The sequence below is a fragment of the Streptomyces mirabilis genome (assembly GCF_018310535.1).
Lineage (GTDB): Bacteria > Actinomycetota > Actinomycetes > Streptomycetales > Streptomycetaceae > Streptomyces.
In genome coordinates this window covers 1,662,226-1,719,896 of record NZ_CP074102.1, presented here as the reverse complement: position 1 = coordinate 1,719,896, position 57,671 = coordinate 1,662,226, and the positions used below count along the sequence as shown (strand labels likewise).

At 69.7% G+C, this 57,671-nt stretch carries 42 protein-coding genes and 1 pseudogene (2 of these 43 only partly in view); 24 read left to right on the top strand and 19 right to left on the bottom strand.

Going from position 1 to position 57,671, the window contains the following annotated elements; all coding sequences use genetic code 11:
• Nucleotides 1-1,504, bottom strand: the 5' portion of a protein-coding gene (locus SMIR_RS07640) for an AMP-binding protein (RefSeq protein WP_168496579.1). The gene continues 179 nt to the left of window position 1, outside the view; 1,504 of the gene's 1,683 nt are visible here — the first part of the coding sequence; it begins with the start codon at nt 1,502-1,504; the stop codon falls past the left edge of the window.
• A 176-nt stretch (nt 1,505-1,680) separates the two neighbouring features.
• Between SMIR_RS07640 and SMIR_RS07635 the strand changes: the two genes are divergently transcribed.
• The gene (locus tag SMIR_RS07635) at nt 1,681-2,934 is read left to right on the top strand and encodes an acyl-CoA dehydrogenase family protein (protein WP_168496581.1); all 1,254 of its coding nucleotides are present in this window, start codon (nt 1,681-1,683) and stop codon (nt 2,932-2,934) included.
• A 22-nt stretch (nt 2,935-2,956) separates the two neighbouring features.
• A complete protein-coding gene (locus SMIR_RS07630; protein ID WP_168496584.1) occupies nt 2,957-3,355 on the top strand; it encodes a RidA family protein in 399 nt (132 codons plus the stop codon).
• Between the two features lie 10 nt (nt 3,356-3,365).
• On the opposite strand, the gene SMIR_RS07625 is transcribed toward SMIR_RS07630, so the two are convergent.
• On the bottom strand, nt 3,366-3,560 hold the full coding sequence (locus SMIR_RS07625) for a DUF5999 family protein (RefSeq protein ID WP_095852133.1): 195 nt from the start codon (nt 3,558-3,560) through the stop codon (nt 3,366-3,368).
• Between the two features lie 305 nt (nt 3,561-3,865).
• Between SMIR_RS07625 and SMIR_RS07620 the strand changes: the two genes are divergently transcribed.
• Nucleotides 3,866-4,312: a DUF6299 family protein gene (locus tag SMIR_RS07620; protein ID WP_168496585.1), complete on the top strand. Its 447-nt coding sequence runs from the start codon at nt 3,866-3,868 to the stop codon at nt 4,310-4,312.
• 95 nt (nt 4,313-4,407) lie between these two features.
• Here the strand turns inward: SMIR_RS07620 and relB are convergent, their stop codons facing one another.
• The 3 genes from relB to SMIR_RS07605 form a co-directional block, all read right to left on the bottom strand.
• Nucleotides 4,408-5,937, bottom strand: coding sequence for a type II toxin-antitoxin system RelB family anti-toxin (relB, locus tag SMIR_RS07615; protein WP_101401238.1), 1,530 nt, complete (start codon nt 5,935-5,937; stop codon nt 4,408-4,410).
• 91 nt (nt 5,938-6,028) lie between these two features.
• On the bottom strand, nt 6,029-6,226 hold the full coding sequence (locus SMIR_RS07610; protein WP_168496587.1) for a DUF4236 domain-containing protein: 198 nt from the start codon (nt 6,224-6,226) through the stop codon (nt 6,029-6,031).
• Nucleotides 6,227-6,345: 119 nt separating this feature from the next.
• Nucleotides 6,346-7,206: a helix-turn-helix transcriptional regulator gene (locus SMIR_RS07605; protein WP_168496589.1), complete on the bottom strand. Its 861-nt coding sequence runs from the start codon at nt 7,204-7,206 to the stop codon at nt 6,346-6,348.
• Between the two features lie 310 nt (nt 7,207-7,516).
• Between SMIR_RS07605 and acnA the strand changes: the two genes are divergently transcribed.
• Nucleotides 7,517-10,231: an aconitate hydratase AcnA gene (acnA, locus tag SMIR_RS07600; protein ID WP_168496591.1), complete on the top strand. Its 2,715-nt coding sequence runs from the start codon at nt 7,517-7,519 to the stop codon at nt 10,229-10,231.
• Nucleotides 10,232-10,309: 78 nt separating this feature from the next.
• Here the strand turns inward: acnA and SMIR_RS07595 are convergent, their stop codons facing one another.
• Both SMIR_RS07595 and SMIR_RS07590 read right to left on the bottom strand, forming a co-directional pair.
• Nucleotides 10,310-11,314: a helix-turn-helix transcriptional regulator gene (locus SMIR_RS07595; protein WP_168496593.1), complete on the bottom strand. Its 1,005-nt coding sequence runs from the start codon at nt 11,312-11,314 to the stop codon at nt 10,310-10,312.
• Nucleotides 11,315-11,382: 68 nt separating this feature from the next.
• Nucleotides 11,383-15,051, bottom strand: a complete 3,669-nt coding sequence (locus SMIR_RS07590; protein ID WP_212726795.1) for a S8 family serine peptidase — start codon at nt 15,049-15,051, stop codon at nt 11,383-11,385.
• Between the two features lie 427 nt (nt 15,052-15,478).
• Here SMIR_RS07590 and SMIR_RS43400 point away from each other — a divergent pair.
• The 4 genes and pseudogenes from SMIR_RS43400 to SMIR_RS07565 form a co-directional block, all read left to right on the top strand.
• Nucleotides 15,479-15,559, top strand: a pseudogene (locus SMIR_RS43400) (DNA-binding response regulator); the annotation flags it as partial.
• A gap of 876 nt (nt 15,560-16,435) precedes the next feature.
• On the top strand, nt 16,436-17,977 hold the full coding sequence (locus SMIR_RS07575; RefSeq protein WP_168496599.1) for a sensor histidine kinase: 1,542 nt from the start codon (nt 16,436-16,438) through the stop codon (nt 17,975-17,977).
• A gap of 327 nt (nt 17,978-18,304) precedes the next feature.
• Nucleotides 18,305-18,496, top strand: a complete 192-nt coding sequence (locus SMIR_RS07570; protein WP_211119130.1) for a hypothetical protein — start codon at nt 18,305-18,307, stop codon at nt 18,494-18,496.
• Nucleotides 18,497-19,167: 671 nt separating this feature from the next.
• Nucleotides 19,168-22,452 carry a glycoside hydrolase family 92 protein gene (locus SMIR_RS07565; RefSeq protein WP_212726793.1) on the top strand — a complete coding sequence of 1,095 codons (3,285 nt, stop codon included), beginning with the start codon at nt 19,168-19,170 and terminating at the stop codon, nt 22,450-22,452.
• Nucleotides 22,453-22,484: 32 nt separating this feature from the next.
• Here the strand turns inward: SMIR_RS07565 and SMIR_RS07560 are convergent, their stop codons facing one another.
• Complete coding sequence (locus SMIR_RS07560; RefSeq protein ID WP_168496602.1) at nt 22,485-22,853, bottom strand: MerR family transcriptional regulator; 369 nt, start codon at nt 22,851-22,853, stop codon at nt 22,485-22,487.
• 133 nt (nt 22,854-22,986) lie between these two features.
• On the opposite strand from SMIR_RS07560, the gene SMIR_RS07555 reads away from it, so the two are divergent.
• Nucleotides 22,987-23,694: an SDR family oxidoreductase gene (locus tag SMIR_RS07555; RefSeq protein ID WP_212726792.1), complete on the top strand. Its 708-nt coding sequence runs from the start codon at nt 22,987-22,989 to the stop codon at nt 23,692-23,694.
• A 67-nt stretch (nt 23,695-23,761) separates the two neighbouring features.
• Here SMIR_RS07555 and SMIR_RS07550 read toward each other — a convergent pair whose 3' ends face one another.
• Complete coding sequence (locus SMIR_RS07550; RefSeq protein WP_248003170.1) at nt 23,762-27,523, bottom strand: GH92 family glycosyl hydrolase; 3,762 nt, start codon at nt 27,521-27,523, stop codon at nt 23,762-23,764.
• Between the two features lie 549 nt (nt 27,524-28,072).
• On the opposite strand from SMIR_RS07550, the gene ngcE reads away from it, so the two are divergent.
• From ngcE to SMIR_RS07500, 10 genes are all read left to right on the top strand, one after another.
• Nucleotides 28,073-29,524 carry an N-acetylglucosamine/diacetylchitobiose ABC transporter substrate-binding protein gene (gene ngcE / locus SMIR_RS07545; protein WP_212726791.1) on the top strand — a complete coding sequence of 484 codons (1,452 nt, stop codon included), beginning with the start codon at nt 28,073-28,075 and terminating at the stop codon, nt 29,522-29,524.
• Between the two features lie 59 nt (nt 29,525-29,583).
• Entirely contained in the window at nt 29,584-30,507 is a 924-nt protein-coding gene (locus SMIR_RS07540) for a carbohydrate ABC transporter permease (RefSeq protein WP_168496608.1), read from the top strand.
• 1 nt (nt 30,508) lies between these two features.
• A complete protein-coding gene (locus SMIR_RS07535; protein ID WP_168496610.1) occupies nt 30,509-31,429 on the top strand; it encodes a carbohydrate ABC transporter permease in 921 nt (306 codons plus the stop codon).
• Between the two features lie 564 nt (nt 31,430-31,993).
• Nucleotides 31,994-33,193 carry an ROK family transcriptional regulator gene (gene rok7B7 / locus SMIR_RS07530; protein ID WP_101401501.1) on the top strand — a complete coding sequence of 400 codons (1,200 nt, stop codon included), beginning with the start codon at nt 31,994-31,996 and terminating at the stop codon, nt 33,191-33,193.
• Between the two features lie 133 nt (nt 33,194-33,326).
• The gene (locus SMIR_RS07525) at nt 33,327-34,424 is read left to right on the top strand and encodes a sugar ABC transporter substrate-binding protein (RefSeq protein ID WP_168501348.1); all 1,098 of its coding nucleotides are present in this window, start codon (nt 33,327-33,329) and stop codon (nt 34,422-34,424) included.
• A 201-nt stretch (nt 34,425-34,625) separates the two neighbouring features.
• Nucleotides 34,626-35,417, top strand: a complete 792-nt coding sequence (locus SMIR_RS07520; RefSeq protein WP_168496612.1) for an ATP-binding cassette domain-containing protein — start codon at nt 34,626-34,628, stop codon at nt 35,415-35,417.
• Complete coding sequence (locus SMIR_RS07515; protein WP_168496614.1) at nt 35,414-36,706, top strand: sugar ABC transporter permease; 1,293 nt, start codon at nt 35,414-35,416, stop codon at nt 36,704-36,706. Before SMIR_RS07520 ends, SMIR_RS07515 begins: the two co-directional genes overlap by 4 nt.
• 195 nt (nt 36,707-36,901) lie before the next feature.
• Complete coding sequence (dxs, locus tag SMIR_RS07510; RefSeq protein WP_168496616.1) at nt 36,902-38,833, top strand: 1-deoxy-D-xylulose-5-phosphate synthase; 1,932 nt, start codon at nt 36,902-36,904, stop codon at nt 38,831-38,833.
• 153 nt (nt 38,834-38,986) lie between these two features.
• On the top strand, nt 38,987-40,507 hold the full coding sequence (locus tag SMIR_RS07505; protein ID WP_168496618.1) for an amino acid permease: 1,521 nt from the start codon (nt 38,987-38,989) through the stop codon (nt 40,505-40,507).
• Between the two features lie 74 nt (nt 40,508-40,581).
• Nucleotides 40,582-42,048 (top strand): ArnT family glycosyltransferase, encoded by a 1,467-nt coding sequence (locus SMIR_RS07500; protein WP_168496620.1) that lies wholly within the window; start codon nt 40,582-40,584, stop codon nt 42,046-42,048.
• Nucleotides 42,049-42,120: 72 nt separating this feature from the next.
• Here the strand turns inward: SMIR_RS07500 and SMIR_RS07495 are convergent, their stop codons facing one another.
• Nucleotides 42,121-42,495, bottom strand: coding sequence for a PIN domain-containing protein (locus SMIR_RS07495; RefSeq protein ID WP_168496622.1), 375 nt, complete (start codon nt 42,493-42,495; stop codon nt 42,121-42,123).
• A gap of 412 nt (nt 42,496-42,907) precedes the next feature.
• Entirely contained in the window at nt 42,908-43,366 is a 459-nt protein-coding gene (locus tag SMIR_RS07490) for a hypothetical protein (protein ID WP_212726790.1), read from the bottom strand.
• 1 nt (nt 43,367) lies between these two features.
• Between SMIR_RS07490 and SMIR_RS43390 the strand changes: the two genes are divergently transcribed.
• Nucleotides 43,368-44,189, top strand: a complete 822-nt coding sequence (locus SMIR_RS43390) for a hypothetical protein (protein ID WP_248003171.1) — start codon at nt 43,368-43,370, stop codon at nt 44,187-44,189.
• 9 nt (nt 44,190-44,198) lie between these two features.
• Entirely contained in the window at nt 44,199-45,215 is a 1,017-nt protein-coding gene (locus tag SMIR_RS07480) for a PLL family lectin (protein WP_168496626.1), read from the top strand.
• Between the two features lie 142 nt (nt 45,216-45,357).
• Here SMIR_RS07480 and SMIR_RS07475 read toward each other — a convergent pair whose 3' ends face one another.
• The 5 genes from SMIR_RS07475 to SMIR_RS07455 form a co-directional block, all read right to left on the bottom strand.
• The gene (locus tag SMIR_RS07475; RefSeq protein ID WP_101401509.1) at nt 45,358-47,484 is read right to left on the bottom strand and encodes a 3-hydroxyacyl-CoA dehydrogenase NAD-binding domain-containing protein; all 2,127 of its coding nucleotides are present in this window, start codon (nt 47,482-47,484) and stop codon (nt 45,358-45,360) included.
• Nucleotides 47,481-48,707, bottom strand: coding sequence for a thiolase family protein (locus tag SMIR_RS07470; protein ID WP_075030528.1), 1,227 nt, complete (start codon nt 48,705-48,707; stop codon nt 47,481-47,483). The genes SMIR_RS07475 and SMIR_RS07470 overlap by 4 nt, the downstream gene beginning before the upstream one ends.
• 342 nt (nt 48,708-49,049) lie before the next feature.
• Complete coding sequence (locus SMIR_RS07465; protein ID WP_168496628.1) at nt 49,050-50,327, bottom strand: ribonuclease D; 1,278 nt, start codon at nt 50,325-50,327, stop codon at nt 49,050-49,052.
• A gap of 123 nt (nt 50,328-50,450) precedes the next feature.
• Nucleotides 50,451-51,113: a response regulator transcription factor gene (locus tag SMIR_RS07460; protein WP_054234007.1), complete on the bottom strand. Its 663-nt coding sequence runs from the start codon at nt 51,111-51,113 to the stop codon at nt 50,451-50,453.
• 336 nt (nt 51,114-51,449) lie between these two features.
• Nucleotides 51,450-52,076 (bottom strand): DUF3000 domain-containing protein, encoded by a 627-nt coding sequence (locus SMIR_RS07455; RefSeq protein WP_212728324.1) that lies wholly within the window; start codon nt 52,074-52,076, stop codon nt 51,450-51,452.
• 205 nt (nt 52,077-52,281) lie between these two features.
• On the opposite strand from SMIR_RS07455, the gene hemE reads away from it, so the two are divergent.
• Entirely contained in the window at nt 52,282-53,352 is a 1,071-nt protein-coding gene (gene hemE, locus SMIR_RS07450) for a uroporphyrinogen decarboxylase (protein ID WP_168496633.1), read from the top strand.
• 40 nt (nt 53,353-53,392) lie between these two features.
• Here hemE and SMIR_RS07445 read toward each other — a convergent pair whose 3' ends face one another.
• On the bottom strand, nt 53,393-54,211 hold the full coding sequence (locus SMIR_RS07445; RefSeq protein ID WP_101401514.1) for a rhomboid family intramembrane serine protease: 819 nt from the start codon (nt 54,209-54,211) through the stop codon (nt 53,393-53,395).
• Between the two features lie 124 nt (nt 54,212-54,335).
• Between SMIR_RS07445 and SMIR_RS07440 the strand changes: the two genes are divergently transcribed.
• Nucleotides 54,336-54,671, top strand: a complete 336-nt coding sequence (locus tag SMIR_RS07440) for a hypothetical protein (RefSeq protein ID WP_101401515.1) — start codon at nt 54,336-54,338, stop codon at nt 54,669-54,671.
• 63 nt (nt 54,672-54,734) lie between these two features.
• Here the strand turns inward: SMIR_RS07440 and SMIR_RS07435 are convergent, their stop codons facing one another.
• Both SMIR_RS07435 and SMIR_RS07430 read right to left on the bottom strand, forming a co-directional pair.
• Nucleotides 54,735-56,123, bottom strand: a complete 1,389-nt coding sequence (locus SMIR_RS07435; RefSeq protein WP_212726789.1) for an FAD-dependent oxidoreductase — start codon at nt 56,121-56,123, stop codon at nt 54,735-54,737.
• Between the two features lie 27 nt (nt 56,124-56,150).
• Nucleotides 56,151-57,137 (bottom strand): DUF4349 domain-containing protein, encoded by a 987-nt coding sequence (locus SMIR_RS07430; protein ID WP_212726788.1) that lies wholly within the window; start codon nt 57,135-57,137, stop codon nt 56,151-56,153.
• A 179-nt stretch (nt 57,138-57,316) separates the two neighbouring features.
• Here SMIR_RS07430 and hemG point away from each other — a divergent pair, with 179 nt between their 5' ends.
• Nucleotides 57,317-57,671, top strand: partial view of a protoporphyrinogen oxidase gene (gene hemG / locus SMIR_RS07425; protein ID WP_168496639.1) — the start only. It continues 1,106 nt past the right edge of the window; the window shows 355 of its 1,461 coding nt (coding positions 1-355); it begins with the start codon at nt 57,317-57,319; its stop codon lies beyond the right edge, outside the window.

The window sequence follows — 57,671 nt, the reverse complement described above, 5'->3', positions numbered from 1 at the left end:
ACTTGAGGAAGGCGCGCAGCGCCTCGGCGTCCTTGCGCGCCCCCTCCCTGAGGACCGTGTACGCCACCACGACCTGCCCGCGTGCCTCGTCCGACCGCCCCACGACGGCCGTCTCGACCACGTCCGGATGGCGCAGCAGGGCGTCCTCGACCTCGGGCCCGGCGATGTTGTACCCCGCCGAGACGATCATGTCGTCGGCGCGGGCGACGTAGCGGAAGTAGCCGTCGGGGTCGCGCACATAGGTGTCGCCGGTGATGTTCCAGCCGCCGCGCACGTACTCCCGCTGCCGGGGGTCGGCGAGATAGCGGCAGCCGACCGGGCCGCGCACCGCGAGTAGTCCGGGCTCGCCGTCCGGCACCGGCGCACCCTCGGCGTCGACCACCCGCGCCTGCCACCCCGGTACGGGGACGCCCGTCGTCCCGGGGCGGATGTGCTCGTCGGCCGCGGAGATGAAGATGTGCAGCAGCTCGGTGGCGCCGATGCCGTTGATGATGCGCAGCCCGGTGCGGCTGTGCCAGTCCCGCCAGGTCGCGGCGGGCAGGTTCTCGCCCGCGGACACACAGCGCCGCAGCGAGGTCGTGTCGTGCTCGTCCAGGTCCGCCAGCATCGCCCGGTAGGCGGTCGGCGCGGTGAACAGCACCGAGACGCGGTGCTCGGTGATCGCGGGCAACAGCTGCTTGGGGCCCGCCTGTTCGAGCAGCAGGGAGCAGGCGCCGGCGCGCATCGGGAAGACCACGAGGCCGCCGAGCCCGAACGTGAAGCCCAGCGGGGGACTGCCGGTGAAGACGTCGTCCTCGCGCGGCCGCAGCACATGCTTCGAGAAGGTGTCCGCTATGGCCAGCACATCGCGGTGGAAGTGCACACAGCCCTTGGGGCGTCCGGTGGTGCCGGAGGTGAACGCGATCAGCGCGACGTCGTCGGCGGCCGTGTCGACCGCGGTGAACGGCTCGTCCGGGGCGCCCGTGATGCGCAGCAGCAGGTCGTCGGGCGCGTCCCCGCCGTACGTCGTGATCCGCAGCCCCGGGATCTCCGCCTTCGCCAGGTCGTCGACCGACCGTACGTCGCACAGCGCGTGTGTGACGTGGGCGATTGCGCACATGGTGGTCAGCTCGTGCGGGCGCTGCTGGGCGAGCACCGTGACGGCGACCGCGCCCGCCTTCAGGACCGCCAGCCAGCATGCGGCGAGCCAGGGTGTGGTGGGCCCGCGCAGCAGCACCCGGTTGCCGGGCACGACGCCCAGTTCGGTGGTCAGGACGTGGGCGATCCGGTCCACCCGGGCGAGGAGGTGCCCGTACGTCCACAGGTCGCCGGACGGCGTGCGGAAGGCGGGGCGCTGCGGTGGCTTGCCGCCGAGGAGTTCGGCGGCGCAGTTCAGCCGTCCGGGGTAGTGCAGCTCGGGCAGGTCGAAGCGGAGTTCGGGCCACTGCTCGGGGGGCGGGAGGTGGTCGCGGGCGAAGGTGTCGACGTGGGCCGAGGTCGTCGGCTCCAGGGTGTCGCCGTCCATGGAGGTTCGCCCCCTTGTCGTGGTGGGCTCGCAGCGCTCAGCTCGCAGCTCGTGGCTCTCAGTGCTCAGCTCTCAGTGCTCTCGGCTCGCACAAGGAGCGTATCGTGTTGGTGACGACAGTCAACGTCCCGCGATAACGTTGGGTCCGCAGTCCGACGGCGGAGAGGGAACCGGCAATGACCGCATTCTCGCTCGATCCGGCACAGACCGCCTGGTGTGCCGAGCTGCGCGCGCTGGCCGAGGAGCGGTTGCGTCCGCTGGCGGAGAAGGGCGAGCCCGGTCACGTCAACCGTGCCCTCGTCGCCGAGTTGGGCCGGCTCGGGCTGATCGACCGGCTGTTCACCTCGGGTGCGCTCGATCTGTGCCTGATGCGGGAGTCTTTGGCGCACGGCTGCACCGAGGCCGAGACGGCGCTCGCCCTGCAGGGCCTCGGTGCGCATCCGGTGCACGCGTACGGCACCCGGGCGCAGCGCGAGCGCTGGCTGCCCCGGGTCGCGGACGGCAGCGCGGTGGCCGCGTTCGCGCTCAGCGAGCTGGGCGCGGGCTCGGACGCGGCGGCGCTGGCGCTCCGCGCGGATCGGGAAGCCCCACGGGCGTCCGGTTCCTCCTCGGCGCCCCGGGGAGCCTCGCCCGCGGCCCGTGAAGCCTCATCCGCAGCCTCTGGAGCCGCGCCCGCGGACCCCGGTTCCCCGCCCGTGGCCGAGCGCGACGGCCGGGGGCGCTGGCGGCTCAGCGGGGAGAAGTGCTGGATCTCCAACGCGCCCGAGGCCGATTTCTACACCGTCTTCGCGCGGACCACCCCGGGCGCCGGAGCCCGTGGCGTCACCGCCTTCCTGGTGCCCGCCGACCGGCCGGGCCTCACCGGTACCCCGCTCGACATGCTCTCCCCGCACCCCATCGGCGCCCTCGCCTTCGACGCCGTACCGGTGACGGCGGACGACGTGCTCGGTGAGCCCGACCGCGGTTTCCGGGTCGCGATGCACACCCTCAACCTCTTCCGCCCGAGCGTGGGCGCCTTCGCGGTCGGCATGGCGGGGGCGGCCCTCGCGGCGACGCTCACGCACACGGCCGGGCGGGAGGCGTTCGGCGGCAGGCTGAAGGATCTGCAGACGGTGGCCCACCAGGTCGCCGAGATGGCGCTGCGTACGGAGGCGGCCCGCCTGATGGTCTACGCGGCGGCGGCGGCGTACGACGAAGGGGCCCCGGACGTGCCCCGGCGCGCGGCGATGGCGAAGCTGCTGGCGACCGAGACGGCCCAGTACGTGGTCGACGCGGCGGTCCAGCTGCACGGCGCCCGTGCCCTGTGCCGCGGCCATCTCCTCGAACACCTCTACCGGGAGGTCCGCGCGCCCCGTATCTACGAAGGCGCCAGCGAGGTCCAGCGGGCGGTCATCGCCAAGGAGCTGTACGCGTCGGTGGAGGCCCCGTGAGCGTCGAGAGCCTGGAGGTTCCGTGAGCACCGAGCGCGTCAACCCGTCCGAGCTCTCCCCGCCCACCGGCTTCTCGCACGCCGTCGTCGCCACCGGTACCCGCGTGGTCTTCCTGGCGGGCCAGACCGCGCTGGACACGGACGGGAAGGTGGTCGGCGAGACCCTCCCGGAGCAGTTCGAGAAGGCGCTGACCAATCTGCTGACCGCGCTGCGGGCCGCGGGGGGAACCCCGGCCGACCTCGCGCGGGTCACAGTCTACGCCACCGATGTCGCGGACTACCGTGTGCGAGCCCCCGAACTCGGCCGCGTCTGGCGGCGGTTGGCGGGGCGCGACTATCCCGCGATGGCCGTGGTCGGGGCCGCCCGTCTCTGGGACGAACGGGCCCTGGTCGAACTGGACGGCTTCGCGGTGCTGCCGTAGGGAACGACGGTCAGGCGGCGACGGCCAGCCGCTCGGCGAACACCCGGTGCGGAGCGACCACGCTGCCGTCGGGGAGCAGTTCACCGCTGTCGTCGAAGACGATCGCGCCGTTGCACAGCAGGCTCCAGCCCTGCTCGGGGTGGGCCGACACGATGTGCGGAGCGTTGGAGTCCGCGGACGGGCACAGAGTTTGGTGGGAACACATGACGCACCTCCACGTCGGATGCGATGAGTGTCGACGGCGCTGTCGCCGCCTCGCATACGTAAGACCATGCTCCCGTGGCGAACTCATCGGAACCGCCGGTCGAGAAGCGTGACAACACGCGGACAACTCTCGAACGTTCCCATGACGCACGGACTCGACCCACGACGGACTCGACCCACGACGGACTCGACCCACGACGGACCGGACCCGCCGGGTACCGGACTCGCCACCAAAGGGGTGAGGATCACTGCTTCGGGCCCGTGCGCCCGGTACCTGTGGAGCCCCCACGTTCCAGGAGGTACCTCATGCCCTTGCGCCAGGTCATCGGCGCGGCCACCGGCGCCGCGTTCCTGCTGCTGGCCACCCCGTCCGCCGTCGCCGTGTCCGTCGGCGCCCTGTCGGCGCCGTCCGAGACGGTGACCGTCAACTCGACCGGTCATCTCGCGGCCGACGGAACCGTCACTCTCTCCGGCACCTACCGCTGTCTGAGCGGTACGGGGCCGGTGCTCGTCTCCTCGTCGGTCTCGCAGGGCGACTCCCGGATCCGTTACGGCATCGGCGGCACCGCGGCGGTCTGCGACGGCGCGGAGCACCGCTGGACCAACTCGGAGAAGCGCACATCCGGCACCCTCGCGCCGGGCGCCGCCCATGTGGAGGCCACCCTGGTGGAACTGAGCCCGGCCCTGGGCGGTCTGCCGCTGCCGCTGTTCCATGCGTCGCAGCAGCAGGACATCACCCTCATGGAGGGCTGAAGCCGGCACACGGGCGGGAGGGGACGGCACACGGCGGGCTCGCCGGAGGGCGACGCGAAGTCGTCCCCCGGCGAAACCTTCACGCTCCAGTTGTATTAGATGTCACGGAACGTCTCGATCTGCGCCCCGATCGAGTTGAGCCGCTCGGCCAGGTCCTCGTAGCCGCGGTTGATGACGTACACATTGCGCAGCACGGACGTGCCGTCGGCCGCCATCATCGCCAGCAGTACGACCACGGCGGGCCGCAGCGCGGGCGGGCACATCATCTCGGCGGCGCGCCAGCGGGTCGGGCCCTCGACCAGCACGCGGTGCGGGTCGAGGAGTTGCAGCCGGCCGCCGAGCCGGTTCAGGTCGGTCAGGTAGATGGCCCGGTTGTCGTAGACCCAGTCGTGGATGAGGGTCTTGCCCTGTGCGGAGGCCGCGATGGCCGCGAAGAACGGCACGTTGTCGATGTTCAGGCCCGGGAACGGCATCGGGTGGATCTTGTCGATCGGCGCCTCCAGCTTGGAGGGCCGTACGGTCAGGTCCACCAGCCGGGTACGGCCGTTGTCGGCGAAGTACTCCGGTGTGCGGTCGTGGTCGAGGCCCATCTCCTCCAGTACCGCGAGCTCGATCTCCAGGAACTCGATCGGTACCCGGCGCACCGTCAGCTCCGACTCGGTGACCACCGCGGCGGCGAGCAGGCTCATCGCCTCGACCGGGTCCTCGGAGGGCGAGTAGTCCACGTCCACGTCGATGTTCGGCACGCCGTGGACGGTGAGTGTGGTCGTGCCGATGCCCTCCACCCGTACGCCGAGCGCCTCCAGGAAGAAGCACAGGTCCTGGACCATGTAGTTGGAGGAGGCGTTGCGGATGACGGTCACGCCGTCGTGGCGGGCGGCGGCGAGCAGCGCGTTCTCGGTGACGGTGTCCCCGCGCTCGGTCAGCACGATGGGCCGGCCGGGGGAGACGGCCCGGTCGACCTGGGCGTGGTAGAGCCCCTCGGTGGCGGCGATGTCGAGCCCGAACCGCCGCAGCGCGATCATGTGCGGCTCGATGGTCCTGGTGCCGAGGTCACAACCGCCCGCGTACGGCAGCCTGAAGGTGTCCATACGGTGCAGCAGCGGGCCGAGGAACATGATGATGGACCGCGTCCGGCGGGCGGCCTCGGCGTCGATCGCCTCCATGTCCAGCTCGCTCGGGGGCACGATCTCGAGGTCGACCCCGTCGTTGATCCAGCGGGTGCGGACGCCGATCGAACCGAGTACCTCCAGAAGGCGGTAGACCTCTTCGATCCGGGCCACCCGGCGCAGCACCGTGCGCCCCTTGTTCAGGAGTGTCGCGCACAGCAGCGCGACGCACGCGTTCTTACTGGTCTTGACATCGATCGAGCCGGACAGACGACGTCCGCCGACCACGCGCAGATGCATCGGACCCGCGTAGCCCAGGGACACGATTTCGCTGTCCAGGGCTTCACCGATTCGAGCGATCATCTCAAGGCTGATGTTTTGGTTGCCGCGCTCGATGCGATTGACGGCGCTCTGACTTGTGCCGAGCGCCTCGGCGAGCTGCGACTGTGTCCAGCCCCGGTGTTGCCGGGCGTCACGGATGAGCTTGCCGATGCGTACGAGGTAGTCGTCTGCCATGGCGCGACCGTATATCTGATGTGAGATAAAGAGAAACGGAGCGCACCCGTCCGGGTGGTGGGCTGGCACACCACATGCACAGGGGGGTCGGTCAGCGCTCCCGCCGACGCGTCGTGCGCCGCCAGCCGAAGGGGCCCGGCAGATCCATCGAGGTGGTGCGGCGTCCGGTGCTGCTGCGGGTGTGATGCGGCCCGTGCCGGCCGCCCGTGGTGATCGACCACGAGCGCCGGTTGATGTTCAGCCGCACCCCGGGAAAGATGCGGAAGCTCTTGCGGAACGTGAGGGGCATGAATGGTCCGCCTTACTGCAGTTCACGGCTGTTTGTCTGGGTTTGCTACGCCGACTGTGGCGCGTCCCGTTCCCAGTACCCCGAAGCGGGCGATGGTTGCCTGTGAACTCCCGGCGTGTTCAGCCTCGTTCGGCCGCTCCGCGCTCCACGAGCGTCTGGGTGCCGATGACTCCGAGGAGGGCGACCTGTTCGGCGTCCTGAGTTCCGGGCTCGGCCGTGTAGACCATGATGCGCAGGTCGCTGCCCGCGACGCTGAGCACGTCGCAGTCGAGCGTCAGGGGACCCAGCTGCGGATGGTCGACGGTCTTGCGCGAGGACTCGTGGTGGCCGACGGCCGTGGAGTCCCACAGCTCGGCGAACCGGTCGCTGTTCGCGCGCAACTCCTCGATCAGGCGCCGCAGCCGCTGGTCCGCCGGATACCGGTGCGCGGTCGCGCGCAGGTCGGCGACCATGGTGGTCTCGAACTCGCGCCGGGCCTCGGGGGTGTGGCGGACGCGGGTGCCCGGGCCCACGAGGTTGCGCCACACCGCGTTGCGCTCGTTGCCGTGCCACCCGGACGGGTCACCCATCAGGGCCGCGTACAGCGGGTTGGCCAGCAGCAGGTTCCACGCCGCGTCGAAGACCGCGACGGGCGTTCCGGTCAGCCGGTCCAGCATCCGGTGCACCCCGGGGGTGATGTGGGCGGGCACCGTGCCGCGTCCCGGCGGGACCAGCCCGGCGAGATGGAAGAGGTGTTCGCGCTCGGCGCCGGACAGCCGCAGCGCCCGGCCGAGCGCCTCGACGATCTGCTCCGAGGGGTTGCTCGCCCGGCCCTGTTCGAGCCGGGTGACATAGTCGACCGAGATCCCGGCCAGCAGCGCCAGCTCCTCGCGGCGCAGTCCGGCCGCGCGCCGGTGTCCACCGACGGGGAGCCCGGCCGCCTCGGGGGAGACCCGGTCCCGCCAGCGCCGGACCGTCCGCCCGAACTCCGTACTCGCCATCCCCCCACTGTGCACCGGTCCGTCCACCCGTGCCTGGTACTGGCAGTGCCAGGAAGACGGGCTCGGGACCGCCCGCACCGTCGTTCCGTGTCCTCGCGAAGCTCGGCCGAGGGCGCGTCGACAGCATGCCGGGCATGACCAGTGGGCGCCCATGTACTAGAGTTATCTCGACATCGAGATATCTGCCGAGGTGCACCGCAGCCGCCACCCCGGTAAGGCTTACCTAACTTAGCCTTACCTTAGCGGATCGGCCAAGACGTCGTGGCGGCAGGATGCGGTGGGAACGCGCACATCAATGAAGGAGACTGTCGTGTCGGCGAACAGCTTCGACGCCCGCAGCACGCTGCAGGTGGGCGACGAGTCGTACGAGATCTTCCGGCTGGACAAGGTGGAAGGCTCGGCTCGCCTTCCGTACAGCCTGAAGGTGCTGCTGGAGAACCTGCTCCGCACCGAGGACGGCGCGAACATCACCGCCGACCACATCCGGTCCATCGGCAACTGGGACTCCCAGGCGCAGCCCAGCCAGGAGATCCAGTTCACGCCCGCCCGCGTGATCATGCAGGACTTCACCGGCGTGCCCTGTGTGGTCGACCTCGCCACCATGCGTGAGGCCGTCAAGGAACTCGGCGGCGACCCGGCGAAGATCAACCCGCTGGCCCCGGCCGAGCTGGTCATCGACCACTCCGTCATCGCCGACAAGTTCGGCACGAACGACGCGTTCGCGCAGAACGTCGAGCTGGAGTACGGCCGCAACAAGGAGCGCTACCAGTTCCTGCGCTGGGGCCAGACCGCCTTCGACGAGTTCAAGGTCGTCCCGCCGGGCACCGGCATCGTCCACCAGGTGAACATCGAGCACCTGGCGCGCACGGTCATGGTCCGTAACGGCCAGGCGTACCCCGACACGCTCGTCGGCACCGACTCGCACACCACCATGGTCAACGGCCTCGGTGTGCTCGGCTGGGGCGTCGGCGGCATCGAGGCCGAGGCCGCGATGCTCGGCCAGCCGGTCTCCATGCTCATCCCGCGCGTCGTCGGCTTCAAGCTGACCGGTGAACTCACCCCGGGCACCACCGCCACCGACCTCGTGCTCACGATCACCGAGATGCTGCGCAAGCACGGCGTCGTCGGCAAGTTCGTCGAGTTCTACGGCGAGGGCGTCGCCGCCACCTCGCTGGCCAACCGCGCCACCATCGGCAACATGTCGCCGGAGTTCGGCTCGACGGCCGCGATCTTCCCGATCGACGCGGAAACGATCAAGTACCTCAAGCTGACCGGCCGCAGCGAGCAGCAGCTCGCGCTCGTCGAGGCGTACGCCAAGGAGCAGGGCCTCTGGCTCGACCCGGCCGCCGAGCCCGACTTCTCCGAGAAGCTGGAGCTCGACCTCTCCACGGTCGTCCCCTCGATCGCCGGCCCGAAGCGCCCGCAGGACCGGATCATCCTGGCAGGCGCCGCGCAGCAGTTCGCGCAGGACGTGCGCAACTACGTCGACGAGGACGACGAGGCGGGCAAGGAGTCCTTCCCGGCCTCCGACTCCCCGGCCACCGCCAACGGCGTACCGACCCGTCCGACCACGGTCACCGCCCCCGACGGCTCGACCTACGAGATCGACCACGGCGCGGTGACGGTCGCGGCCATCACCTCCTGCACCAACACCTCGAACCCGTACGTCATGGTCGCCGCCGCGCTGGTGGCCAAGAAGGCGGTCGAGAAGGGCCTGACCCGCAAGCCGTGGGTCAAGACCACCCTCGCCCCGGGCTCCAAGGTCGTCACCGACTACTTCGACAAGGCGGGGCTCACCCCCTACCTCGACAAGGTCGGCTTCAACCTCGTCGGCTACGGCTGCACCACCTGCATCGGCAACTCCGGCCCGCTGCCGGAGGAGGTCTCCAAGGCCGTCAACGACCACGACCTCGCCGTCACCTCGGTCCTCTCCGGCAACCGGAACTTCGAGGGCCGTATCAACCCCGACGTCAAGATGAACTACCTGGCCTCCCCGCCGCTGGTCGTCGCGTACGCCCTCGCGGGCTCCATGAAGGTGGACATCACCAAGGACGCGCTGGGCATCGACCAGGACGGCAAGCCGGTCTACCTGGCCGACATCTGGCCCTCCGAGGCCGAGGTCAACGACGTCGTGGCGAACGCCATCGGCGAGGACATGTTCAACAAGTCCTACCAGGACGTCTTCGCGGGCGACGCCCAGTGGCAGGCGCTGCCGATCCCGACCGGCAACACCTTCGAGTGGGACCCGCAGTCCACCTACGTCCGCAAGCCCCCGTACTTCGAGGGCATGGCGCACGAGCCGTCCCCGGTCACCGACATCGTCGGTGCCCGTGTGCTGGCCAAGCTGGGCGACTCGGTGACGACGGACCACATCTCGCCCGCCGGCGCCATCAAGGCCGACACCCCGGCCGGCAAGTACCTCACCGAGCACGGTGTGGAGCGTCGTGACTTCAACTCCTACGGCTCGCGCCGAGGCAACCACGAGGTCATGATCCGCGGCACGTTCGCCAACATCCGCCTGCGCAACCAGATCGCGCCGGGCACCGAGGGCGGCTACACCCGCGACTTCACCGTCGAGGGCGCGCCCGTCGCGTTCATCTACGACGCCTCGCGCAACTACATCGAGCAGGGCACCCCGCTGGTCATCCTGGCCGGCAAGGAGTACGGCTCCGGTTCGTCCCGCGACTGGGCCGCCAAGGGCACCGCGCTCCTCGGTGTCAAGGCCGTCATCGCCGAGTCGTACGAGCGCATCCACCGCTCGAACCTCATCGGCATGGGCGTCCTGCCGCTCCAGTTCCCGGAGGGCACCAACGCCGAGACCCTCGGCCTCACCGGCGAGGAGACCTTCTCCTTCACCGGCGTCGAGGAGCTCAACAACGGCACCACCCCGCGCACGGTGAAGGTCACCACCGACACCGGCGTCGAGTTCGACGCGGTCGTCCGCATCGACACCCCCGGCGAGGCGGACTACTACCGCAACGGCGGCATCATGCAGTACGTGCTGCGCAACCTGATCCGCAAGTAGGCGATCCGGTACGGCGGCCGGGCCGCACTCCTCTTCGGAGGGGTGCGGCCCTTCGCATGCCACGGCATGTCCGCGCACCTACACCCAGCCGCGCTGCGCCGCCCGCATCCCCAGCTGGAAACGGCTGGCCGCGCCCAGCCGCTCCTGCAGATCACTCACCCGGCGGCGCAGTGTCCGCAGGCTCACCCCCAGGTGACGGGCGACCGCCTCGTCCTTCATCCCGGCGGCCAGCAGCCGGGTCAACGTCCGCTCCCCCTCGGTGAGTTCACCGTCGGCGGTCGGCCGGCCGAGCGGCGTCGCCTGCTGCCAGGCCAGCTCGAACAGCTTCTGCAGGGCCTCGGTGACCGCCGAGTGCCGTATGAGGACCGCGCAGTAGCCGCCCGCGTCCGCGGCGGTGAGCGGCAGCATCGCGGTATGCCCATCGACCACCAGCAGCTTCACCGGCACGGTGGGCAACACCCGTGCCTGTTCGCCGAGTTCGACCATCCGTAACGCGTGCCACAGGACGTCCGGATCCTCCAGTGCGGTGGCCGCGTAGACCGCGCGGTAGGACACGCCGCGGCTCAGCAGATCGGCCTGCAGGTCCAACTGCGGGGTGCGCGGGGCGAGATAGGGCGGGGAATCGAAGAGACACACCTCGTGTTCGGCGCGGGCGTACAGCTCCTCCAGGCGCGCGGCGTTGGCGCCCTCGCCGTCCACCACCTCGACCAGCCGGGCGGGCCGTTCGCGCAGCTGCCCCGCGTCGTACGCCGTGGACATCTCCTGCGCGGTGGCGGCCAGCAGCTCGGACTCGGTCTCGCGGCGCCGGATCAGGGCACGGATCGCCACCCGTGGGTCGACGGCCCGCAGTCCGCCGACCGAGTCCGGCGGCTGCAGCAGACCCAGGGCCAGCAGTCGTTCGCAGGCGTCCCGGACCTGGGACCGGGAGCCGCCGGTCAGCAGAGCCCAGCCCGCCGTACCCGCGTCGGGCTGGTGCAGGACCGCCCGATAGAGGCGTTCGTCGAAGGCGGAAACCCCCACCGCGGCCCAGGGGCTCGCGACAGGGGTCCGTCCGAGTGCCGGTTCATAAGCCGTGTTCGCCATGGCCCGGCACGGTAGAGGATCTTTGTTAAGCCTGTTGCACCGCTGTGAGCAGTGGTCCTGTTACAGGCCTACTTCAGGCCATACGCCCGCAGCACGGTCTGGTCGACCTGGTTTCCGGCGGCGTCGGAGGCCACTACCCGCAGCGACACGAACTCCGCTCCCTTCGGATGCTTGATCTTCGCCCGGCCTTGGCGGACCTTCACCTCCTCCCAGGACGTGCCGTCGTCGTACGACACCCAGGCCTTCAGTGAACTGGCCTTGACGCTCCCCGCCTGGTCCCGGACGGAGAGTCCGAGCTTCATCTTCTTCTTGGCCTCGGCGCGGTTGAGCAGATCGAGCCCGTGCAGGTCGTAGTCGACGGAGAGCAGGGGCAGCGCCGTCGCCGCGTCGGTGTGCGCCGAGGCGAAGGACCACTCCGTGTGTGTGCTGGTCGAGTACCGAGCCCAGTCGGCCCTGCGCTGGGCGTCGAGCACGAAGCGGTACGAGGTCTTCGCCGCCGGGACGTCGAAGGCGCCGTAGCCACCGAGCGCCGAGTCGCCGACCAACTGCCCGTCCGCGTACAGCTTGCCCTTCGCCGTGTCCTGCGTACCGTCCACGTGCCCGTAGTGGCCGGTCATGGAGTCACTCAACTCCGGTACGGACAAGGCGAGTTTGTCGCCGGTGCGGACGGAGGGGCCGTACTCCTCGCTGCTCGCCGGGCGGACGACCTGGCGCAGCCAGTCCTCGGCGGGTTCCGTGCCCGCCTTGCTGAAGGTCCGCAGGGGACTCCACTGGCCCTGGTTCGCCCGCCAGTCGGGGTAGACGACGTGCCAGGTGCGGGTGTCGGGGTCGACGTTGTAGTACTCGGTGCGCGCCGTGCCGAGCCGCATGTACTCGCCGGTTTCGAAGCCGTAGATCTGCCAGGGGCGGAACGAGTACGCGGTGTCGTAGCCCATCGCGCCGGCCTGGGACCCGTAGTAACGGGCCGTGTGCTTGACCGTGTTGGAGCTGTCGAGGTGGTACGTCTGGTTCGCGGAGATGGCGTCCTTCTGCGCGAACAGCGTGTTGTAGACGTACGGACTGACCGGCGTACCGCCCAGCTTCAGCGTCACCTTCTTGCCGGTCTGCAGCAGGCTGGTGAGCTTGGCGCCCTCCTCGCCGGTGGCGATCATCAGCGGGACGGTGGTCGCGTGGTCCACGGCTTCGAGCCAGAAACCGGGGGTCTTGCGGTACGTGATGAGGTAACTCGCCCCGGCTGCAGTCGCGTTGGCCAGGGCGCTGTCCGACCGCTCGGTGGCGCCGAGCGCGACCACCGCGACCTTGCCCTTGACGTCGAGCCCTGCGAAGTCGGCCTCCGTGCCGCCGCCCGCGTCCACCGCCCGTACCGTGTGCTCTCCGCTGATCTTCGTCGGGAAGCCGTTGTACGTCTGCGAGTAGTACATCGACAGCGGCAGTTTCTCCGGGCCGACGACGCTCGCCGTCAACTCCTTCGCGTACAGGCGGAACTTGGAGTAGAACTCAAAACTTCCCTGAGTGACCTTCTTGAGCGGCGCCACATAGACGTGTTTGTTCCACCAGCCCTGGCTGTAGGACATCCCGAAGGAGCTGCCCGGCCCCTCGCGGTGCCAGGAGGTGGTGAAGCCCTTGAACTCGGAGTCCTCCTTGGTCTTCGGCTTGATCTCCACCGCCTTGCGAGCGTCGAGAGTGATCTCGGTGTCCCCGTCGACTTTGATCTCGGGGTTGCCGACGACCGAAGTACCGACGGGCATGTCGCCCGCGTCGCGGTCGTAGATCCAGGAGACGATGGAGTACATGCCGGCCGGGACCTGCCAGGTCGAATCGGCGGTCAGGTTTCCGAACTCATTGGGGATCGCGCCGTTCAGCTCCTGCAGGGCGTACCGCCCTATCCCGGAGATCGGCTGCCCGTCGCGGCCCACCAGGTGCACCTTCAGGTTGTACGTCTTCGGCGCCTTCTCGAAGCCGATGCCCGTGGTGACCAGGATGCCGTCGGCGCGCGCCGTGATGTCGCCCGAGTACCGGCCGTCCGTGTCCTTCGACGGGTCGATGGAGACCGGGACCGTGGCGGTGCCGTGCGCCGGTACCGTGACGGTGCCGGCGCCCGGGGTCGCCTCGGAGAGGGTCGACGCGAGCGTCAACTCCACATCCTTGTCAGTGGTGTTGGTGTACGTGATGTCCCTGCTGTCGACCGCGGTGTCGCCGTCGGCGTACGTGCCGCAGCTCAGGATCGAGGTGCCGAAGACGCCCTGCTCGACGGCCCGCACGGCGTCCACCCGGCCGTCGCCCTGCTGGAAGACATCCGCGTCCGACTGTGTCTTGGCGGTGCTCGCCAGATCCGCCTTGATCTGCTGGCCCGTCCAGTCCGGATGCGCCTGCGCCACCAGCGCCGCCGCGCCTGCCACGTGCGGGGTCGCCATCGACGTACCGCTCGCGGTGGTGTAGTAGTCGTCGACCGGCGTGCCCATGGTGGTGCCGGAGGCGCGGGCCGCGGTGATGTTCACGCCCGGGGCGGTGATCTCCGGCTTGACCGCCGAGTCGCCCAGGCGCGGGCCACGGCTGGAGAAGGACGCCAGGTGGTCCGACTTGTCGACCGCGCCGACCGTGAGCGCCGAGTCCGCGATGCCCGGGGTGCCGATGGTCTGGTCGGTGGGGCCCGCGTTGCCCGCCGCGATGACGAACAGGGTTCCGGTGGACGCCGAGAGCCGGTCCACCGTCTCGCTCAGCGGATCCGAGGGACCGGACGCCGTACCGCCCAGGGACATGGAGACGATCTTCGCGCCGGAGTCGGCGGCCCACTCCATGCCCGCGATGATCCACGACTCCTGGCCGTGTCCGGTGTCGTCGAGGACCTTGCCCACCGCCAGTTCCGCGCCCGGCGCCACGCCCTTGTACCGGCCGCCGGAGGCCGCGCCCGAGCCGACGAGGGTGGAGGCCACATGCGTTCCATGGCCGAATCCGTCCTGTATCCCTTCGTCGGGTACGAAGCTCTCGGACTCCGCGATCCTGCCCGCGAGGTCCGGGTGTCCGGTGTCCACGCCGGTGTCCAGGACGGCGATCTTGACGCCCTTGCCGTCGAAACCGGCCTTCCACACGTCGGGGGCGCCGATCTGCGGGACGCTGACGTCGAGGGACGCCGAGACCTTGGCGTCCAGCCACAGCTTGTCGAGGCCGTCGCCGAGCTGCCGGGCGGCCTTCGCGGTGGGGGAGGTGCCGGGGGCCGGGGCGATGTCCGCCCAGAACGTGGTCGAAGCGGTCGACTTCTTCGCGCTCAGCGCGGCGCCGCCGATGCCGGGCAGGGCGCGCGTCCGGCGCGCGCCCTCGGGTGTCTCGGCGCCCTTCGCATAGGTGGCGATCAGCGGGATGGCACCGGTCTTCTCGTCGGCGTACCCCTGCTCGACGAGTTGGCTGATGTTGAAGAGGGCCGGGTCGAGGCGGCCGGCCTGGACGAGCGGGATCGCATCGTCGGGTGTGACGCTGACCTCGCCCTTCTGCTCGGTGGTCACGAAGTTGACGCCTTCGCGGCCCTTGCCGGGCCGGGCGTCGACGGCGTACTTTCCGTCCGCGTCGCCGGTGAGGGAGACCGTGTCTCCGGTGATGAGAGTGACGGTCCGGGTACTGCCCTGCGCCGCGCCCCTTGGGGGGTTCGACGAGGGGGTCGGGGCCGCTGCCGAGGGCGCGACCGCACCCGCGAGCAGAGCGGCGGCGCCTGCCATGGCCCAGAGGACGTGGAGTCTTCGCATCAGTGGGCTTTCCTCCCCTTGAGAGACCTGGTGAGGTCTGGACCAGCGTGCGGGCCGAGCACGAAGGGGCTCAAGGGATTCCTGTGGCCGGGGCGTGCCAATGCCTCCTTCGGTCACGGGGGTTGAGGAGCGCAGGGTCTTCCCGGGAGGCCCTTCGCACGGCTGCGGCAAAGTCGGAACACAGGGTTCTCCCAGCGAACCGGGACAGGATCGTCATATGTCTGGCACCCGAAGCGAACGTCTCCGCGCCACACGCGCCTCCGGCGAGCCCGTCCATGGCGAGCGCGCCGGTGACGACCGCGTCCCCGGCGATCGTGACGGTGGCGAGTACGTCCGTGGCGACCGCGTGCGCGGCGAGCGGATCCACGAGGACCGCCTCCATGAGGACCGCCTCCGTGGTGAGCGGATCCGTGGGGACCGTGTTCGTGTGCTGATCGTCGACGACGAACCCGCACTCACCGAACTGCTCTCCGTGGCCGTCACCGAGGCGGGCTGGCGGCCCTATCCGCCTGTTGTCCGTCGCAGGCGGACACAGCAGCATCCGGGCGATGCTGGGCGCGGCTTCCAACTCGAACACATCGGCCGGCAGTCGGCTGTACTGACGCTCGAAGGCGGCGATCTGCCGGGTACGGCCCTTGATGACACTGGACGGCACGTACCGCCCGCCGGGAACCGCCTCGCGTACCACGTCCCATTCCTCAGACGTACGGTTCACGGGATCGACGGGCCAGGTTGCCAGCACTCCGGCGGTGAGGTCGGCGCCCCACTTCGCCGAGCGCAGGGTGCGCCCGGCCTGCTCCTGCGCCATGCGGACGATGCGGTCATTGACACGGATGCCCTCGGCCGGGCTGACGGTCCATCCGAGTCGGCGCAGGGTCATCCAGGCGTTCGACGGCAGCTTCCGGCCGCCCGCGTCCTCACCGGATGCCCATACGTCCACGTCGATGGTGTTCCAGCGGGCGGCCAGCAGCGAGGCGGCCATGCCGGACACCAGGTCGGCAGCCCAGCCGACACGCTCTGCCAGCACGGCGGCGGACAGGAGTTCGTCGGTCCTCTCCTCCACGCCCCCGCGCAGCAGGCCTCGGGCGCAGGCAGTGCGGGAGGTCTCGCCCACGGCAAGCGGCAGCTTCCGACCCACCGATACCCCCCTCCCCATCCGTGATGCTGTCATCCGATCAACGACAGTCCCGGGAAAGGGTCACGCATTCGACCCGCACACACTCACGCGAAACCGGCACATGGCATGACGCCGGTAGACGACGAACGACTACGGATATCTAAGGAAACACGTGAGCCTGCGCCGGAAGATCGACAAAGGGCGGGCGTCGGTGATCCACACCGTGTGTGGGGTGGGGTACGCGATCCGGCCGGTGGAGGACGGGAGATGAGCCCCCGACGGACCCGGCTCTTCGGACGCTCCCCTCGCACCGGGCGTTCGCTGCGGACGCGACTGCTCCTCTTCGTCAGCGCCACCCTCGTCGCCGTCTGCGCCGCTATGGCCCTCACCACCGTCTTCGCCCAACGCTCCTATCTGCTCGGCACCTTGGACCAGCGCGTCAGCGACGCCGCCGAACGCAGCCAGGGCGGGCTCCAGCGCCGCACCGGCAACGACACGGACCCGGGGTTCCTCAACGAGCGGGGGCAGGCCGTCGGCACCCTCGCCGCCCGGTTCGACGACGACGGCAAGATCCTCGCCGCCGAGGTCGTCACCCACGACGGCGGGCAGCGGACTCTCACCGCCGCCCAGCGCGCCGCACTCGACGGCATCAGCACGGACGGCTCCCTGCACACCCGTACCGTCCCGGGCCTCGGCAGCTACCGGGTGACCGCTCTCGGCGGCGACGGCGTCTCCGTCCTTACCGGGCTTCCCATGGCCGACGTACAGGACATGATCGGTCGCCTGATCGCGGTCGAGGCCGTCGTGGCCGCCATCGGCCTCACCGCCGCGGGCTGCGTGTGCGCGGTCGTCATACGGCGCCAACTGCGTCCCCTCGAGCGGGTCGCCGCCACCGCCGTCGAGGTCTCCCGCTCCCCGCTGGGCCACGGCGAGGTCACCGCCCTGACCCGCGTCCCCGAACGCGACACCGACCCCGGCAGCGAGGCCGGCCAGGTCGGTGCCGCCCTCAACCGCATGATTGACCACGTGGAGTCCTCGCTCGCCGAACGCCGGCGCGGCGAGGAGGAGATGCGCCGCAGCGAGGAACGCATGCGCCGCTTCCTCGCCGACGCCAGCCACGAACTCCGTACACCTCTCGCCTCCATCGCCGGATACGCGGAACTGATGAACCGCGGCACCGAGTGGATCGAACCGACCCTGGCCTGGCGCCGGGTCTCCGCCGAGTCGGCCCGGATGACCGGCCTCGTCGAGGACCTGCTGCTGCTCGCCCGGCTGGACGAGGGCCGGCCTCTGCACGCGGCCGAGGTGGACCTCGCGGCACTGGTCGCCGAGGCGGTGTGGGACGCGCGGGCCGCCGGGGACACCCACAACTGGCAGCTGGCGCTGCTGCTGGACTCCCCGGCCCTGGTCGTCGGCGACGAGGCACGGCTCCACCAGGCGGTGGCCAACCTGTTGGCCAACGCCCGTGTGCATACGCCTGTTGGTACGACCGTGGTCGCCTCGGTGGAGGCCACGGACGCGTCCTGCACGATCCGCGTGCGCGACGACGGCCCCGGTATCCCGCAGCACCTGCTCCCGTCCGTCTTCGAACGCTTCACCCGAGGCGACGCCTCGCGCTCCCGCGGCAACCCGACTGAGGGCGGCTCCGGCCTCGGACTCGCCATCGCCGAGGCGGTCACCGCCGCCCACGGCGGTCGCATCCGCGTGGAGAGCGCCCCGGGTCGTACGGAGTTCACGCTCGAACTGCCCCCGGCCGACAGCGCCAGGACCCCGGACCCGGCGCCCACTCCGGCGCCCGCGTCGGCCTGAAGCCCGACCACCCTTGGCGCCGCCCCTCGGCGACCTGTGTTGCCTGTGCGGCCTGTGCGTGAGCCATGAAGGTCAACGAAATTGTTGACACTCCCTTCGGCGGCGACATACGTTCGCAAGCGCTGGATCAGGCATCAGGTCAAGGTGTGCGCCAAGCGCGGGTGACGGAACAACGGCCCGCCCCGGCGCCCGGAAGGGAGCGGTTCGTTGTCGTCGACCAGGCCCTCCCTCCGTTGCACTCCAGGTTCGCCTCAGGCTCCTTCCCCGGAGTCGTGTGCGCCCAGCCATCCGTCCCGGACGTGCCCACGGCGAAGGGATCCGGCGACGATGACCGAGCGCGACACCGGGGACACCTGGGAGCGCGCGGCAATGAAGCCGCAGTCGGAGACGGGCAGTTCGGGGTGGGGCAGCGGCGCGACCCGGAAGCACGTCCACTCCGTCATCCGCACGCCCAACGGCAACGACTACGGGAGGGAGCTTCTTCGGCAGCACTGTCTGACGTCACCCCACCATCGGTGACGTGACCGACTCAGGTGGTTTCTCAGTCATAGGAAAATCGGTACCTGAGTGGTTTCTCAGTCATGGCGAGGGCCGCACCCGTTGTCAGGGGGTGCGGCCCTCGTGCGTGAAGCGCTTACACGTGATGCGTTTACAGAGGTGGTTGTGCGCGCTAACGTCCGAATGAGGTGGGAGCGCTCCCGTGTGGCGGACCGGAACCCGCCGGGACTCGCTCCCGCCTCACCTCACATTCCCGCGACATCGAGCGAAGGGTCTGTTCGTCATGCCCGAAGCTGTCATGAACGTGACAGGGTTGACCGGCTCTGGGCGGACCGGGTGGGTGGTGTGGAACTCACCCGGTCCGCGAGCCCGGGCGGGCGAGGGGGGTTGCTGCCCGGGGTGGTGGTCCCCCCTGCTCGAGCGAAGCCGAGAGCTTGGGGGAGCGTGGCTTGTGGCGGCCGAGGTGTGCGACAACGTTGTCTGATGGTCTGTACATGACTCTACCGTCTCAATCGACAACGATGTCAAGCGAGTTGGGAGACCAGTGGGGGCGCGTTGCGCCATAGGGGTGTGCGCCGAGCGCGTCCGTGGGCCGCACGCGGTCTTCCGTGGTACCCGTGGCGCACGTTACTGTCCCTGCGGCTTGTGCGACCTGTGGTGCGCGACCCGTCCGAAGGAGGAGGGGCCGCGTCATGCGTTTCCGTCCGTCATCCGTCCTGCTCGCCGTCGCCCTGGCGGCCGCCGGGATCACCCCCGCCGTCACCCCCGCGGCAGCCGCCACCACCGCACCACCGGACCTCGTCCGGGACCCCACCACCTACGTCGACCCGCTCATCGGCACCAAGAACGGCGGAAACGTCTTCCCCGGCGCCGTCGTGCCCTTCGGCATGCTCTCCTGGAGCCCCGAGAACACCCGCGGCGACGCCACCCGTACGGCCGCGCCCGGCGGTTACCAGTACGACGCCACCCGTGTCAGGGGCTTCAGCCTCACCCACATGTCCGGCACGGGCTGCGCGGGCGGCAGCGGCGACATCCCCTTCTTCCCGTACGCCGGTGAGGTCACGTCCTCCCCGGCGAGCGACACCAAGGACGCGGTGTACGCGGCCGACTTCGCGCACACCGACGAGACCGCCGAGCCCGGCCACTACAAGGTCGGCCTCGCCTCCGGCGTCACCGCTGACCTCACCGCGACCGCGCGCACCGGCTCGGGCCGCTTCACCTTCCCCGCCGACAAGCCCGCCTCACTGCTGGTCCGCAGCGCCAACTCCGAGGTCGGTTCGACCGATTCGACTCTGAAGATCGACCCGGGGACCCGTACCGTCTCCGGGTCCGTCACCTCCGGGAACTTCTGCGGCTACCTCGACCCCGAGGGCCAACGCGCCTACTACACGGTCTACTTCACCGCCCGCTTCGACCGCGACTTCAAGTCGACCGGCACCTGGCAGGACGACAAGCTGAGCCCGGGGTCCACGGAGGCGAGCGGCGGCACCGGCGGCTTCGCCAGCGGCGGCCGTCCCGTCGCGGGCAAGGGCGCGGGCGGCTATGTGGAGTTCGAGCCCGGCACCGACCCCGTGAACGTCAAGGTCGGCATCTCGTACGTCAGCCAGGCGGGCGCCGCCGCCAACCTCGCGGCCGAGAACCCGCCGTCCCGCTCCTTCGCCTCGGTCCAGGACGCCGCCCACCGCGCCTGGCGCGACCAGCTCGGCGCGATCAGGGTCGGCGGCGGCAGCGAGGCCGACCGCACCACCTTCTACACCGCGCTCTACCACGCCCTTCTGCACCCGAACGTCATCAGTGACGCCGACCGCAGATACCGGGGCCCCGACGACAAGGTCCATGTCGTCGGGCGCGGCCACCGGGCCCAGTACGGCACCTTCTCCGGCTGGGACGTCTACCGCTCCCAGGTCCAGCTGCTGACCCTGCTCAGCCCGGACACCGGCTCGGACATCGCGCAGTCGCTGCTCGAACTCGCCCGGCAGAACGGCGGCGTCTGGGACCGCTGGCTGCACGGCGCGAGCGGCACCCACGTCATGAACGGCGACCCGTCCCCGACCGCGCTCGCCGGCATCCGGGCCTTCGGCGGCACCGACTTCGACCTGCGCGACGCGCTGGACTCGCTGGTCGAGGCGGCGACCGTGCCGACCGAGGGCGACCTCTCCTCCTCGGGCAAGCCGGTCCTGTCCGTCGGACAGCGGCCGTCGCTGGACAAGTACCTCAAGCAGCACTACATGCCGTCCGTGTCCAATGCCTGGGGCGGCGCCGCCGAGACCCTCGAGATGTCCGGCGCGGACTTCGCGCTCTCCCAGCTCGCCACGGCGGCGGGGAAGAAGCAGACGGCCGCCGACTTCGCCCGGCGCTCCCAGTGGTGGCAGAACAACTTCAACATCGCGGCCGACCCGAGCGGTGGCTACGTCGCCAACCGCAAGGCGGACGGCAGCTGGGTCACCGGCTTCACCCCGGCGACCGGCAACGGATTCGTGGAGGGTACGGCCGCCCAGTACACCTGGATGGTGCAGCACAACCCGGCCGGGCTCTTCGCCGCGATGGGCGGCCGGGACAAGGCACTCGACCGCCTCGACGCCTTCTTCCACAACGCCGACGGCAGCTGGGCCTTCTCGGGCAGCGGCGGCGACAAGTCGGAGCTGGACAACGAGCCGTCGATCAACGTGCCCTACCTGTACGCCTACGCGGGCGCGCCCTACAAGACGCAGGAGACCGTCCGCGCCGCGATGAACGGGCTGTGGTCCACCCAGCCGGGCGGCATCCCCGGGAACGACGACCTCGGGGAGATGTCGTCCTGGTACGTCTTCTCCGCGCTCGGCATGTATCCGCAGGTTCCTTCCCGCGCCGAACTCGTCCTCGCCTCACCGCTGTTCACGCGGGTGGAGATCAACCGGCCCGGCGGCAACGACATCGAGATCCGGGCGAACGGCGCCGCCGCGGACGCCCCGTACGTGCAGTCGCTGAAGGTGGACGGCCGTACCAGCGAACGCCCTTGGCTGCCCGCCTCCTTCGTCCGCGACGGCGGGACGCTCGACTACACCCTCTCCGGTACCCCGAACCGCACCTGGGGCAGTGACCCGGCGGCCGCCCCGCCGTCCTTCCGGGAGGGCGAGCAGCCGTACCAGATCGGTGTCGGCCCGACCGCGGCGACGCTCGCACCCGGCGGCAGCACGAAGCTCGACATCCGTGCCCTCGCGCTGAGCGGCGGCACCGGCCCCGAGGTCCGCTTCAAGGTGGACACCCCGGCCGGAGTGACCGCGACCCCCGCCGAGGGCACCGTGACCGACGGAACTCAGGAGATCACCCTGTCCGCCGGTGACACCGCCCAGCAGGGTTTCTACGACGTCAAGGTCACTGTGACGTCGGCCGCCACCTCGTACGAGCAGCCGGTCGCCCTGACCGTCGCGGCGCCCGGCTCTCTCCTGGCCGCCTACAACAACACCGGTGTCTCCGACGACACCGGCGACCACGACGAGGCCGACTACGACGGCGGCGGCTGGAGCTACTCCCGTCAGGCCCTCGCCGCCGGAGGCCTGACCCCCGGCACCCAGGGCACCGTGGACGGCCTCACCTACACCTGGCCCGACTCGCCCGCCGGTCGCCCCGACAACGCCTCGGCGACCGCCCAGACCATCGAACTCGCCCACCCGGCCGACCGGTTGTCCTTCATCGGCAGCGCGGTCAACGGCAACCAGCAGACCCACGCGACCGTCACCTACACCGACGGCAGCACGGACTCCGTCGACCTCTCCTTCACCGACTGGACCGTCGGCGGCGGAGGTGGCACCGTCCAGTACGGCAACGAGATCGTCGCCAGGACCGCGTACCGCAATGTCGCGGGCGCCGACAAGGACCCGGTGGCGACGTACGTCTTCGCCACCAAGCCCTTCCAGGCCCCGTCCGGCAAGACCGTCAGGAGCGTCAAGCTGCCGGACAACGCCGACCTGCATGTGTTCACCCTCGCGGTGAGCTGAGGCCTTCGCAGGAGGGCCGGTCCTGTCGCTCGTCAGTGGGGGCAGGGCCGGCCCGCGCGGGCGGACGCGTCGGCCAGGGTGATGATGCCGTCGAGCTTGTCCCGGGTCCGGGCGAGGCCGCTGATCTGCGCGTCGATGCGATCCCGCTCGGCCTCAAGCCGTTCGAGCAGCTCGGGTGTCACCTCGCCGGTCACCACGCAGGGCATCAGGCCCACGATCGACTTGCTCGCCAGCCCGGCGGCGTAGAGCTGCTGGATCAACTGGACGCGCTCGACCGCGCTCTCGGGATAGTGCCGCTGCCCGCTGGGGCTGCGCTCGGAGGTGAGCAGGTTCTGCTCCTCGTAGTAGCGCAGCGCCCGCACGCTCACGCCCGCCCGGCCGGCCAGCTCCCCGATGCGCATGGCGCCCCTCCTCATGGATCGGTCGGACCCCGGCCGAGGGTGACCCGGGCCACACATACTTGCCTCTGACGTCAACGTCAGGTTTTAGCGTAGCCCGCGAACGGCCCGATACGGAGTCCTCACGGGAGTCAGCATGAAGATCCACGGTTCCACCGCCCTCGTCACCGGCGCCAATCGCGGCATCGGCCGTCACTTCGCCCTGCAGTTGCTGGAGCGGGGCGCGGCGAAGGTCTACGCCACGGCGCGCACCCCCGAACTCGTCGACATCCCCGGTGTGGAGGTGCTGCGGCTGGACATCACCGACCCGGCGTCGGTCGCAGCCGCGGCGGCGACCGCGCAGGACGTCACTCTGCTGGTCAACAACGCGGGCAGCAACACGTACGCGAACCTCGTGACCGGCGACCTCGACGCGATCCGCACGGAGATGGACACGCACTTCTACGGGACGCTGGACATGATCCGCGCCTTCGCTCCGGTGCTGGCCGCGGGCGGCGGTGGGGCCATCCTCAACGTCCTGTCGGCCATGTCCTGGTTCTCCTACGACTACTCCAACGCCTACGGTGCCGCGAAGGCCGCCGAATGGAGTCTGACCAACGCCGTCCGCCTCGAACTGCACGGCCAGGGGACCCAGGTCACCGGCCTGCACCTGGGATCCGCCGACACCGACATGATGGCGCACTACGACGGCGAGAAGACCGACCCCGCGGACGTCGTCCGTACCGCGCTCGACGGTGTGGAGGCCGGCCGTTTCGAGGTCCTGGCCGACGAGTGGAGCGCCGGTATTAAGGCCTCCCTCGCCGGCGACCCGAACGAGTTCTACACGCTGCCCAAGGCCGGCTGAGCCCGGGGGGCACAGCAGGGCGGGCGCGGAGAGTGATCTCCGCGCCCGCCCCGCCCACATGAGGGTGCTAGCCCAGCAGTTCCACCTCCGCGAGCGTCGCCTCGCTGTCGAGGACCAGGCGGTAGTGCGTGTACGAGCCCGGATGCGCGACCGAGAACACCCGGGTCTGCTTGTCCCACGTGAAGGACTCGCCGGAGCGCTTGTCGAGGTCGGTCCACGTGGTGCCGTCGGATGAGCCCTGCAGGACCCAGCCGCCCGGCGCCTTGGTGCGGTCCGAGGAGGAGGTCAGGGTGTACTGAACTCCCTTGGCCGCGGCGGACGTCGGCAGGTCGACCGAGGTGACCGTGGCGTCCGTCGCCGAGGTGTTGTCGAAGAGCGCGCCGTCACCCTTGAGGATGTCCGCGCGGGGCGTGGGCACCTTGTCGTCCTCGGTGATCGACACGGGCGCCGCGTCCTTGCCCGTGCCCCACGACGAAGGCTTGGAGCCCATGTCGAACTCCAGCACACCGCCACGGGAGATGAGCGAGTGGGGGAGCGAAGTCGACGTCCAGCGCTTGCCGTTGAACGTCACGCCCTGCACGTACAGGTTCTTCGCGCTGTTCCTCGGCGCCTTGACGACCAGGTCCTTGCCGTTCTCCAGGTGGACGGTCGCCTTGGTGAACAGCGGGGAGCCGATGGCGTATTCGCCGCTGCCCATCACCAACGGGTAGAAGCCGAGCGAGGAGAAGAGGTACCAGGCGGACTGCTCGCCGTTGTCCTCGTCGCCGTGGTAGCCCTGCCCGATCTCGCTGCCGGTGTAGAGACGGGAGAGGACCTCGCGGATGTTCTTCTGCGTCTTCCAGGGCTGACCCGCCGCGTCGTACATGTAGTTCACGTGGTGGGCCACCTGGTTGGAGTGCCCGTACATGCCCATACGTACGTCACGGGCCTCGGTCATCTCATGGATGACCCCACCGTAGGAGCCCACGAAGTCCGGTGAGGCCGTCTCGGGGGTGGCGAAGTACGCGTCGAGCTTCTGGGCCAGCCCGCTCTGGCCGCCGTACAGGTTGGCGAGGCCCCGTGAGTCCTGCGGCGCGGTGAAGGCGTACCCCCAGCCGTTCGTCTCGGTGTAGTCGTAGCCCCACACACGCGGGTCGTACTTCGAGGAGTCGAGGCGCCAGTTGCCCTGCGCGTCGCGGCCCTGGAAGAACCCGGCCTTCGAGTCGAAGAGGTTCACATAGTCCTGGGCCCGGTTGAGGAAGTACGCGGACTCCTCCTTGTAGCGCTTCTTGCCGGTCCTCTTGTAGAGGGCCTGGCCCATCTCGGCGATGCCGTAGTCGTTGACGTATCCCTCCATGGCCCACGACAGGCCCTCGCCGGTGTCGGTGCTGGTGTAGCCGAGGAAGGGGGAGGTCGACATGCCCTTGCGGCCCACGCCGGAGGCCGGCGGGACGACGGTCGCGTTCTTGAGGGCGGCGTCGTACGCCGCCTCCGCGTCGAAGTTCACGCCCTTGACGTACGCGTCCGCGAACGCCACGTCCGACGAGGTCCCGGTCATCAGGTCCGCGTACCCGGGGGAGGACCAGCGTGAGGTCCAGCCTCCGTCCTTGTACTGCTGCACGAACCCGTCGACCATCTCGCCCGCCTGAGAGGGCGTCAGGAAGGAGTACGCCGGCCAGGTCGTCCGATAGGTGTCCCAGAAGCCGTTGTTGACGTACACCTTGCCGTCGACGATCTTCGCGCCGGTGTGGGTGGGGGTGTCAGGACCGGGCATCGCTGAGAACGGCGAGGCGTACTGGTACTTCGAACCGACCTTCTCGAAGCCCGAGTTGGGGTAAAGGTACAGCCGGTACATGCTGGAGTACAGCGTGGTCAGCTGGTCCGGCGTCGCGCCTTCGACCTCGACCCTGCCGAACAGCTTGTCCCACGTCTTGCGCGCCCGCTCCTTGACCGTCCCGAACGACGTGCCGTCGGGGATCTCCTGGCGCAGGTTGTCCTTCGCCTGGTCGATGCTGATGAGAGAGGTCGCCAGGCGCAGGGTGACCGTGTGGTCGGCGCCGGGCTTGAACTTCAGGTACCCCTTGACGCCGGACGAGCCGCCGTCCGTCACCGGCGCGTCGAACACCCCGTAGACGAAGAGCCTGGTCGCGCCCGTCGACAGCCCGGACTTCACGTCCGAGTACCCGGTGACGATCCCGTTGTCCTTGTCCAGCGTGAGGCCCGCCTGCTCGGTCACGTTGTCGAAGAGCACACTCGCGTCCTCACCCGGATAGGTGAAGCGCAGGGCCGCCGCGTGGTCGGTGGGCGCCATCTCCGCCTTGAGACCGTTCTCGAAGGTCACCCCGTAGTAGTACGGGCGCGCGGTCTCGTTCTCGTGCCGGAAGGCGAGTGCGCGGGCGGTGCGGCCGGTGTCCGGGGTGCCGGAGGCGGCCGAGGGCATCACCTGGAAGGTCTGCCGGTCGCCCATCCAGGGGCTCGGCTCGTGGCTCGCGCTGAACGCCTGGATGGTCGGCAGGTTGTCCGCGTTGTTGGCGCGCGCGTAGTCGTACAGCCAGCTCAGCGAGCTCGCGTTGGTGACCGGCGTCCAGAAGTTGAAGCCGTGGGGGAGAGCCGTCGCCGGGAAGTTGTTGCCGCGAGAGAAGCCGCCGCTGGAGTTGGTGCCGCGGGTCGTCAGCGCGTAGTCGGCCAGATGCGCCTTGGGCTTCTCGGGGGCCACGGTCTTCAGCGCCACGTCGTCCAGCCAGCCGCGGAACTTCGCCGGCCCCTGGGGGGAGTCGTACGCGAGGAGTATCCGGTCGACGGTCTTCCCGGCCGCGACCGAACCGATCCGCGAGGCGACGTTGTTCCACTGGTTGACGTACAGCACCTTGGCCGCGCCCTGTCCCTGCGGCGTCAGCGCGAACCCGTGCTGGTCGACCGCGTTCAGGTCACTCAGATAGGTGCCGTCCGTGAACGCCAGGTCCACCGACACGTTCGTGGCGTCGTAGTCCCGGTCACCGTCCGCCATCGACGGGAAGATCCGGTACGACAGCTCGGTGTCGCGCCCGACGCCCACGTTGACGTCGAAGACCTTGTTGTACGAGTACGCCCGGCCGTCCGCCTTGTGCGTACCGGCGTAGCGCAGGGCCCGCTTGCCAGTGAAGCCCGCGCCGGCCTTCGCGGTGGGGGAGCCGCTCGGGCCCCGGTCCACCAGCGAGAGCATGTCCTTGGGTGTCGGATCGTCGCTCTGGCCCGTCGAGAACTGGACGTCGGCGAGCTGGAGGATGTCGCCGCCGTTGTTCTTGGTGACGTCGAGCCGGAAGTGCTGGTACTCGACGGGGCTCGCGATGTCGTACGACTTCGTCTGGAACCGCTCGCCGAAGGACTCACCGGAACGGGTGTCGAGGCTCTTCCAGTCCTTGCCGTCCGTGGAGCCCTGGAGGGTCCAGTCCTGGGGGTCGCGCTCGTCGTGGTCGTTGGCCGACGTCAGCGCGTACGTGACCACCTTGACCGGGGCGTCGAAGTCGAACTCCGCCCAGCCGGTCGGCTCGAAGGTCAGCCACTTGGTGCTCGACTCGCCGTCGACGAGGTTCTCCTTCACCTCGCCCGCGCCGGTGTTCTCGCCGCTCGCGCCGACGTCCGTGACGTGGTCGGTGACATTGCCCGGGATGCCGGTGCTGTAGCCGCCGTCGACGCCCGACGCGCGCTTTGCCCCGTCTGCTCCGGTGTCCACCGTGTTGAGCCAGGTCGGTGCCGGATCGCCTGATTCGAACGAGGACGCGAACTCGCGATCGGTGGACGCCGTTTGGGCCGGAAGGGCAATCGCGGTGCCCTGCGAGGCCACTACCAGAGAAAGCGCTACCACCCCCATTATCGTTGAGGAACTCCATCTGAGTCGAGCCGAAGAACTCCGTCTGTACCGAGCTCTGTGCTGCATGCGCGAGCACCCTCCCTGGCCCTGGACAACGTTGTCAGATTTGCTGCGCAAGGACCAGTAGGGAGTCAAGTTGTCAGTGTGTCAAGGGTGTTGGGTGTGGTGTCCGGGGTGAATATCGTGCGACGAGCTGCGCATTACTCCCATGGTGGGAGATTGGTGCCCTGTCGATCTTCCCGCGGGGAAGTCGCGGACGCGCCACATTTCCGCGAGGTCTCAACTCGGAAAAGACCCGCGGGTAAACCCGCTTTCGATCTTGCTCCGTTGACGTGAAGTGGACTATACCTGTCGGCACCCGCCCAGCCGATCGACGGCCGCGGGCAGGCACGTCCCGGGGGGAATCGGGCGTCGGCGGCCAGTGTGACGGGCAGGGATCGCCGCGTTGACCGACTGAATCCCTCACGCACGACCCCAGCTTGACCTAACCGCGGTGCCGGGGAGGATCCGGTTCACCGCCTGAGTCCTGGAGAAGGCGAGGACTTGAGCATGGGATCCACTTCCGCCGAGAACAGCAACACCGAGGGTGTCGGACGCCGTGACCTGATCAAGCGGTCCGCGGCGCTCGGCCTGATTTCCGTACCGACGATGAGCTTTTTGTCCGCTTGTGCGAGCAGCGACAGCGGTTCCGGTGACAAGGCCAAGGCCGGCAAGAAGACCGCGAAGAACCCGCTGGGCGTCAACGAGACGGCCCCGCTCGCCGTCGTCATCTTCGACGGCGGATTCGGTACGAAGTACGCGATCGACGCCAACGCCCAGTACAAGACGGCCTACCCGAAGGCCAAGGTCAACTTCCATGCGACCCAGAAGATCCAGTCCGAACTGCAGCCCAAGTTCAACGGCGGCACCCCGCCGGACCTGATCGACAACTCCGGCGCCCAGCAGATGGACATGGGCGTGCTCGTCGGCAAGAAGCAGCTCACCGACCTGACTCCGCTCCTCGACGCTCCGTCCATCGACGACCCGTCGAAGAAGGTCCGCGACACGCTGCGCCCCGGCATCGTCGAGATGGGCCAGTTCGACGGCGCGCCGGTCTGGATCATGTACTACGCGTACACCGTCTACGGCGTCTGGTACTCGCAGACCGCCCTCGACAAGCTCGACGCGACGTACCCCGAGACCTGGGACGCGATGCTCGCGCTGTGCGAGAAGGCGAAGAAGAAGGGCATGGCCGGCTGGACGTACGCGGGCAAGTACCCGTACTACCTGCCGTTCTCGCTCTACCCCTTCATCGCCAAGATCGGTGGCCGTGAGGTTCTCGACAAGATCGACAACCTGGAGCCCAACGCCTGGAAGGACCCGGCCGTCAAGTCCGCGTTCGAGGCGTACTACGAGCTCTACAAGAAGGGTTACATCCTCCAGGGCACCCCGGGCATCGACCACATCCAGTCGCAGACCGCCTGGGCCAAGGGCAAGGCGCTCTTCATCCCGAACGGTTCCTGGGTGGAGAACGAGTCCGCGAACGTCATCCCGAAGGACTTCAACCTGGCCGTCAGCGGCCCGACCGGCCTGGACAGCTCCGACAAGATGCCGTTCGGCACCATCTGGGCCTCCGGCGGCGAGCCGTTCATCGTGCCGGCCAAGGCGAACAACCCCGAGGGCGGCATGGAGCAGCTGCGCATCATGCTCAGCGAGGCCTCGTCGAAGAACTTCACCAGCCAGGTGAAGTCGCTGACCGCCTACAACGGCGGCACCGACGGCATCACGCTGACGCCGGGCCTCAAGTCCGGTGTCGCGGCCCTGGAGAAGGCCGGGACCAACGTGGTCAACCCGCGGCTCCAGGACTGGTACGTGAAGCTGCAGAAGGAGCAGATCGGTGTCGCCGGTCTCGGCGAGATGATGGCAGGGCGGCTGACCCCGGCCGAGGCCATCAAGAAGATCCAGGGCTACGCGGACGCGGCGGCCAAGGACCAGTCCATCAAGCACTACAAGCACCAGTAGCGGCGCGTGTCCACGCGTCGCCGGCGGCGGCATCCGCGAAACGATCGGGGTCGGTAACCATGCAACACGGCAAGTACCGGTTCATTGTGGGGTTCTTGGTGGCCCCCTTGGCGTTGTACGCGATCTTCGTGATCTGGCCCTTCGTCCAGGCCATCTACTACTCGTTCACGGACTGGACCGGTCTGAGCCCCGACTTCAAGATGGTCGGTTTCGCCAACTACACCAGAATGCTGCACGACGACATCTTCTGGAAGTCGTTGCAGCACAGTCTGGTGTTCGCGTTGCTGCTGCCGCTGGTGACGCTGGGCCTCGCGCTCTTCTTCGCCTTCATGCTCAATGTCGGTGGGCGGCGTCGAAAAGGCGCCGCCATCACCGGAGTGCGCGGTTCGGGATTCTACAAAATCGCCTATTTCTTCCCACAGGTGCTGTCGATCGCGATCGTCTCCCTGCTTTTCCAATTCGCCTACAACCCCAACGACGGCGTCATCAACGGGACGTTGAAGGCCATCGGCCTCGGCAGCGTCCAGCCGGACTGGCTGGGCGACCCGAACCTCGCCCTGTGGTGTGTGATGGCGGTGCTGCTGTGGAGCACGGTCGGGTTCTTCGTCGTGCTGTTCTCGGCGGGCATGGCGTCGATTCCGAAGGACTTCTACGAGGCCGCGCTGCTCGACGGCGCGAGCCGCGCCACCACCTTCTTCAAGATCACCCTTCCGCTGCTCTGGGACACCGTGCAGTCGGGCTGGGTGTACATGGGGATCCTGGCGCTCGGCGCCGAGGCGTTCGCCGCCGTGCAGATCATGACCGTGGGCCCCGGCGGCCCCGACTACTCGACCACGGTCCTTCCGCTGTACGTGTACCAATCGGCGTTCCGTGACGCGAACGCCGCCTACGCCACCACGATCGGTGTCGCGCTCCTCATCGTCACGCTGCTGTTCGCGGCGATCGTGATGCGACTGGGCCGGCGCGAGCGGTTGGAGTTCTAGCATGAAGACCACTGACATCCCGCCGCCCGCGGAACCGGTCGAGGACCGTCCTTTGGTGGCGAAGGAGAAGGCGCCGCCGCAGAAGGCGAAGAGCAGTGAGGGCGGCGTCCTCAACGCCTTCTCGCACGGCATTCTCATCATCTGGGCGATCATGGTCGTACTGCCCCTGCTGTGGGCGGTGATGACGTCTTTCAAGGACGACGACTCCATTTTCAGTTCGCCCTGGTCGCTGCCGGACAAACTGCACTTCGACAACTGGTCGCGCGCGTGGTCGCAGGCGCACATGAGCGACTACTTCGGCAACACGCTCATCGTGGTGGGATTCTCGCTGGCCGGTACGCTCGTGCTCGGCTCGATGGCGGCGTACGTCCTCGCCCGATTCGAGTTCCCGGGCAACCGTTTCATTTATTTCCTCTTCGTCGGAGGAATGAGTTTCCCGATCATGCTGGCCCTGGTGCCGTTGTTCTACGTCCTGAACAACATGAGTCTGCTGAACACGCTGCCGGGTCTGATCCTCGTCTACATCGCCTACTCGCTGCCGTTCACGGTCTTCTTCCTGACCTCGTTCTTCAGGACACTGCCGACCTCGATCGCCGAGGCGGCGTTCGTCGACGGCGCCTCGCACACCAGGACCTTCTTCCAGATCATGCTGCCGATGGCCAAGCCGGGTCTCGTCAGCGTCGGGATCTTCAACTTCCTGGGCCAGTGGAACCAGTACATGCTCCCGACGGTGCTGAACACCGATCCCGACAAGAAGGTCCTCTCCCAGGGCCTCGTCGAGCTGGCGACCAGCCAGGGCTACAAGGGCGACTGGTCGGGCCTCTTCGCGGGCCTGGTGATGGCCATGCTCCCCGTGCTGGCCGCGTACATCATCTTCCAGCGACAGGTGGTCCAGGGGCTGACGGCGGGGGCTCTCAAGTAGGCCGAGCGAGGTGACGGCCAAAGCCGTCGAACGCCGAGAACTCCCCGGAGCACGTAATCCCCTGCGTAATGCCCTCCCTACGTACGTAATGCCCTCCCTACGTACGTAATGCCCTCCCTACGTAATCCCCTCCGAATCCGCGGAGGGGATTACACGTACTCGGTCCCGCACATTCGGCCTCGGTCCCGCACATTCGGCTCCACATACTCGGCTACACATATTCGGCCCCGCCTAGGCGTCCCCGCCTGCTCGGTCCCGCATTTCCTCGATCTCCCCGCAAACGGCTCCACCCGCAGGGAGAGGTTCCGCGGGAGCCACGCCCGGCGTGGCGGCGTCGTGGTCTTGATCTTGTAGGTCGGGGGCGGTGACAACTTGTAATCAGTCGGGGTGTGACCTGGGCCATAGAAGGATCTACGCCACAGTCTGTCCCGCACACGTGTGCTCATCCGCGCCGGATGCAGCTCAACCTCTTGACGGGAGGTAACCCAAACAGCTCAGCTTAGAGTTCACTAGTTGGACATAGGCGGGGCCTCATCGTGGCGGCCTCGTACGCGGGAGGTCGTCGTGGAGACTCCGGGGTCGCAGTCGTCGCTGCACCGAGCCAATCTGGAGCGCGTCGTACGTGCGGTGCGCCTTGCCGGTTCGCTCACGCAAGCGGAGATCGCGAGGACGACGGGCCTCTCCGCCGCGACCGTTTCCAATATCGTCCGGGAGCTCAAGGACGGCGGAACGGTCGAGGTCACCCCCACTTCGGCGGGTGGCCGCAGGGCCCGCAGCGTGTCCCTGAGCGGTGACGCCGGCATCGTCATCGGCGTCGACTTCGGCCATACGCATCTGCGCGTCGCGGTCGGGAACCTCGCCCACCAGGTGCTGGCCGAGGAGTCCGAGCCGCTGGACGTGGACGCGAGCGCCGCACAGGGCTTCGACCGGGCGGAGGAGCTGGTCAGCCGCCTGATCGCGGCGACCGGCGTGGACCGGTCCAAGATCGCGGGTGTGGGGCTCGGCGTGCCCGGTCCCATCGACGTGGAGTCGGGGACCCTGGGGTCCACCGCGATCCTGCCGGGCTGGACCGGCGCGAAGCCCGCCGAGGAGCTGCGGGGGCGGCTCGGCGTGCCCGTGTACGTGGACAACGACGCCAACCTGGGTGCGCTCGGCGAGCTGGTCTGGGGCAGTGGGCGCGGGGTCAAGGACCTGGCCTACATCAAGGTCGCGAGCGGTGTCGGCGCCGGCCTGGTGATCGACGGCAAGATCTACCGCGGGCCTGGCGGCACTGCGGGCGAAATCGGGCATATTACTCTTGATGAATCCGGCCCCGTCTGTCGCTGTGGCAACCGGGGCTGCCTGGAGACCTTTGCGGCGGCGCGCTATGTGCTGCCGCTTCTGCAGTCCAGTCACGGCACGGACCTGACCATGGAAGGCGTCGTCAGGCTGGCCCGCGAGGGCGATCCGGGCTGCCGTCGGGTGATCGCCGATGTCGGACGTCACATCGGAAGCGGAGTCGCGAATCTCTGCAATCTGCTGAACCCGAGTCGGGTGGTTCTCGGTGGCGACCTCGCCGAGGCCGGGGAGCTCGTTCTCGGACCCATCAGGGAGTCGGTCGGCCGGTACGCGATCCCCAGTGCCGCGCGTCAACTCTCGGTGCTGCCAGGGGCACTTGGCGGCCGTGCGGAGGTGCTCGGGGCCCTTGCTCTCGCGCTCAGCGAGATGGGCGATTCGACCCTTTTGGACGGATCGCTGTCTGCGGCCACCCCTGCCTTCACTTAGAGAACGCATGGCACCGTTGCCATCTCGTTAAGTATTTACTTCTTGACGTCGCACGCGTGGCCGAGTTGACTTCCAGCCACCTCGGCCGCAACGACGCGGCCTCGTCAGGGAGGTTTCAAGAGTGAACACGCGTATGCGTCGTGCCGCGTTTGCCGTTGCCGCTGGTGCGATGGCCGTTTCGCTGGCTGCTTGTGGCAGTGCCAAGGAGTCCGGCGGCAAGAGCGACAGCTCCAGCTCCGCCAAGAAGGGCGACGCGATCAAGGTCGGCCTGCTCCTTCCCGAGAACCAGACCGCGCGTTACGAGAAGTTCGACAAGCCGCTGATCGAGAAGAAGGTCAAGGAGCTTACGAACGGCAAGGGCACGGTCCAGTACGCCAACGCCAAGCAGGACGCCACCACGCAGGCCCAGCAGGTCGAGACGATGATCACCGACAAGGTGGACGTCCTCATCGTCGACGCTGTGGACTCCGCGGCCATCAAGAACTCGGTCCAGAAGGCCAAGGACGCCGGCATCCCCGTCGTCGCCTACGACCGTCTCGCGCAGGGTCCGATCAGCGGTTACACGTCGTTCGACAACACGACCGTCGGCAAGACCCAGGGCCAGGCGCTCCTCACCGCGCTCGGCTCCAAGGCCAAGTCCGGCAAGATCGTGATGATGAACGGGTCGTCCACCGACCCGAACGCCGCCCAGTTCAAGGCCGGTGCCCACTCCGTCCTCGACGGCAAGGTGAACATCGGCAAGGAGTACGACACCAAGGACTGGAAGCCGGAGAACGCCAACGCCAACATGGAGGGCGCCATCTCCGCCCTCGGCAAGAAGAACGTCATCGGCGTCTACTCCGCCAACGACGGCATGGCCGGCGGTATCATCACCGCCCTCAAGGCCGCCGGCATCTCCGTCCCGGTCACCGGTCAGGACGCCGAGCTCGCGGGTGTGCAGCGCATCATCGCCGGTGAGCAGTTCATGAGCGTCTACAAGCCGTACGCCCCCGAGGCCGACGCCGCCGCCGAGATGGCCGTCTCGCTCGCCCAGGGCAAGTCGCTCGACACCGTCGCCAAGGACAAGGTCGACAGCCCGACCGACAAGGCGATCCCCTCGGTCATCGTCGCGGTCGTCTCGCTGACCAAGGACAACATCAAGGACACCGTCCTCAAGGACGGCGTCTACACGGTGAGCGACATCTGCACGAGCGCCTACAAGGCCAAGTGCGACGCGCTCGGCATCAAGTAGTCCGAGCAACTGAAGTAGCCGCCGCAAGTCTCTATCCACGTACGGGAATTCGTTCTTGAATTTCCGTACGGGACTTGCGTCATCGAAGCCCCTCCGGCGCCCCGCATCCATCAGCCCCGCAAAGCTAGGGCGGGGCGCCGGACGGAACACCCCCTCCACAAACTTCTGCACAACCTCCCGCCGGGTCAGGCGGCGAAGGAGATGGTTCACGTGTCCGCTACGCCTGTCCTGGCGTTGCGCGGGGTCTCCAAGCGATTCGGTGCCGTCCAGGCGCTCACCGATGTAGAGCTTGAGGTCCACGCCGGTGAAGTGGTCGCCCTGGTGGGCGACAACGGCGCCGGAAAGTCCACGCTGGTGAAGACGATCGCCGGCGTGCACCCCATCGATGAGGGCGCCATCGAGTGGGACGGCAAGACCGTCCACATCAACAAGCCGCAAGACGCCCAGGGCCTCGGTATCGCGACCGTGTACCAGGACCTGGCGCTGTGCGACAACATCGACGTCGTCGGCAACCTCTACCTGGGCCGGGAGCTGAAGAAGCGCGGCATCCTGGACGAGGTCGAGATGGAGCGCCGCTCCCGCGAGCTGCTGGACACGCTGTCCATCCGTATCCCTAGCGTCCGCATCCCGATCGCCTCGCTCTCCGGCGGTCAGCGCCAGACCGTGGCGATCGCCCGTTCGATGCTGGGCGAGCCCAAGCTCGTCATCCTCGACGAGCCCACCGCGGCCCTCGGTGTCGAGCAGACCGCCCAGGTGCTCGACCTCGTCGAGCGGCTGCGCGAGCGCGGTCACGCTGTCATCCTCATCAGCCACAACATGGCGGATGTGAAGGCCGTGGCCGACAAGGTCGCCGTCCTGCGCCTCGGGCGCAACAACGGCATCTTCGAGGTCAAGTCGACCTCGCAGGAAGAGATCATCTCCGCCATCACGGGCGCCACGGAGAACGCCGTGACCCGTCGTGCGGCGCGCAGCAATGGGGAGGCTCAGAAGTGAGCATCGACAAGACCTCTGAGACCCCCGAGGACCACGTCGTGGAGAACCCCGAGGCGGCCGCCGCGGCGGTCACCGCGGTCGACCCCCGGCTCCTCGTGCGCGAGCAGGGCTTCGCGGGCTACGCCTCCGAGTTCAAGCGCAAGATGAAGGCCGGTGACCTGGGTTCCATCCCGGTCGTCCTCGGCCTGGTCATCATCTGGATCATCTTCCAGAGCCTGAACTCCAACTTCCTCACCGCGGGCAACCTGTCCGACATCTCCGTCGCCATGGTCGGCACGGGCATGATCGCCGTCGGTATCGTCTTCGTACTGCTGCTCGGTGAGATCGACCTGTCGGTCGGTTCGGTCTCCGGTGTCGCCGGCGCCGCGTTCGCGGTGCTGAACGTCACGCACGGCATGAACGAGTATCTGGCTTTCGTGCTGGCCATCCTCACGGGCACGGTCGCGGGCGCGCTCCACGGCTTCGTGTTCGCGCGCATCGGTGTGCCGGCCTTCGCCGTCACCCTGGCGGGTCTGCTGTTCTGGAACGGCTTCATGCTCCAGATCCTGGGCAGCAACGGCACCATCAACCTGGACAGCAACGGCCTCGTCGCCAAGCTGACCAGCTACTACTTCACCGATGTCGCCGCCGCCTACGCGCTTGCCATCGGCGTCACCGCCGTGTTCTTCCTCAGCTCCTTCTACGGCAACAAGCGCCGCGAGGCCGCGGGTGTGCCGTCCCGGCCGCTGAGCGAGACCATCCTGCGCACCGCGCTGCTGGCGGTCGTCGCCTTCGCCGTGGCGATCACCTACAACCAGTACAAGGGCCTTCCGCTCGCCGTGGTGATCTTCATCGCGGTGCTGCTGATCACGGACTTCGTGCTGCGCCGGACCGCGTACGGCCGGAAGATCTTCGCGCTCGGTGGCAGCGTCGAGGCCTCCCGGCGTGCCGGTATCAACGTGGAGATGGTCCGGATCTCGGTCTTCGCGATCTCCGGTACGTTCGCCGCCATCGGCGGTCTGTTCATCGCCTCGAAGATCGCCTCCGCCAACCAGGGCGCGGGCGCCGGTGACCTTCTGATGAACGCGATCGCCGCCGCGGTCATCGGTGGTACGAGCCTCTTCGGTGGTCGCGGTCGTACGTGGAACGCGCTGCTGGGTGTGCTGGTGATCGTGTCCATCCAGTACGGTCTGGCGCTGCAGGGCATCGCGTCGCCGATCCAGTACATGATCACCGGTGGTGTGCTTCTCGCCACGGTCGTCATCGACGCCGTCACCCGCAAGACGCAGAAGACCGCGGGGCGCGCGTAGCGGTTTGCAGGGAAGCTGCGGGCCGGCTGTGGCTGGTCGCGCAGTTCCCCGCGCCCCTGAGGGGCGCGCTGCACGCAGCCCCCTTTGACCTGTGCCCGGTACCAATGGCGGTGCCGGGCACAGTCATGTCCTGGCGGAACATTAGACTCGACAGGCCCGGCAAAGCTCGAACAGCTCTACTGCAAGGAGGCACGGGTGCCGCTGCTGACCCGCATCACGGGACCGCGCGATCTGGACCGGCTCAGCCTGGAGCAGCTGGACCAGCTGGCCGGCGAGATCAGGACCTTTCTCGTCGACGCGGTCTCCAAGACAGGCGGCCACCTCGGCCCCAATCTCGGTGTCGTGGAGCTCACCATCGCCCTGCACCGCGTCTTCGAGTCGCCGAAAGACAGGGTGCTGTGGGACACCGGTCACCAGTCCTACGTCCACAAGCTGCTCACCGGCCGTCAGGACTTCTCGAAGCTGAAGATGAAGGGCGGCCTGTCCGGCTACCCCTCGCAGGCCGAGTCCGAGCACGACGTGATCGAGAACTCGCACGCCTCCACGGTCCTCGGCTGGGCCGACGGTCTGGCGAAGGCCAACGAGGTGCTCGACAGGAACGACCACGTGGTCGCCGTCATCGGTGACGGCGCTCTCACCGGCGGCATGGCCTGGGAGGCACTCAACAACATCGCGGACGCCAAGGACCGCCACCTGGTCATCGTCGTCAACGACAACGAGCGTTCGTACGCCCCCACGATCGGCGGCCTCGCGAACCACCTGGCGACCCTGCGCACCACGGACGGCTACGAGCGCTTCCTCGCCCGTGGGAAGGACCTCCTGGAGCGCACGCCGGTCGTCGGCAGGCCGCTCTACGAGACCCTGCACGGCGCCAAGAAGGGCCTCAAGGACTTCATCGCCCCGCAGGGCATGTTCGAGGACCTGGGCCTGAAGTACGTCGGCCCGATCGACGGTCACGACATCGAGGCCCTGGAGTCGGCGCTGGCCCGCGCCAAGCGCTTCGGCGGCCCGGTCATCGTGCACTGCCTCACCGAGAAGGGCCGCGGCTACCAGCCCGCCCTGCAGGACGAGGCGGACCGCTTCCACGCCGTCGGCAAGATCCACCCCGACACGGGCCTGCCGATCGCCTCGTCGGGCGCCGACTGGACCTCCGTCTTCGGCGAGGAGATGGTCAAGCTCGGCCAGGAGCGCAAGGACGTGGTCGCCATCACGGCCGCGATGCTCCAGCCGGTCGGCCTCGACAAGTTCGCCAAGGCCTTCCCCAAACGGGTCTACGACGTCGGCATCGCGGAGCAGCACGGCGCCGTGTCGGCGGCGGGCCTGGCGACCGGCGGACTGCACCCCGTCTTCGCCGTCTACGCGACTTTCCTCAACCGTGCCTTCGACCAGGTCCTGATGGACGTGGCCCTGCACAAGTGCGGCGTGACGTTCGTGCTGGACCGCGCGGGCGTCACCGGTACCGACGGCGCCTCGCACAACGGCATGTGGGACATGTCGATCCTTCAGGTCGTGCCGGGCCTCAGGCTCGCCGCGCCGCGTGACGCCGACCAGGTCCGTGCCCAGCTGCGCGAGGCCGTCGACGTGACCGACGCGCCGACCGTGGTCCGCTTCTCCAAGGGCGCGGTGGGTCCGGCGGTGCCCGCGGTGGGCCGGATCGGCGGCATGGACGTGCTGCGTGAGCCGGGCACCGACGCGCCCGACGTGCTCCTCGTCTCCGTCGGCGCCCTCGCGCCGATGTGCCTGGAGATCGCCGGCCTCCTCGACCAGCAGGGCATCTCCACGACCGTCGTCGACCCGCGCTGGGTCAAGCCGGTCGACGAGGCCATGGCCCCGCTCGCCGAGCAGCACCGCGTGGTCGTCACCGTCGAGGACAACTCCCGGGTCGGCGGCGTCGGCTCGACGATCGCGCAGGCGCTGCGGGACGCGGGCGTCGACGTCCCGCTGCGCGACTTCGGCATCCCGCCGCGCTTCCTCGACCACGCCTCGCGCGCCGAGGTCATGGCGGAGATCGGCCTGACCGCACCGGACATCGCCCGTCAGGTCACCGGTCTCGTCTCCAAGCTCGACGGCCGCTTCCCGGGGGCCGCCGCGCAGGCGGTGGACTCGGTGGAGCCCGCCCGCGACTGACGTACCACGGTCGAACGCAGGTCCGTTGGGCCGGTTTCGCCACCCCGCACGGGTGGCGAAACCGGCCCATTTGCGTTAATTCGACCGTACCCGGGCATGCGCGGTGCACGCCCCCTCGATCATGTCGAGGACACCAAGCGTGGAGGTAGGCCCGTGAGCAGCACCCTCTTCAGGACGAAGAAGGTCGAACAGTCGATCTTGGACACTGAGGAGCCGGAGCACGCACTCAAGAAGTCGCTGTCGGCTCTGGATCTCACCGTCTTCGGCGTCGGTGTCATCATCGGCACCGGCATCTTCGTCCTCACCGGCAAGGTCGCCAAGGAGAACGCGGGACCCTCGGTCTCGCTGGCGTTCGTCGTCGCGGGTGTCGTCTGTGCCCTGGCGGCGCTGTGCTACGCGGAGTTCGCCTCCACGGTCCCGGTGGCGGGGTCCGCGTACACCTTCGCGTACGCCTCGCTCGGTGAGCTGCCCGCCTGGATCATCGGCTGGGACCTGGTGCTGGAGTTCGCGCTCGGTACGGCGGTGGTGGCCGTCGGCTGGTCGGGGTATGTGCGCTCGCTCCTGGACAACGCGGGCTGGCATCTGCCGGGCTATCTCAGCGGGCGTGAGGGGGCCGCCGGGTTCGGCTTCGACATCCTCGCCGCCGCGCTGGTGCTGGTGCTCACGGCGATCCTGGTCATCGGCGTGAAGCTCTCGGCCCGCGTCACCACGGTCGTGGTCGCCGTCAAGGTCACCGTCGTGATGATCGTGATCATCGCGGGCGCCTTCTTCATCGTGGGCGACAACTACACGCCCTTCATCCCCAAGGTGCAGGCCCAGGAGGCGGGCAGCAGTCTCAATGCCCCGCTCGTCCAGCTCATCTTCGGCTACACACCCACCAACTTCGGTGTGATGGGCATCTTCACCGCCGCCTCCGTCGTCTTCTTCGCCTTCATCGGCTTCGACGTGGTGGCGACGGCCGCCGAGGAGACCAAGAACCCGCAGCGGGACATGCCGCGCGGCATCATGGGCTCGCTCTTCATCTGCACCGCTCTCTACGTGGCCGTGTCGATCGTTGTCACGGGCATGCAGAGGTACGACCGGCTGTCCATCGACGCCCCGCTCGCCGACGCCTTCAAGGCGACCGGGCACCCCTGGTACGCGGGTGTCATCAGCTTCGGCGCCGCCGTCGGTCTGACCACGGTCTGCATGATCCTGCTGCTCGGCCAGACCCGGGTCTTCTTCGCGATGAGCCGCGACGGACTGCTGCCGCGGTTCTTCTCCCGGGTCCACCCGAGGTTCCGCACCCCGCACCGGCCGACCATCCTGCTCGGCGTGATCATCGCGATCGTGGCGGGCTTCACCAGCCTCAGCGAACTGGCCGAACTGGTCAACATCGGTACGCTCTTCGCCTTCGTCGTCGTCGCGATCGGCGTCGTCATCCTCCGCCACACCCGCCCCGACCTGCACCGCTCCTTCCGCACCCCGCTGGTCCCGCTCGTCCCGATCGTCTCCGTCCTCGCCTCGCTCTGGCTGATGCTCAACCTGCCCGCCGAGACCTGGCTGCGGTTCGCGATCTGGATGGTGATCGGCTTCGTCGTCTACTTCCTGTACGGCCGCTCGCACAGCCGTCTCGAGCGGCGCGAGGAGACGACCGAGGCCGCGGTGCACCCGCCGCGCCCCAACACCCAGTGATCGGCCCCTATTGATGCTCCGGCCCCGTATGTCCCGCATCGGTGGAGACCGCGGGGGCGGATAGCGTGCACCGTATGCTCGCCGGGCTCCTGGAAACACCACGCTCCGTAGCCGCGTCACGGATGTCGGGCCCCGGCTACTGGAGACGGCTGCTGCCCGTCCTCGGGGTGCTCGTCTGCCTCACCCGGGCCCCCTCCTTCGTACGGCCGCTGTGGAACCCCGACGAGGGCTATCTCGCCGTACAGGCGCGGATACTGGCGGGCGGGGGAGAGCTGTACGAGACCGTCGTGGACCGCAAACCGCCGCTCGTGCCGTGGCTGTACGAGGCGGCGTTCGCGGTGTTCGGCTCCGGTTCGCTGACGTCGGTGCGGGTCCTCGCGATCGTGGCCCAGCTGTCGACCGCCGTGCTGCTGGCCTCGCTGGCCCGGCGCCGCTGGGGGGATCCGGCCGGGCGCACGGCCGGGGTGCTGTACGTGCTGGTCTCGATCGGGCTCAACCCCGAGGACGCGCAGGCGGCGACCTTCGAGGTCTTCATACTGCCCTGCACGACGGCCGCGATGTGGTGCGCCGACCGGCGCCGCTGGGGCGCCGCGGGGGTGGCCGTGGCCTGCTCCTTCCTCACCAAGCAGACCGGCGGGGTGGTGCTCGTGCCGGTGCTCTGGATGCTGTGGCGACAGGAGACGACCTCCCGAAGAGGCCTGCTCTGGCTGGGAGTTGGCGTGGTCGCCCCGGTCCTCGGCGCGGCGCTGCTCACCTCCCCGGCGGGTTTCCTGTTCTGGACGGTCACCGGTTCGGGCTCCTATGTCTCCTTCACGGGCTCCGAACTCCACGTCCTGTCACGGGGGTTGACCAACACGGGGATCCTCGCGGCGGCCTGCGCGGGCCTGATCCCGCCGATCCTGCGGGCGCTGCGCGTGGCCCGCACCGGCGCGGCCGAACTCTGGCTGTGGCTAGCCTCGTCGGCGGTGGCGGTCCTGGTCGGCTTCCACTTCTTCGGCCACTACTACCTGCAACTCATCCCGTCCGTGGCCCTGTTGGCGACGGCCGCGCTCCAGGTCCTGCCCCGCGACCGCCTGATGACCGCCGTCCTCGCCTCGGCCTGCTGCTGCGCGCTGTTCCTGGCCTGGGGCCTGCTCGCGCCACGCCCCGAACTCGGCCACGCCCAGCGCCTCGCCGCCGCCCTGGACCACCGTACGGATCCCGGGGACCGCGTCCTCGTGTGGGGCATACACCCGGAGACGTACTGGCTGGCGAACCGGACCCCCGCCAGCCGCTATCTGACCGCCGGGCTCCTCACCAACTACAGCGGGGGCCGCGACGGTCCCCAGGTCGGCGAGAAGTACGCCGTCGAGGGCGCCTGGCCGGTGTTCCGCGCGGAGCTGACAGCCCACCCACCGGCCCTCGTCGTCGACGACTCCCGGGGAAAGCCTTACACCCCCGACCGGGTCCGCTCGCTGCGCCGGCTGCTGGCCGAGGGCTACGAGGAGGCGGGCACGGTGGACGGGGCGGTGCTGTACGCCCGCACGGGGCCGCCGGACTGATCCTGAGCGGGTGCGGCGAGCCCGGGTGTGCGGCGCGGCCCCGCTGCCCCGGCCCACCGGTCGCGCGCCCGCTCAGGTCGGCCCCCGTACCGTCCGCGGGCCCGCCACCTCCGCGCCCGACTCGGTCACCCTGCGCCGCAGTTCACGGTCCGCCGTGATGACCAGGACAGGGCGGTCACCGGCCTCGGCCACCACCTCCACGATGCGGTCGTCGCCGCTGCCGGGTGCCTCCACGACCCGTACACCGGGGACGGACTCCACACCCTTGGCAGCGCCCTCCACCACGAGGACCAGCTCCACCGGACCCTCGTGCTCGGGCAGTCCGTCCAGGGCGAGCCGGTCCCGCAGCCGCTCCGCGGCACCCCGGCGGTCGCGCCACCAGCCGTCGGGGACGGAGCCGACGACGTTGGCGGCGTCGATGATCACGAGCAGAGGCTGGTCGGTCATCCGACCAGCGTCGCACGAACAGCCGTTTGGACATCCGTTTGAACGGCCGTCACACGAGTTTGAGGAAACGTTCAACCTGTGATGGGGCTCGTGGCTCCTCTGCCGCCTCCGCCTTCGAGCACGGGGAACCCGAAGACCCGGACACGCATTCGTGAGCACTGGCAACCCAGAGGCGTCCGCCGCGGTCGGGGTGTACCGCACCCTGGTCCCCACCGGCCTCAGACGCCGGATCGCGCGGCGCGTGCCGATGCGGCTGTGCATGGCGCTCAAGCAGCTGCTGCGCCGGCTCCGGTCCGTCACTCCGGGGGCCCGGCTCTTCCGCGGCCTGCGGGCCCGCCGCCGCTGGCCGCAGCTGTTCGGCGAGGGCGAGCGGCTAGCGGTGCTCCCCGGCCGGGGCGCGCAGATCGCCCTCTTACGCCCCACGGTGTCGCCGCTCGGGCTGCGCGAGGCCAACCTCGAACTGGTGGCGAGCCTCCTGGAGGAGGCGGGTGTCGACTACTTCGCGATCCGCGGGAACTCCGACTTCCGCTCCAGCCTGGCCGTCGCCGTCGCCGTCGCCGTCGCCGAGGCCGACCGTGACCGGGTCCGCCGGGCCCTGGACCACTCCGCGCGCGGCGGACCCGTCTACGTGAGCGCCTGCCACGGCGACAAGGCGACGGGCCGTACGGCGCTGTGGGGCTCCCGGCGCGGCCGGCACGTCACCCACGCCTCGCGGGTGCTGCGTGTCGGCATGGTGTGGAGCGACCCGGCGGGCTTCCTGGTCCTCGGTCAGTTGCGCATCTACGGCGACGGTGGTGGAGCGGGCAGACTCCGTACCCTGGCACGGGAACTGGGCCTCGCCGGACGCGCGCTGCTGATGGGCGGCGGTCACCGTGCCCCCGGTCTCCCTCGGCGCGGCCACCGTGGACGTCACGGCGGACGACGCGGGCCGGCTGCGGTTCGCCGCCGACGGCCCTGGGGAGGGCCGCCGGCGCCGGCAGTTCGTGCTGAGCCACAAGCCCTCCGACGACGACCGCCGCCCCGACCTGCCGCTGCGCACCGTCCGCGGAACCCTGGACAACGGCGGTACCCGCTACACGGCCGCCCTCATCCCGTCCGCCCTCGACGAACTCGGCGACGGACGCCGGCAGGTGACCATGCGCAGCCCGAAGTCGCCCGCCGTGCACATGAAGGCGGGCCTGCGCGACACCCGGGCGCTCATCGACGCCCGCGCCCGCCTCATGGCCCGCCCGACGACCCGCTCCGTCGGCTGGAACCTCCCCTACGCCCGGCCCAACGGCCGGCTGATGCTGCGCTCCGTGCCGCGCCAGGAACACGCCGAGTGCACCTCGGTCGAGGTGACCGACACCGGCATCACCCTGTCGTGCGTCCTGTGCGGCGAGCGCAGGGTCGAGCCGGGCGCCTGGGCCCCCTGGGAGGACCTCGGCGGCTCCTTCGTCCAGGACGCGGGTACGGCCCTCACCACCGAGAACGGCACGGTGGAGCTGTACTTCCCCGGCAAGAACACCGTATGGCGCTGGTACCAGCCCGAACCCGGCGGCCCTTTCACCCTCGACGACACCCTCAGGTGCAAGGACATCTCCGGCACGCACTGGCGCGAGTCGGGCGACATGTTCACCCACGCCCCCGCGATGGCACGCGACGCCGAGGGCAGCCCCTGGGCCCCTGGCGATGACGGCCGGGCCCCGGATTAAGGTGAACCGGTGAACGGCGAATGGCTCAGACGCGGTCGCGACGGCAGGCTCAGTGTGTACCTGCTGTCGGGCACCGCCGTGCACTGCCGGGCGGAGCGCGGACCCGGCGGCCCCTGGGACCCACCGCGCACCATCGGCGGCGAGCAGCGACTGCACCCCGTCCTCGCCGTCGGCCAGGGCGCCGACGGCTACGCCCATCTCGTCTCCTGGCGCCCCACCGTGCCCGGCGAGTCCGGTCTCGTCCACACCACGCACTTCCGGCCGCGGCTCGCCGCGCTCGACTGGCACTCGATCGGGCACCCCAACAAGGCGGGGGATCGCACCGGTACGCCGGCCGTCGCGGTCGACGCGCAGGGGCGCGCCCATGTCTTCGTGCGCAACAAGGGCGGCGGGGTCAGCATGGTCGCCCAGAAGGAGAAGGGCGGCTGGGATTCGTGGCGCGACCTCAAGGGCAGTGACGTACGGGAGGATCTGGCGGCCGTGACGGGGGAGTCCGGGCTCGTCGAGCTGTACGCGGCCGTGCCCGACGGGGTCGCCCACTGGCGCCAGGAGGAGCCGGGCGAGCAGCCGGTGCTCCAGGAGTCCCTGGAGACATCGGTACGCCCCGGCACCCTCCGCGCCCTCGCCACGTCCCCCTCCGCCACCACACTCTTCTTCACCGACGAGGTGGGTGACGTGTGCGCGTGGCGCCCGGGCACCAAGCCTGTCGCTGTGCTCGCCTCGGCGGGCCCCGGTCCTGTCTCTGCGATCCGTTGCGAACTCGACGGCTACGACTGCACGTTGCTCGCCCAGCGCTCGGCGAGTGGTCGGATCGTCTTCGCCGCGTATCCCACCGAGCAGGAGTCGGCGGGGGCGTGGTGGACCGAGTCGGGTCCTGGGCTTCCTGTCGGGGCCGAGGTGTCTTTGGCGGAGGACGAGGAGGGGCGGGTGGTCGCGGCGACGCTCGCCCCCGGCAGTGAGGAGCTGCTTCTCACCCGGCGCAAGGATGAACCGGGCTTGGCGTTGGAGGCGTGGCGCCCGGTGTGACAGCCGTTTCCCGCCCCCGCCGCCCCTACCCTCCCCCAAGCTCTCGGCTTGGGGGAGGGTAGGGGCGGCGGGGGCGTGGAAACGGCGGGTGCCCTGTACGCCGCGTTGGCGTACAGGGCACCCGGGAGACAGAGCGGAGCGGTTACGCGGGGACGGAAGCCACCCCGACCTCCAGGAACCGCTTGCCGGTCACCCGCTCGGAGACGCCCTCACGGTCCAGGTACGGAGTGATACCGCCCAGGTGGAAGGGCCAGCCGGCACCGGTGATCAGGCAGAGGTCGATGTCCTGGGCCTCGGCGACGACACCCTCGTCGAGCATCAGACCGATCTCCTGGGCGACCGCGTCCAGGACACGGGCGCGCACCTGCTCCTCGGAGAGGACGACATCGCCCTGCTTCAGGAGCGCGGCGACCTCGGGGTCCAGCTCCGGCTTCCCGGAGTCGTACACGTAGAAGCCGCGCTTGCCCGCCTTGACGACGGCCGCGAGGTTCGGGGAGACCGTGAAGCGGTCCGGGAAGGCCCGGTTGAGGGTCTCCGAGACGTGCAGACCGATCGCGGGGCCGACCAGTTCGAGCAGGACCAGCGGAGACATCGGCAGACCCAGCGGCTCCACCGCCTTCTCCGCGACCTCGACCGGCGTGCCCTCGTCGATGACGTTCTGGATCTCGCCCATGAAGCGGGTGAGGATGCGGTTGACGACGAACGCCGGGGCGTCCTTCACCAGCACCGCGGTCTTCTTCAGCTTCTTGGCGACGGCGAACGCCGTGGCGAGCGAGGCGTCGTCCGTCTGCTCGCCGCGCACGATCTCAAGGAGCGGCAGGATCGCGACCGGGTTGAAGAAGTGGAAGCCCACGACCCGCTCGGGGTTCTTCAGCTTCGACGCCATCTCCGTCACCGACAGCGAGGACGTGTTCGTCGCGAGGATCGCGTGGGCCGGGGCGACCGCCTCGACCTCCGCGAACACCTGCTGCTTGACGCCGATCTCCTCGAAGACGGCCTCGATGATGAAGTCGGCGTCGGAGAAGCCCTCGGCCTTGTCCAGGACACCGGTGACCAGGGCCTTCAGCCGGTTGGCCTTGTCCTGGTTGACGCGGCCCTTGCTCAGCAGCTTGTCGATCTCGGCGTGGACGTAGCCCACACCCTTGTCGACGCGCTCCTGGTCGATGTCCGTCAGCACGACGGGCACTTCGAGGCGGCGCAGGAAGAGAAGGGCGAGCTGCGAGGCCATCAGGCCCGCGCCCACGACGCCCACCTTGGTGACCGGACGGGCCAGGTTCTTGTCCGGGGCGCCCGCGGGGCGCTTGCCGCGCTTCTGGACCAGGTTGAAGGCGTAGATGCCGGAACGCAGTTCGCCGCCCATGATCAGGTCGGCGAGGGCGATGTCCTCGGCGTCGTAGCCCTTCTGGAGGTCGCCGTCCTTGGCCGCCTCGATGATGTCGAGGGCGCGGTACGCGGCCGGAGCCGCCCCGTGCACCTTGCTGTCGGCGATGAACCGACCCTTGGCGACGGCCTGGTCCCAGGCCTCGCCGCGGTCGATCTCGGGACGCTCGACCGCGATGTCGCCCTTGAGGACGGACGCGGTCCAGATCAGCGACTGCTCCAGGAAGTCGGCGCCTTCGAAGATGGCGTCGGCGATGCCGAGGTCGAAGACCTGCTTGCCCTTGAGCTGCTTGTTCTGGTTGAGCGAGTTCTCGATGATGACCGAGACGGCCTTGTCGGCGCCGATCAGGTTCGGGAGCAGCGTGCAGCCGCCCCAGCCCGGGACCAGACCGAGGAAGACCTCGGGGAGGGAGAAGGCCGCGATGGCCTTCGACACCGTGCGGTACTGGCAGTGCAGACCGACCTCGACGCCGCCGCCCATCGCCGCGCCGTTGTAGTACGCGAAGGTCGGGACCGCGATGCCCGCGAGACGCTTGAAGACCTCGTGGCCGCCCTTGCCGATGGCGAGCGCGTCGTCGTGCTTCTTCAGCAGCTCGACGCCCTTGAGGTCGGCGCCGACCGCGAAGATGAACGGCTTGCCGGTGACGCCGACACCGACGATCTCGCCGGCCGCGGCCTCCGCCTCGACCTGGTCGATGGCGGTGTTGAGGTTCGCCAGCGACGCCGGGCCGAAGGTGGTCGGCTTGGTGTGGTCGAAGCCGTTGTCCAGCGTGATGAGCGCGAAGCGCCCGGCGCCGAACGGCAGGTCGAGGTGGCGTACGTGCGCGGACGTCACGACCTCGTCGGGGAACAGCTCGGCCGCACCCTTCAGGAGTTCAGCGGTGCTCACTTGTTGCCTCCGGCGTCCTTGTGGTGCGGGTTCTCCCAGATCACCGTGGCGCCCATGCCGAAGCCGACGCACATGGTGGTGAGGCCGTAACGGACCTCCGGCTGCTCCTCGAACTGGCGGGCCAGCTGCGTCATCAGACGGACGCCGGAGGAGGCGAGGGGGTGGCCGTAGGCGATCGCGCCGCCGTACTGGTTGACGCGCGCGTCGTCGTCGGCGATGCCGTAGTGCTCAAGGAAGGCGAGCACCTGGACGGCGAAGGCCTCGTTGATCTCGAAGAGGTTGATGTCCTCGATCGACAGCCCGGCCTGGGCGAGAGCCTTCTCGGTGGCCGGGATCGGGCCGTAGCCCATGACCTCCGGCTCGACGCCCGCGAAGGCGTACGAGACCAGGCGCATCTTGACCGGCAGGCCGTTCTCGCGGGCGAAGTCCTCGGAGGCGAGGATCGACGCGGTCGCACCGTCGTTCAGACCGGCGGCGTTGCCGGCGGTGACACGGCCGTGGACGCGGAACGGGGTCTTCAGGCCGGACAGGTTCTCCAGCGTGGTGCCCGGACGCATCGGCTCGTCGGCAGTGACCAGGCCCCAGCCGGTCTCACCGACCTCCGCGTTGGTGTTGCGCACCGAGATCGGCACCAGGTCCTGCTGGATCTTGCCGTTGGCGTACGCCTTGGCGGCCTTCTCCTGCGAGCGCACGGCGTACTCGTCGGCGCGCTGCTTGGTGATCGTGGGGTAGCGGTCGTGCAGGTTCTCGGCGGTCATGCCCATGAACAGGGCGGACTCGTCGACCAGCTTCTCGCTGACGAACCGCGGGTTCGGGTCCACGCCCTCGCCCATCGGGTGACGGCCCATGTGCTCGACACCACCGGCGATGACGGCGTCGTACGCACCGAAGGCGATGGAGCCCGCGGTGGTGGTGACGGCGGTCAGCGCGCCCGCGCACATGCGGTCGATGGAGTAGCCGGGGACCGACTGGGGGAGACCGGCGAGGATGCCCGCCGTGCGGCCCAGCGTCAGACCCTGGTCGCCGATCTGCGTGGTCGCGGCGATGGCGACCTCGTCGATCTTCTTCGGGTCGAGGCCCGGGTTGCGGCGCAGCAGCTCCCGGATGGCCTTCACGACGAGGTCGTCGGCGCGGGTCTCGTGGTAGATGCCCTTCGGGCCCGCCTTGCCGAACGGGGTGCGGACGCCGTCGACGAAGACGACGTCCCTGACGGTACGAGGCACGATGGCTCTCCTCCAGATGCGGGATGGCACTGCTGCGCGACGCACACGCCCTGAGCGCGCGCTCACCGCTCATGCTACTTGCGGGTAACCACCCTGCCCACCCCCGACGACGGGAGCGGCGAACGTCACACCGGCACGAATTTCTGCAGGAGCCCCCGTGAGGGGCGCGGGGCCGTGACATATACGGCTCCGCCGCGTCGTCACGCCAAGATGCCGTCCGCGGATCTTGGCGTGATCTCGACGTCGCTCTTTCGCTTCAAGGGCCCCGAAAGGGGCGCGGGGAACCGCGCGAGCAACCCGGAACAACCCGCAGTCGCCGTACGTCAGAGCCACGTACGGCGACTAGGCCCCCTTGACCGTCAGTGCCTCCACCAGTACCGGTGTGACCAGCTCCACCTGCCACGCCCGCGCCCCGTACCCGGCAAGCGCAGCCGAAACCGACTCGGCGTCGGCGCCGGCCGGCGGCTCCCAGCACACCCGCCGCACCGTGTCCGGAGTGATCAGGTTCTCCTGCGGCATGTTGAGCTGCTCGGCCAGCGCCGACACGGCGGCCCGCGCCGCGGAGAGCCGGGCGGCGGCGGCCGGGTCCTTGTCGGCCCAGGCACGCGGCGGGGGAGGCCCGGTGACGGGCTGCCCCGGCTGAGGCAGCTCGGCGTCCGGCACCGCCTTCGCCCGGTCCACGGCGGCCTGCCACTGTTCCAACTGGCGCCGCCCCATCCGGTGCCCGAACCCGTTCAGCGCGGCAAGCGCGTGCACATTGGCCGGAAGAGAGAGCGCGGCCTCCACGATGGCCCCGTCCCCCAGCACCTTGCCCGGCGAGATGTCCCGGCGCTGGGCGATCCGGTCCCGGGTCTCCCACAGCTCCTGTACGACCGCCATCTGGCGACGGCGGCGCACCTTGTGCATCCCGGACGTACGGCGCCAGGGGTCCTTGCGCGGCGGCGCGGGCTCGGCCTGCGCGATCGCGTCGAACTCCTGTCGGGCCCAGTCCAGCTTGCCCTGCCGGTCGAGCTCCTTCTCCAGGGCGTCGCGCAGGTCGACGAGCAGTTCCACGTCGAGCGCGGCGTAGCGCAGCCACGGCTCCGGGAGCGGGCGCGTGGACCAGTCGACCGCGGAGTGCCCCTTCTCCAGTACGAAGCCGAGCACGCTCTCGACCATCGCGCCCAGGCCCACTCGGGGGAACCCGGCCAGGCGTCCGGCCAGCTCGGTGTCGAAGAGCCGCGTCGGCACCATGCCTATCTCGCGCAGACACGGCAGGTCCTGGGTGGCGGCGTGCAGCACCCACTCGACGCCGGAGACGGCCTCGCCGAGTCCGGAGAGGTCGGGACAGGCGACGGGGTCGATCAGCGCGGTGCCGGCGCCCTCGCGGCGCAGCTGCACCAGATAGGCGCGCTGGCCGTATCGGTACCCGGACGCGCGTTCGGCGTCCACGGCCACCGGGCCGGAGCCGGCGGCGAAGGCCGCGATCACCTCGGCGAGCGAGGTCTCGTCGGCGACGACGGGCGGAATGCCCTCTCGGGGCTCAAGCAAAGGGATCGGCGCCGATTCGACGTCGTCCGGAGGGCCGCCTCCGGTGGTTCGCAGTGAGCTGTCTTCTGCGGTCTCTTGGGCGTCGGTCACCTGTCAAGGGTATCTGTGTATGGACTACGCCCGCCGACGGAACGTTCCGTCGACGGGCGTAGGAGGGTCGTAAACCAGTCAGGTCGGTGAAAGATCCGGTCCGGTGGGGGGTGTGCCCCCCTTTCAGTGGATGATCCCCGTCCGCAGGGCGACCGCCACCATTCCGGCGCGGTCGCCCGTGCCGAGCTTGCGGGCGATGCGGGCGAGGTGGCTCTTGACGGTCAGCGCGGACAGGCCCATGGAGACGCCGATGGCCTTGTTCGACTGGCCCTCGGCGACGAGCCGGAGCACCTCGACCTCACGGCCGGAGAGCTCGCGGTAGCCGCCCGGGTGGCTCGGAGCACCCGGGGGGCGGCGGTGCATACGGGCGGCGGCCGAGCCGATGGGCGCGACACCGGGTCGGGTGGGGAGCCCGACGTTCGTACGGGTGCCGGTGACGACATAGCCCTTGACGCCGCCCGCGAGGGCGTTGCGCACGGCGCCGATGTCGTCGGCGGCGGAGAGGGCGAGGCCGTTGGGCCAGCCCGCGGCTCGGGTCTCGGACAGCAGGGTGAGCCCGCTGCCGTCGGGCAGGTGGACGTCGGCGACACAGATGTCGCGCGGGTTGCCGATTCGGGGACGGGCCTCCGCGACGGACGACGCCTCGATGACGTCGCGCACTCCGAGCGCCCAGAGGTGGCGGGTGACGGTGGATCGGACCCGTGGGTCGGCCACGACCACCATGGCGGTCGGCTTGTTCGGGCGGTAGGCGACCAGGCTTGCGGGCTGCTCGAGGAGAACGGACACCAGGCCTCCTGGGGGTGCGGGACGGGACCGGCTGTGGGGATGAAGCCGGGGCGAACCGTGCTTTCAAGGTCACAGACGTCTTCGGCATCAAACCCGTCGGCCTTTAGAGAATGATCACGATTTGGTGAGTAACAATCCGTGCAATTCGGACACGCGATCGATCATCCGAAGATCGAACCGAGTCGTTCCGTGTCGCGACACGGCTGAAAGTGGCCGTATCGACAAAACCTCGGCAAGGAACTCGGCAAAGGGCGCGGCGTTACGCGAGGTCGGGAAAGGGCGCCCGTTCGACATGACACGGGCGCCCCGGAAGACGGAGAGACGAAAGAAGGGCGTTCAGCGGGGCTGCGGCCCCCGGCGCTGCGGGAGGGTCACCACCGAGCCGTCGCCCGGCCCCGCCGGGGGCAGGCCCGCGATCTGGCAGAGCAGATCGCACCAGGCGGCGAGGTGCGCGGCCGTGTCCGGTACGCCGCCCAGGCCCTCGCGAGGCGTCCAGGAGGCCCGGATCTCGATCTGGGACGCGGAGGGGCGCTCGGACAGCCCCCCGAAGTAGTGCGAGCTCGCCCGGGTGACGGTGCCGCTCGGTTCCCCGTACGACAGGCCGCGGGCCTGCAACGCGCCGGTCAGCCACGACCACGAGACGTCGGGGAGCAGCGGGTCAGCCGCCATCTCCGGCTCCAGCTCCGCGCGGACCAGCGTCACCAGCCGGAAGGAGCCCTGCCAGGCGTCGTGCCCCGCCGGGTCGTGCAGCAGGATGAGCCGGCCGTCCGCCAGGTCCTCGTCGTCGGCGACCACCGCGGCCTCCAGCGCGTACGCGTAGGGGGCCAGGCGCTGTGGCGGGCGCGTCGGGTCGATCTCGATCTCGGGCCGCAGCCGCGCCGCCCTCAATGCGTCGACGGCAGCCCGGAAGGGCGGCGGAGCCGTCTCCCTCGCATCCCGGTCCCCCTCCTTGGCATCGTCCATTTCGCCAGCGCCGTCCGACAGTCGTCCCTGAGCCGCAGCCATGCGGGGAAGATTAAGGGGAACGGAGCCCGCGCGCAGGGAGAGACACCCGTGCGCCGGACCACTGTCCGGATCGCGGTGCGCGAAACGCGCAGACGGGAGGGGCCCGGTCCGGGCACCGGAGCCCGGCACTTGTGGTGCTGCGGGGCGTGCGAGACTTTCCGTCGTGAGTACCGATGACCGCCCCGCCACGGGCCAGCCGCCGACAGCCACGTACGAGTCCGCCTTCCTGAAGGCGTGCAGGCGCGAGCCCGTGCCGCACACGCCGGTGTGGTTCATGCGGCAGGCCGGGCGCTCGCTGCCCGAGTACCTGAAGGTGCGCGAGGGCATCGCCATGCTGGACTCCTGTATGCGGCCCGAGCTGGTCGCCGAGATCACGCTCCAGCCCGTACGCCGGCACAACGTGGACGCGGCGATCTACTTCAGCGACATCGTCGTCCCGCTGAAGGCCATCGGCATCGACCTCGACATCAAGCCGGGCGTCGGCCCGGTCGTCGCGAACCCGATCCGCACCCGCGCCGACCTGGCCCAGCTGCGCGATCTGACCCCCGAGGACGTCTGGTACGTCACCGAGGCGATCAAGCTCCTGACGGCCGAGCTCGGCGAGACCCCGCTCATCGGTTTCGCGGGCGCGCCTTTCACCCTCGCGAGTTACCTCGTGGAGGGCGGCCCGTCCAAGAACCACGAGCACACCAAGGCGCTCATGTACGGCGACCCGCAGCTGTGGGCCGACCTGCTCGACCGTCTCGCCGAGATCACCTCCGCCTTCCTGAAGGTGCAGATCGAGGCGGGCGCGAGCGCCGTCCAGCTCTTCGACTCCTGGGTCGGCGCCCTGGCACCCGCCGACTACCGGCGCTCGGTGATGCCCGCGTCCGCCAAGGTCTTCGAGTCCGTGGCCGGGTACGGCGTGCCGCGCATCCACTTCGGCGTCGGCACCGGCGAACTGCTCGGCCTCATGGGCGAGGCGGGCGCGGACGTCGTCGGCGTCGACTGGCGCGTCCCGCTCGACGAGGCCGCGCGCCGTGTCGGCCCGGGCAAGGCGCTCCAGGGCAACCTCGACCCCGCCGTCCTCTTCTCCACCACCGAGGCAGTCGAGACCAAGACCCGCGAGGTGCTGGACGCCGCCGCCGGTCTCGAGGGCCATGTCTTCAACCTCGGGCACGGCGTCCCGCCGAGCACCGACCCGGACGCGCTGACCCGCCTCGTGGCGTACGTCCACCAGCAGACCGCGCGCTGACCCCGTACGGGGGACGCCGCACGGCTCAGCACCACGTGCCTCACCAGCTGTGCCGCGCCTGTCTGCCGAACAGCAGGCTGCGCGGTTCCGGCGGTGGCGGGGTGCCCGGGCGCAGCGGCCAGGCCAGCAGCATCCCCACGAGGAAGCCGACCACGTGGGCCTCGTACGCCACGGTTCCGGCGGTGGAGACGCCGCCGCCGGACGAGTACACCGCCTGCAACGCGAACCAGAAGCCCAGCACCAGCCACGCGGGCAGCCGCAGCGGCAGGAAGACCAGGAACGGGACGAGCACCCAGACCCTGGCCTTCGGATACAGCACCAGATAGGCGCCGAGGACTCCGGCGATCGCTCCCGAGGCGCCGATCAGCGGGTCGGTCGAGTCGGCGTTGAGGTACGCGAAGCCGTACGCCGCCGCGTAACCGCACGCCACGTAGAACACCGCGAACCGCACATGTCCGAGGCGGTCCTCGATGTTGTTGCCGAAGATCAGCAGGAAGAGCATGTTGCCGAGCAGATGCAGCCAGCTGCCGTGCAGGAACATCGCGGTGAGGACCGAGAGCGGCGGCGACTTGTCGTACGTCGGCGGCCCCACCAGACACCCAGGACCCCCTGCCCCGACGCCGACGTCGCCGGTCGGGACCAGGCGGGGCAATTGATGGTGGACCAACTCCTGCGGCACCGCGGCGTAGTGCTCCAGGAACGCGTGCAGATGGCACAGCTGGGAGAGCCCGCTGTCACCCGCCACCGATCCCGCGAGGCCGGGCGTGTAGAGGAAGACCAGAACATTGGCGGCGATCAGCGCGTACGTCACATAGGGCGTGCGGCGCACCGGGTTCACGTCATGGACGGGGATGACCACGAGGAACTAGTGCCCGGGATACGCCGGGTGAATCCGTGAACGCCCCCGCCCTCGCATCCGTATGTCTCCTCAACCGCCCGCGCCGCGACGAAGACGCGACGCGAGAGACGTGAGGACACAGGCGATGAACGACCGAGTTACTCCTCCGATGCATGCCCTGCCCGATGGCGAGGCGGAAATCGCCCTGGTGCTGCACCTCCCTTGGGAGGACGTCGCCGCGCTCGGCCAGGAGGCCGGACGGCTCGCGGCGAGGATGCAGCGGCCGGTGACCCTCGACGAGGCCGTCAGCCACCGGTTGCGCTCCGCGCGGTCGGCCGCCCACGCCAAGCCGCCCACCACGCAGCCCGCGGCCGTCACCGCCTCGGCGTCGGTGTCCTCGTTGCCGGCGCGGCCGCCGGCCGAGCAGGCGCGGCAGGCGATAGACCGGATCAACGGGAACTCGGGGCACGAGTCTGCGTAGGCGCGTAGCGGTCGAGTGTTGACCGCGGGGGCGTCGTGGCTGGTCGCGAAGTTCCCCGCGCCTCTACGGGGCGCTTCGCCGTACCGCGGCCACCGCCTTGCGTGCCGCCACCAGGATGGGGTCCCACACCGGTGAGAACGGGGGCGCGTAGCCCAGGTCCAGGGCGGTCATCTGTTCCACCGTCATGCCCGCGGTCAGCGCCACCGCGGCGATGTCGACCCGCTTCGCCGCGCCTTCCCCGCCGACGATCTGCACGCCGAGCAGCCGCCCCGTGCGGCGCTCGGCGAGCATCTTCACCGTCATGAGATCCGCGTCCGGGTAGTAGCCCGCGCGGCTGGTCGACTCGATGGTGACCGTCTCGAACTGCAGACCCGCCCGGTGCGCGTCCTTCTCGCGCAGCCCGGTACGGGCGATCTCCAGATCGCAGACCTTGCTCACGGCCGTACCGACGACACCGGGGAAGGTCGCGTACCCGCCGCCCACGTTGGAGCCGATGACCTGCCCGTGCTTGTTGGCGTGCGTGCCCAGCGCGATGTGCCGTTCGCGTCCCGAGATCAGGTCGAGCACCTCGACGCAGTCGCCGCCGGCCCAGATGTTCTCGTGCCCGCGCACCCGCATCGCCAGGTCGGTGAGCAGCCCGCCGTGGTCGCCCAGGGGGAGTCCCGCGGCCCGAGCGAGCGTGGTCTCGGGGCGTACGCCGATGCCGAGCACGACCACGTCCGCCGGGTACTCGGCGTCCTCGGTGGCCACCGCGCGCACCCGCCCGTCCTGCCCCCTGAGGAGCTTGGTGATCTCGGCGTCGTTGACCATGGTGATGCCCAGGCCCTCCATGGCCGTGTGCACCAGGCGGCCCATGTCGGGGTCGAGGGTGGACATCGGCTCCTTGCCGCGGTTGACGACCGTCACCTCGTACCCGCGGTTGATGAGCGCCTCGGCCATCTCCACGCCGATGTAGCCCGCGCCGACGACCACCGCGCGACGGCCCTCGGTCGCCGCCAGTGTGTCCAGGAGGGCCTGGCCGTCGTCCAGGGTCTGCACGCCGTGCACGCCCGGAGCGTCGGCGCCCGGCAGGTCGGGGCGGATCGGGCGGGCGCCGGTCGCGATCACGAGTTTGTCGTACGAGGTCCATTCTTCGGCCCCGGTCTCGAGGTCGCGCGAGCGGACGCGGCCCGTGCCGACATCGATCTCCGTGACCTCCGTGCGCATCCGCAGGTCGATCGCGCGCTCCCGGTGTTCCGCCGGGCTCCGCGCGATCAGCCGGTTCCGCTCGGGGACGTCGCCGCCCACCCAGTACGGGATGCCGCAGGCCGAGTAGGAGGTGAAGTGGCCGCGTTCGAACGCCACGATCTCCAGCTCGTCGGGCCCGCGCATCCGGCGTGCCTGTGACGCGGCGGACATGCCCGCCGCGTCACCCCCGATCACGACCAGTCGCTCCGTACGGCTCATGCTCATGCGAACACGCTACGGGGACCGGGCATTTCAGTCCTCGTCGCCACCCTCTTCGCGCACCGGCGGTGCCACCGGCAGCGAACCCGCGTTCACGGGAGCCGCTTCGGCCCCGGGCCGGCGCGGCTGCCCCGTGCGGGCGAGGCGCAGCCACAATGCCAGGAGGAGCCCGGCGCCCAGCAGGAACGGGAGCACCGCGCCGAACACCAGCGCGATCCAGCGCAGCATTGTGACGAACGCGTCCCAGCCGCCCGTGAGCGCGTCCACGAAGCCCGGTGCGTCGGACTTCTTCCCGGCGTCCTTCAGCGGGGCCTCGGAGAGGGAGAGCGTGATGGTGGCCAGGCTGGTGCGGTCCTTCAGGGACGCCTGCTGGGCGAGCAGGGCGTCGAGGTCCGACTCGCGGGTGCTCAACTCCCCTTCCAGGGCGACCACATCGCTCAGTTTGGTGGCCTGGTCCATCAGCTCGCGGACCCGGGCCACGCTGACGCGCTGCGACTTGACGCGGCTCTCCACGTCGACGACCTGGTCGGTGACGTCCTCCGCCTTCGCCGTCCGTTCGATGACCTGCCCGGTGCCCTCCAGGGAGGAGAGCACCGCGTCGTACCGGTCGGTGGGCACACGCAGTACGGCTCGGGTGCGCTCGCGGCCCCCGCCGTCCCGGGTGGTCGTCTCGTTGCCGACGTAGCCGCCGGCGTCGACGGCCGCGGTGCGGGCGGTGTCCAGCGCCTTGGGCACGTCCTTGACCCGCAGGGTCAGCGAGGCGGTGCGGATGATGTGGCTGCCGGCCGGCACGGACGTGCCGGTGGCCTTGGACGGGGTGGTGGACCTGGCGCCGCCCGCGCCCGAGGCGGCGCTGTCCGCGGCGCCCGAGCGGGCCTTCTCGGCGGCCGCCGCGGCCCCTTTGTCGGCGCTGGAGGAGGAGCCACCGCCGGCGGCGCCGCAGCCCGTCACCGCGAGGGCGGCGGCGAGGAGTATCCCGGCGAGGACCGGGCCGGTTCGTGCGGAACGTCGTGTGCGCATGTGGGCGTACCCCCGTGGGTGGTGACTGCTGACCCTCCTTCGACGCCGGGGCCGGGCACGACGTTGGCCGGATCCGATCCCGATGTGGTCACGGTCGGGACTCGCGCAGGACACCGCCGTACCGGACGACGGCACCGGGTCCCGGCGGGCCCCTCAGCGGGGTCTGAGAAGGTGGGGTCATGCACGCACAGGACAGTGGTACGGGTACGGGACGGGTCATCGTCATCGGGGGCGGCATCGCCGGTCTGGCCGCCGCCCACCGTCTGCTGGACCGCGGCGCGCGGGTGACCGTCCTGGAGGCGTCGGACCGCGTCGGCGGCAAGCTGCTGCCCGGCGAGATCGCGGGCGCGCGGGTCGACCTCGGCGCCGAGTCGATGCTCGCCCGCCGCCCGGAAGCGGTCGCGCTCGCCCGCGAGGTGGGCCTCGCCGACCGCCTCCAGCCGCCCGCCACCGCGACCGCCTCCCTGTGGACGCGCGGCGCGCTGCGCCCCATGCCCAAGGGCCACGTCATGGGCGTACCCGGCACGGCCGCCG

Coding starts and splice junctions, on each gene's coding strand:
- SMIR_RS07595 (WP_168496593.1), bottom strand. CDS start 11,314: ATGGCGAACACGGCTTATGAACCGGCACTCGGACGGACCCCTGTCGCG.
- SMIR_RS07620 (WP_168496585.1), top strand. CDS start 3,866: ATGCCCTTGCGCCAGGTCATCGGCGCGGCCACCGGCGCCGCGTTCCTG.
- SMIR_RS07455 (WP_212728324.1), bottom strand. CDS start 52,076: ATGGACGATGCCAAGGAGGGGGACCGGGATGCGAGGGAGACGGCTCCG.
- SMIR_RS07550 (WP_248003170.1), bottom strand. CDS start 27,523: ATGGGGGTGGTAGCGCTTTCTCTGGTAGTGGCCTCGCAGGGCACCGCG.
- SMIR_RS07575 (WP_168496599.1), top strand. CDS start 16,436: ATGAGCCCCCGACGGACCCGGCTCTTCGGACGCTCCCCTCGCACCGGG.
- SMIR_RS07500 (WP_168496620.1), top strand. CDS start 40,582: ATGCTCGCCGGGCTCCTGGAAACACCACGCTCCGTAGCCGCGTCACGG.
- SMIR_RS07560 (WP_168496602.1), bottom strand. CDS start 22,853: ATGCGCATCGGGGAGCTGGCCGGCCGGGCGGGCGTGAGCGTGCGGGCG.
- SMIR_RS07555 (WP_212726792.1), top strand. CDS start 22,987: ATGAAGATCCACGGTTCCACCGCCCTCGTCACCGGCGCCAATCGCGGC.
- SMIR_RS07495 (WP_168496622.1), bottom strand. CDS start 42,495: ATGACCGACCAGCCTCTGCTCGTGATCATCGACGCCGCCAACGTCGTC.
- SMIR_RS07570 (WP_211119130.1), top strand. CDS start 18,305: ATGACCGAGCGCGACACCGGGGACACCTGGGAGCGCGCGGCAATGAAG.
- SMIR_RS07635 (WP_168496581.1), top strand. CDS start 1,681: ATGACCGCATTCTCGCTCGATCCGGCACAGACCGCCTGGTGTGCCGAG.
- relB (WP_101401238.1), bottom strand. CDS start 5,937: ATGGCAGACGACTACCTCGTACGCATCGGCAAGCTCATCCGTGACGCC.
- SMIR_RS07520 (WP_168496612.1), top strand. CDS start 34,626: ATGGTTCACGTGTCCGCTACGCCTGTCCTGGCGTTGCGCGGGGTCTCC.
- SMIR_RS07430 (WP_212726788.1), bottom strand. CDS start 57,137: ATGCGCACACGACGTTCCGCACGAACCGGCCCGGTCCTCGCCGGGATA.
- SMIR_RS07610 (WP_168496587.1), bottom strand. CDS start 6,226: ATGCCCCTCACGTTCCGCAAGAGCTTCCGCATCTTTCCCGGGGTGCGG.
- SMIR_RS07525 (WP_168501348.1), top strand. CDS start 33,327: ATGCGTCGTGCCGCGTTTGCCGTTGCCGCTGGTGCGATGGCCGTTTCG.
- SMIR_RS07435 (WP_212726789.1), bottom strand. CDS start 56,123: ATGAGCATGAGCCGTACGGAGCGACTGGTCGTGATCGGGGGTGACGCG.
- SMIR_RS07565 (WP_212726793.1), top strand. CDS start 19,168: ATGCGTTTCCGTCCGTCATCCGTCCTGCTCGCCGTCGCCCTGGCGGCC.
- SMIR_RS07440 (WP_101401515.1), top strand. CDS start 54,336: ATGAACGACCGAGTTACTCCTCCGATGCATGCCCTGCCCGATGGCGAG.
- SMIR_RS07625 (WP_095852133.1), bottom strand. CDS start 3,560: ATGTGTTCCCACCAAACTCTGTGCCCGTCCGCGGACTCCAACGCTCCG.
- SMIR_RS07535 (WP_168496610.1), top strand. CDS start 30,509: ATGAAGACCACTGACATCCCGCCGCCCGCGGAACCGGTCGAGGACCGT.
- SMIR_RS07540 (WP_168496608.1), top strand. CDS start 29,584: ATGCAACACGGCAAGTACCGGTTCATTGTGGGGTTCTTGGTGGCCCCC.
- SMIR_RS07590 (WP_212726795.1), bottom strand. CDS start 15,051: ATGCGAAGACTCCACGTCCTCTGGGCCATGGCAGGCGCCGCCGCTCTG.
- ngcE (WP_212726791.1), top strand. CDS start 28,073: ATGGGATCCACTTCCGCCGAGAACAGCAACACCGAGGGTGTCGGACGC.
- SMIR_RS07605 (WP_168496589.1), bottom strand. CDS start 7,206: ATGGCGAGTACGGAGTTCGGGCGGACGGTCCGGCGCTGGCGGGACCGG.